The sequence below is a fragment of the Sulfurimonas sp. NWX79 genome (assembly GCF_039667035.1).
In the GTDB taxonomy this organism is placed as follows: domain Bacteria; phylum Campylobacterota; class Campylobacteria; order Campylobacterales; family Sulfurimonadaceae; genus Sulfurimonas; species Sulfurimonas indica.
The window spans coordinates 1-49,221 of record NZ_JALCZL010000014.1; the positions used below are offsets into that span (position 1 = coordinate 1).

The following is a 49,221-nucleotide window of genomic DNA, read 5'->3' on the forward strand; positions in this document are numbered from 1 at the left end:
GATGAGCTGAAAAAACTTCCTGAAACACAGCGTTTTATGAAAGGAATCTTCGCCTGGCTTGGTTTTAAAACAGCTGTTGTTGAGTACAAGCGAGAAGAGAGAGCTGCAGGTGATACAAGTTTCAATGGCTGGAAACTTTGGAACTTTGCACTTGACGGTATTACGAGTTTTTCAACAGCACCGCTTCGTATCTGGCTCTATGTTGGAATGGTATTGGCATTTATTGCTTTTTTATACGGTTCATGGATTATTCTTAAAACACTTATATTTGGGGCAGATACACCAGGGTATGCTTCCATGATAACAGTTGTTCTCTTTTTGGGAGGTATACAGCTGATGGGTATTGGAATTTTAGGTGAGTATATTGGACGGATATATTTAGAGTCAAAAAACAGACCGGTCTATATCATCGAAAATGAGTATTAAAGGTCATATTCTCCAGTTGGCTAAATATGGCTTTTTTGGAGTAGTCGCTACACTGGTACACCTTTTTGTTGCATGGACAGTTATCTATCTGTTCAACAGTAGCGTCTTTGTATCAAACCTATTTGCTTTTTTGACAGCTTTTGTCTTTTCTTATGTGTTTCAAACACTCTATGTCTTTCAAAGCAGTTTTCATTTTATAAAATTAGCAAAATTTTTTGCTGTACAGTTTGGGACTTTTCTTTTTTCCTACATTCTTTCAGATATTTTTCCAATACAAAACAGCTATTTACACACCCTTGTCATTGTTGCTATAATGCCATTAGTAACATTTATGATTCACAAATTTTGGACATTTAAAGAGATATGATGCATTTAGAGAAAAACTTTATAAAAATTCAGACACTTTTACTTTTGCTGGGGCTTGGACTCTCGCTCTTTTATGCTTCACACCAAATACTTACAGGGGATCAGACCCAGATGCTTTACAAAGGTTATATGGCAGCATATAAAGATGTTTGGATAAATTACGGTAATGCTGCAAGTGCGGTGGGAAATGTTCCAGGGAGTATGCTGACCTATGTTGTAGCACTGCCTGTAATGCTCTTTGACTCGCCCTGGTCACCGATGCTCTTTTTAATCTTTTTGCATTTAGCATCATACTTTTTACTTGACATTGTTATAAAAGATATTTTTAAAGCAGATATTCGTCTAGTATTTTTAATCATCTACTGGCTCAATCCTTGGTTTTTATTTGAAAATATACTCTATAACCCATCTTATCTCTTTTTCTTCTCAGCTCTGCATTTTTACTCAGCCTACAAGCAGCGGGAGAAGAGCTCTTTTTGGTACTCCTTTTTACATATGCTCTCAATTGGTCTCGCTATGCAGTTTCACTATTCATGGATTATTCTCTCTATCATCTCCCTCTATCTGGTTTATAGAAAAATAGTAAAAGTAAACTGGTTTGGAGTGGTTTTTGGTGTTATTGTTATTGGCATCTCTTTGATTCCATACCTACAGGCTGTAATGCAAAACAGCTCTATCACAAAACATGCTGATGATACTGGACGTTATATTGGCTGGGGTGGAGTACATGTATATCCGGTTTTAAAGTCTTTTATCTACTGGCTACGTTATGGTTCATTTTTCTTTCCAAACAAGCTTATTATGAGTGCACATTTTGATTGGATTAGTAGTGTGCATATGGTGCAGCTTATTTTGACGTATCTCTATAAAGCTCTTGTAATTGCTGTTGGTGTTGCAACACTTTACTTCTCTTATAAAGCAAACCGTCTTTTATATGATCGTCTTAAAGGGAGACTCTTTGTGCGTGAGGCAAGCAGTTCCAAAGGGGAGTGGCTTTTACTCTATGTTTTTGGAGCACTTTTAGGGGTTTTTATCAGCTCGATTCTCTCCCCGATAATCTTTAGTTACTGGCATCTTATAATTGTATTTCCGTTTGCAATAATGCCGTTTTTGATCTATTTTAAGCCTTATAGCAAGAACTATCTCAAAAAGTTTGTACTTTTTACTGTAAGCTATTTTTTACTTATAAATATTATGGGTGCAATTGACAGTAGAAAGTATGATATCAAAGTCAATTATGTAAATGATGTTAATGCCTACGTGGCTAAGAGTGTAACTGTTTCAAAGTAATGTTAGCTACCTCTTCACAAGAGAGTTTTTCTATATCTATGGTTTTGTTCTGTGCACCTAAGGCACCATAGACTGCAATATTTGTTTTGTTAAAGAGTGCCAATACCTTGGCACCCGAAGCTACAGCTAAATGCATAGGCCCTGTATCTGCACTGACATAAAGATCACAGGCTCTAAAAAATGCTCCCAGAACACGCAGGTTTTTGTTGGAATAAGATAAAACTTTATCATTAAGTTTTTCTGGAATATCAGGAGATAATATGTCAATAATGACAATATCTTTATCTTTTTGTAAGAGTAAATCCACCCACTCGCTCCACCATGCATCAGCTATTTTTTTATCAAAACGGGCATTTCGAAAGATAGTGATAACTTTTTTTTCTTTATCAATATCATTTTCTTCTAAAATTTTGTTCAGGTCAGTTTTTGCAGTGTTAATCTCTTCTTGTGTGAGCTTTATATCAAGCGAAGGTGCTTTTTGAGGTACTTTAATGTCAAAAAATCGTAGAAACTCTAGAACTTCAAGTCCCATATGAGGATGTGTCGGTCTACCTCGCTCTTGCACATGGGTAAAATCTGCCCAGAGTTTGTCACTGTAAAATGATGCTTTATACTTAGCTTTAACAAGGAGTGAAACTATTTGTGCACTTGTTGAGCCTCCCGAGATATTGAGGGCTACATCATATTTTTTTCTTCGAGTCTGCTTGATATACTCAAACATATCAAGCGGATGTAGCAGAAGTTTTCGTGGAATATCGATGACTCTTTCTACATTTGGCATTGGTTCTAAAATCTTTCCGGCAAGCTTCATTCCGACAATTATGTCAATTTTTGCATCGGGAAGATGCTTTTTGAGTTCATTGATAAGTGGTGTCAGAAAAATCAAGTTACCGATACGGTAGTTTGGACGGATAATAACAATATGTTTTATTTCATCTTTATGGATGGTTGTTTTATGGGCTTTTTTTAAAGAGAAGAATGATAACAAACCATTAAACAGGCTGGATACTTTTTTTCTAATAATTACGTGAAGAGGATATTTCATAAGACTCTTTATTTTTTATGTAATTATAGCAAATTAAGTACCTATCCAAAAGGAAGAGTTTTAGTTTTCCTTTTGGATAGGTACTTAACAATTAACCTCTAATTGGGTAAAATTGCACAGTTATTTACTGGAGAAACTTTGAAAGAGATTGTAAAAAGATTTTGGCCTTATATAAAAGAGTATAAACTTTACTATTTGTTAGTCATTTTTGGTGGCTTGTTGATTCTTATCTCAACAGTTGGAACTGCGCAGATTATGAAACCGATGATGGATGATATGTTCATCAAAAAAGATAAAACCATGCTTTATATCATTCCTTTTGGTCTGATTGCTATCTATGTTACAAAAGCAGTTGGGAAATACATCCAAACAGTATTTATGGAGTATATCGGGCAGAGTATTGTGACGCGTTTTCGTGAGATACTTTTAGATAAGATGATCCATCTTGATATGGGGTTTTTGTATCAAAACAGAAGTGGGGAGCTTATCTCACGTGTGACTAATGATATTGCCCGTATTCAGTTTTTTGTCTCAAATATGCTGCCGGATATGTTTCGGGATTTTTTAACTGTCATTGCACTTGTTGGCTATATTGTTTATTTAAATCCTTTGCTTTCATTCTATACACTTGTTGTTGTACCGCTTATTATTTACCCTTTAATGATGATTGCTAAAAAACTCAAAAAATACTCACACCGTTCGCAGTCAAAAAATGCTGATTTAGTCTCACGTTTGACAGAGGTTTTTAATAACTCTGAGATTATAAAAGCCAATGCAACTGAGAAGTTTGAGATGAAACGTTTTAGTATTGAGAACTGGAACTTTTTTAAGATAAATATGAAAGCAATCTATGTAGGGGCATTGGTTTCACCTATTATGGAGATTATTGCAGTATCAGGGCTTGCGATGGTTGTCTATGTCGGTGGTAAAGAGGTGTTTGATGGCAAGATGACAGTCGGTGAGTTTACGGCTTTCATTACGGCTGTTGGGCTTGTTTTTGAGCCAATTCGTAAACTTGGCGGAACATACTCTAAGATTCAAGATGCTCTTGCTGCAAGTGAGCGTGTCTTTGAGATTGTCGATAAAGAAAATGTAGTGCTTGATGGCAAAAAAGAGCTGCGTGAGGATATCAAAGAGGTAGAGTATAAAAATGTTGTACTTCGATATGAGAACTACAATATTTTAGATGGAGTGAGTCTGAGTATCAAACAGGGTGAACATATCGCACTTGTCGGTGACAGCGGTGGCGGAAAGTCGACATTTATGAATATGCTGCTTCGTTTTTATGACCCTGATGAGGGTGAGGTTTGTATCAACGGCACAAACATTAAAGAGTTTACGCAGAAGTCACTCAAGCATCACATCGCTCTTGTTACACAGCGTATCTATATTTTCCAAGATACTTTGGCAGCCAATGTTGCTTATGGGCAGGAGGAGATAGATGAAGAAAAAATCATAGAAGCCCTCAAACTTGCAGATGCGTATGACTTTGTTATGCAACTCGAAGATGGCATCTATACGATGATGCATGAGGCAGGTGCCAACCTCTCCGGTGGACAGCGTCAGAGAATTGCCATCGCGCGTGCTATCTATAAACATGCTTCGCTGCTGCTTTTTGATGAAGCAACATCAGCCCTTGATAATGAGAGTGAAAAACGTATTCAAGCTGCACTTGATGAATATACAAAAGATAAGATTACCATTACCATCGCGCACCGTCTTTCAACGATTGAAGATGCAGATAAGATTTTAGTATTGCAAAAAGGACGTATTGTTGCGAGTGGTACACACAAAGAGCTATTGAAAAGTTCAGGGGTCTATCAAAGGTTGGCTGGAGAGCTAAAAAAGTAGGAGTATCAGCTTATCCATTAAATGTCCTCCTAATTGGTTTTTGGAGGGCAAAAAAAAGGGTTGAGGCTCATGACTTCCCCAACCCAAATTGCCGCTCCATAAAACCAACTAAAGCGATACTCACAGCCAAAATTATAACATAAAACAAAAACTTTATCAAACTATAAACACTTTTTAGAGATAATCGCACATATACTATTTTAGGACATAAAGCAGATGGAATTAGATTTCGCAAAATTTACAAAATACTCAAAACCGGGACCTCGCTATACTTCATATCCGACGGCCTTGGAGTTTAGTGATGATTTTCAGTATGATGACTATATTAAAAAACTTGAAACACAGGACTCTTCGCGTCCTTTGAGTCTCTATTTTCATCTGCCGTTTTGTAAAAATGCCTGTTATTTTTGTGGCTGTAATGTCGTCTTTACTTCCAAAGAGGATAAGATGCTACGCTATATGGAGTATTTGAAGCGTGAGCTTAAAATACTTTCACAGCACCTTGATTGCTCACGAGAAGTGATTCAAATGCACTTTGGTGGGGGAACACCTACTTTTTTCTCGGCTGCACAGCTAGATGAGATTATTAAAGAGATTAAATCTTACTTTCCAAATTTTGTAGAGGGTGCGGAGATATCTTGTGAGATTGATCCACGTCATATCAATGAAGATCAGATGCGTGTTATGAGTGAGCATGGATTTAACCGCGTGAGCTTTGGTATTCAAGACTTTAATGAAAAAGTACAAGTCGCAGTCCACCGTGTACAACCATATAACATTACAAAAGATGCAATGGATCTGGCGCGCAAGTACAATATGCAATCAGTTAATGTGGATTTGATTTATGGTCTGCCATATCAGACTTTAGAGACTTTTAAAGAGACACTTTCTTTGGCACTTACACTTAATCCTGACAGATTTGCAGTCTTTAACTATGCGCATGTTCCTTGGCTGAAAAAGACGATGCGAAAAATAGATGAAACAACCTTGCCGCGTCCTGATGAAAAACTCCAAATTATGCAGTACACAATTGATTTCTTAACAGAAAATGGCTATAAAATGATTGGGATGGATCACTTCGCAAAACCTGAAGACGAACTTTTTCAGGCGATAGAAAAAGGTGAACTCCATAGAAATTTCCAAGGCTATACAACTAAAGGCGGAGCGGACTTAATCGGAGTGGGACTTACGTCCATCGGTGAAGGTGTGGACTATTATGCACAAAACTTTAAAGATATGCCGAGCTATGAAGCTGCCATTGATGCAGGAAAACTGCCGTTTGAACGTGGTGTAGTACTCAGTGAAGATGATATGATCCGTCAATATGTCATTATGGAGCTAATGAGTAACTTCAAACTTGATATCAAAAGATTTGAATCACTCTTTGATGTTGTTTTTGCTGAATATTTTGCAGATGCACTTCAGGCTTTGGAGCCTTTTGTAGAAGAAGAACTTCTTGTAGTGTGTGATGATAAACTTGAGTGCTCAGCGACGGGAACACTGCTTATCCGTAATATTGCCCAGCCTTTTGATGCATATATGAAAAAGTATGCACAAAGTGATAAAACATTTTCAAAAACGGTGTAGAGATGGATAAAAAACTGGAAGATATTTTTAGCTTCGATAAGATTGCTGATGATTGTGTTAAATGCGGGAAATGTATTCCTGTATGTACTATTCATAATGTCAATGCCGATGAGGTAACAAGCCCGCGCGGATTCATTGATCTTCTGGGTGCATACAAGCGTGGAAACCTAGAGCTAGACAAGACGGCTAAAGATATTTTTGAGAGCTGTTTTTTATGTACAAATTGTGTTGATGTCTGTCCTAAATCACTCCCGACTGATATGATAATAGAGCAGGCCCGTGCAGATATTGCTCAAAAGTTTGGTATTGCATGGTACAAAAAAGCTTTCTTTTTACTGCTGCGCCATAGATGGCTTAATGACTTGGCCTTTAAACTCGGTTGGGTATTTCAGACCTGTGGGTTTAAGATTAAAGCGGATATTGACTCTATGCATTCACGTTTTAATATTCCGATGCTAAAGGCAGACAGACTGCTGCCAAGTTTGAGAAAAACCTCTTTTTTAAATGCGCATCCCGAAAATATCAACAATGGCGGCAAGCGAAAAGTGGCGATTTTTATCGGTTGTCTGGGGAATTACAACTATAGAAATATCGGTGATTCTCTTTTGGAGATTTTAGAGCATCTAGAGATTGATGCCTTTTTGGCAAAAAGCCAGAAATGCTGTTCTGCACCTGCATACTTTACAGGTGATTTTGATACAGTTGATCATAATGCGAAATTTAACATTGAATACTTTGAGAAGTTCGCTGATGATGTTGAGGCTATTTTGGTTCCAGAAGCCACATGTAGCGCGATGCTTAAAATTGACTATGAGCATTACTTCCATGACCAACCGGAGTGGAAAGAGCGTGCAAGAGCTGTGATGAAAAAAGTTTTTATGGCAACAGAGTGGCTACAGCATCATACCGAGCTTGAGTCTATTCTTGCAAAGAAAAAACAAAACAGGAAGATTGTAACGTACCATGACCCGTGCCATGCAAAAAAGATGCAGGGTATTCATGAAGAGCCGCGAAGTCTTATTCGCCAAAACTACAAAATAGTAGAGATGAGCGACCCAAATCAGTGTTGTGGCTTTGGCGGGGTGACAATGCAGTCTGAGAAGTACCATTTTGCAAAAGCTGCCGGTGCTCCAAAAGCAGCAATGATTCAAGAGACAAAAGCTGAAATTGTCAGTGCGGAGTGCTCAGCTTGTCGTATGCAGATAAATGCTTCGATGAACTATGCGGGGGTTGAAACTGTCTTTAAAAACCCAATAGAGCTCATTGCTGATGTATTGCGAGCGTAGATGCACTATTTTGTATGGAATGCCAATCCGGTAGCGCTCTCTTTTGGCTCTGTTCATGTCTTTTGGTATGGAATTTTATTTGCTGCTGCGATTTTAAGCGGTTTGGAGTTTATGAAACGGGTATATCGCCTTGAGGGTAAAGATGAAAATACCATAGAGCCGCTTTTTGTCTATGCCATTATCGGAATCGTTGTCGGGGCGAGGCTTGGGCATTGCTTGTTTTATGACCCTGATTATTATCTTGCGCATCCGCTTAAGATTTTTGCTGTCTGGGAAGGCGGTTTGGCTTCTCACGGAGGAGGGGCGGGAGTGCTTTTGACCCTCTATCTTGGCGCTAAGAAGTATAAGATAGATTTTATGTGGCTGATTGACCGGCTTGTAATTCCAACAGCACTTTTTGGTTTTTTTGTTCGTATGGGTAATTTTATGAACTCTGAGATTTTGGGAAAACCGACAGATGTGCCGTGGGCCGTAATTTTTGAGCGCGTAGATATGTTGCCGCGCCATCCTGCACAGCTCTATGAGGCATTTTCCTATCTTGCAATCTTTTTTATTTTACTCTTTGTCTATAAAAAATCGTATAAAACTCTGCGTCCCGGCTTTATCTTTGGACTCTTTTTAGTGCTTATATTTACAGTACGCTTTCTTGTGGAGTTTGTCAAAGTAAGACAGGCTGATTATACGCTTGGGATTGATTTGACAACGGGGCAGCTGCTGAGTATTCCTTTTTTACTTGCAGGTGTTTTTCTTATCTTTTACTCTTTGAGAAAACGCATTTGATGCAGCGTGTTATTCTCTTTTACTTTCTTTTTATCAATCTGCTTACATTTTTGATCTATAGTTATGATAAATTTATCTCCCGTTATGGGAAAAAACGCAGAGTTTCTGAAAAAGAGTTACATACCTTTTCCATTATAGGCGGATTTTTGGGTGCATCACTTGCTATGGCACTCTTTCATCATAAAATTGCAAAAAGCAGTTTTCTTATTAAGCATATCGTGATTTTACTTTTATGGATAGTAGCTATTGCATACTACTTCACGCAGATAGATGTGATTAACTTTTTGCGTTAGTTATCTCTCTTTTCTATGACGTTTTCTATCTCGTTCAACAGATTTTTTCCATAAAAAATTAACAGCAAGGTATGCACTGATAGAACCAAATACAGAGTAGATGGCAGTTCCAAAATAAAGAGGAATAAAAATATCATCAAGATTGTCTTTAAACCACTTTAGTGTCATCTCGACTGGTTCTGGTTGTATGCCTAGGAAGAAAGACCCTGTAAGATATTCCATATAGTACATTGGTGGCATTGTGATGGGATTACTCAGCCAGCACATAGCAAGCCCTATGGGAACATTAAATTTTACAAACGGAACAAACAGTAGTACGGCAGCCATCTGCATCGGCATAGGGATAAAGGCTATAAAAAGACCGATAAGGACACCTCGAGTAATCATTTTTCTGTTTGTAGAGAGATATTCGGGTGGAATTTTGTATTTTTTGATAAAGTCTCTGAGTTTTTTATGTGAGGAAGTCTTTTTAAGTGTTTTTCGTATCATACCAAAGCTTGTTTTTCAAATTAATTTTCGAAAGTATATCGCTTTTATGGTAAATTTGGCTGAGGTTTGTCGAAAAAATAGCCTTGAGACTTATTAACACCAAGTTTGATGAGTTTATTGTGAATATCTTCATTTTCTACATACTCTGCAATAGTCTTTATCTGCATCTCTTTTGCAAAAGCAACAATAACAGAAGTAATAATTTCTGAGCGTTTGTTATGGACTATCTCTTTAATGATGCTGCCATCTATTTTGATAAAGTCAGCCTGAAGTTTCATAAGATGTTCAAAGTTGGAATATCCTGTACCAAAATCATCGATAGCGATTTTACAACCGTATGATTTGACCATATTGATAAAATCTTCTACCTTCTCAAAATTCTCAATACTCTCACTCTCTACGATCTCAAAGATAACTCTGTGTGAGATATTATAGTTTTGCAAAGTTCTCTCTATCATAGTTGTGATTTTCTTATCAAGAATGTCATCAATTGTAAGGTTGATTGAGAAGTCAAAGTCATTCTCTTTAAAGGCTTCAAAACTTTTTTGGATGACAATTCTTGTCAGTTGTTTATAGAGCTTTGATTTTTTGGCAATCTCCAAAAACTTATTTGGAGCAATGATGTTCCCCTCTTGGTCAATGAGCCGTATCAGCGTTTCATACTTACATATTTCATTACTCTCATTGTCCATAATCGGCTGATAAAACAGAACAATTCTATCTTCTTTGATCGCCTCTTTTATCTCTTTTATCCAGCGAATGTTGTTTTCGTACTCTTCATTTAAGGAGATCTCCTCTGTATAGAAGATAATACTTTTTTTAGAGCGTCTTGCAGCTTTGAGAGCCATATTCGCAGTAGGAAGCAGTTGTTCGGTACTTTCTGTAGAGATTCCGACTGTAATATGGAGTGCGATCTCTTGATCCTCAATCTCTAAAGGATTTTCATTGATATAATTGACAAGTTGAGCGATATTATTTGTCAATATCTTTGCATCTCTCTCTCCAGAGAGAATGACAAACTCATCACCGCTAAGGCGATATACCTCACAGTTTTTATATATTTTGAGATTGTTCTTGAGCAGTTGACTAAAAGCGATGAGTACTCTATTTCCAAATTTTTCCCCAAAAAGGTCATTGATTTGAGAAAATCTGTCTATATTGAGCAGGATAAGTACCATTGAGTCTCTTTTGTTCTTATCTTCTAAGAGTGCCGTTCTGTTTTTAAGTCCTGTCAGAGAGTCTATGTAGAGCATGGTTCGCAGCTCTTTTGTGTACTCTAGGAGTTGTTGGTTCTTTTCTTTGAGCTTTGTTGTGATATTTCTGTTCTTATTGTAAACAAAGAATTTGAGAAGATAGTAGATACCCGTCAGTGATGCAGAGATATTTAAAAAGAAAAAGATCTCTTTCGCACTCTTTGGCATAGTCTCTTTATGATGTGCGATAAGCCATGGATCGATTAAAACAGAAAAGCCCATCAAGGCTAAAAATGAAAAGAGCCAATACTTTGCTTCTCCTCGTTTTTCATGAATGATAGCGGCAATCGGAGCAAAAAATGCCCAGACCATGATATAGCTGCTATTTGCAAAACCGCCTAAAACCCACATCAATAAAAAAGGCAAGATAAGAACAAGAAGCATCTGTGTTTTTTGAATAGCGAGAAGATTATTGGTTTTTTTGTAGTGCCACAGATTAAATAGAGAGATAAAACTGTAAAACATAGGAATAGTTGCAGCAGTATACTGACCATAGATAAGATAAATAAGTGCCCATAAAAAACTGATAGGACCTATAAGTATCGGTACTATAATAACAGAGATCTCTTTAAGCTTATATGGGTTGAGATGAAGCTTATCTAGTTGTATAATGTCATTTAAATAATTTTTATATGTTGCCATCATTGTCTACGTGTCATTTTCTTATATTTTTGTGAGAATTATATCACAAAAGTATCACATCCTTATATTAAATTTTATTATCACATTTATAACTGTAATCTTTGAGTTAATATGCTAAAATACCGCTATATAAATATTTATAAGGGTAAAAATGTCATTTGAAAAACTAGGAGTCTTTAAACCTCTGCTTGATGCCATAGAAGATTTGGCTTACACAAGGCCGACAACGATTCAACAAAGAGCAATTCCTTTAGTTTTACAGAAAAAAGATATTTTTGCTACAGCACAAACTGGGACGGGAAAAACAGCTGCTTTTGCACTTCCTATTTTACAGCGTCTTCGTAAACATCAAGAGAGTAAAGGGATTCGTGCAATCATTCTTTCTCCGACACGCGAGCTTTCTATTCAGATATATGAAGATATCAATGCTTATGCAAAATATATGGATATAAAAACAGATATTTTGGTTGGTGGAAAAGATTTGGAAAAACAGCGTAAACGTCTCAAACATGGTACTGAAATAGTTATAGCAACGCCTGGACGACTGCTAGAACATATTGAGAATGGACTCAATTTAAGTGATGTAGAGATTTTTGTACTTGATGAAGCAGATAGAATGCTTGATATGGGTTTTACGAAAGATATTAGAAAGATTCATCCATTGTTACCAAAACGTCATCAGACACTCCTTTTTTCTGCAACATTTTCAGATAAGGTGAGAAAGCTTTCAAAACTTATATTGACAAAACCTGCATTTATTGAAACTGCAAAGAAAAATACGACGGTTGATACAATCAATCAGATAGCCTATCAGGTTGATACTGCAAGAAAAGCAGAACTTTTGGCATATCTTATAGGCTCACGCAACTTTCCTCAGGTCCTTGTCTTTACACGCACAAAGGCAAGTGCAGATGAGCTTGCAGAAGAACTCAAAAAAGATGGGCTTAAAGTCGGTGTGATTCATGGAGATAAGACAAAAGCAAAACGTTTAAAAACGCTTACACAGTTTAAAGAGGGTAAATTTCGAGTACTCGTTGCAACAGATATTGCCTCACGTGGACTTGATATTGAGGAGTTACCATATGTCATTAACTATGAACTTCCTTCCATTCCTGAAGATTATGTGCATCGTGTTGGGCGTACCGGGCGTGCAGGGCGTGAAGGTGAGGCTATTAGTTTGATTGATATCTATGAGAAGTATGATATCAAAGAGATTGAAAAGCTCATCGGTCAAAAGATTCCGAAAGATGTTGTAGAAGGTTTCGAGCCAGACCCGAATATTCGTCGTAAAGATGTTGATGAAGTCAAATTAAAAGCAGAGCATAAACGTGAGGCAAAGAAGTTTGTCAAACATAAAAAAGAGCCTAAACGTGTAACGGCGAAACTCTTAAAAAGTGCCAAGAAAAAGAGAAAAACAACCAAGAGAGATGGATAATCAACTCTCTGGTGGATAGATCTTCATAGGTTCTTTAGGTGAAGTGCTTACTGTTTTTTCTTCTTCTATAGTCTCTTCTTCTATATCATTGTTATCATACTCTATCTCTTCATCATCAAAAAGTCTATGGTAAAGAAGTCCGTAAGTGATATATGCCGTTGGAACACTCCATATCAGTCCGATACCCATAGGAATTGCACCAAGCAGTACGATGATAAATATGGCAATTCCAAGGCCAAAAAAGCGAAACCACTGTTTTGTAACAGTCTTACGTGAGAGCTCCATTGCATTCCAGACACTCATATTTTTATCTGCTATAAGGGGAAGTGTATAAGTATATGCTACTGCAAGGTAGATACCAGGTATGACAAGAGCGATAAATCCAAGAATTGTAAAAAGCGTTACTAAAATATAACCGAGCAAGAGATATGGATAGCGTCCAAAATAGTCAAATATCTGTTTAACAGCCAGCTCTTTTTGTCGTGCACGTGAGATACCAAGAATGATAATTCCAACAGCAATAGGCAGTGTAAGTACATTTAAAAGAAGGTCCAGATACTGTTCAACTTCAGGCATAATCAGCAGGAGTGTAAAAGCAATAGTCAACTGAATAAGTAAAAAAAGAAGCAGTGAAGCGATAAATGTCCATTTAACACCATCTGTTCGCCTAAAAGCCTCTTTAATGACACCAAATATAGAGAAAGTATAGTCTTGCATTAGCGTAACCTTGAATAATTTTGAGTTATTATACTTTTACTTATAAAAGATTGCAAGCCAAACTGTTTTTTTATTTTCTACAGTCCAGATTACCTTATGCTTTTCATGTGCTTTTATATTGATAAAATCGCCTTTTTTCAGGTTTACTTTTTTATCGATAAACTCTAAAGTAGCACTCCCCTCTAAAACGATGACCCATTCATTCTCTTCCTGGTCATACCATCCCTCTTTTGGTGATCTGTGACCATAGGAGATGATACGCTCTATACGGATATCATCTGCTTCAAGCAGTGTCTCAAAAACCTCTTGTGATAAATCTGATGGAATATTTGTAAAGACATTTGATGTTTGCATAGCAGTATTATATGATATTATTGCACTATGTTTGAAAATTATGAGTTAGAGATTCTTTATAAAGATGACTATTTGGTGGCTATCAATAAACCAAGTGGACTTTTGGTACACAAGTCTATGATAGATAGGCATGAGATCTATTATGCGATGAAGATGCTGCGTGATCAGATAGGTGCATGGGTATATCCTGTTCATAGATTAGACAAACCGACTTCAGGGGTTCTTCTTTTTGCACTGGATTCTCATACGTCAAAACTGCTCAATGAACAGTTTAAAGCGCATGCAACACGAAAAAAATACATTGCAGTCGTTCGAGGCTATACAGATGAGTCAGGTCTGATAGAGCATGCCCTTAAAGAGAAGCTTGATAAAATCAGCGATAAGGATGCACAAAAAGACAAAGGTGCCCAAGATGCTATAACAGAGTATAAGAGAGTGGAAACTGTCGAGATTGACAGACCGGTAGGACGTTATGAAAAAACACGTTATTCCTTAGTAGAACTTTTGCCACAGACGGGCAGAAAGCATCAGCTTCGCCGTCATATGAAACATATTTCGCATCATATTCTTGGTGATACAAAGTATGGAAGAGGGGAGCATAATAAATTTATACGTGCAGAATATGGAGTACATAGACTTTTGCTTCACTGCGTGAGTCTTGAATTGCAACATCCCTATAGTGGTGCAAATCTGATATTTAAAGCAAAATTAGATGCAACGTTTCAAAAACTCTTTAATGAGTTTGGATGGCAAGATAAGATAGAATTTTATAATTAAAAATAAAAAGAGAATAGAGATGAGTGAACAACCAAAAGCGATATATCTAAAAGATTACAAAAAACCCTCTTTTGCCATTAAAAGTGTCAATCTAACATTTGAGCTTTATGAAGAAGAGACCATTGTTACCAATGTTATGGAGTTTTTAAAACTTGAAAATGTGACTGACTTACGACTTCACACTGAAGAGTTGGAACTTTTGGAGATTGAACTCGATGGTATGGTACTCTCAGGTGAGCATTATAACATTGATGCAGAATCATTAACGATTAGTAATGTACCAGAAGCTTTTAAACTCAAAATCATCAATAAAATCTATCCGCATAAAAATACCGAGCTTGAAGGTCTATACAGATCAGGAGATATCTTTTGTACTCAGTGTGAACCAGAAGGTTTTCGAAGAATCACGCCTTATCTTGACCGTCCTGATGTTATGAGTCTCTTTACTACAACGGTTATAGCTGACAAAGAGAAGTATCCAGTACTACTGAGTAATGGAAACAGATTGCAGTGCCATGACAGCTTTGACAGTCGTCATGGAGTGACCTGGCATGATCCACATCCAAAGCCTTCCTATCTTTTTGCTTTGGTTGCCGGAGATTTGGGGGAGGTAAGTGACAGTTTTATAACAATGAGCGGCAAAGAAGTTGCTCTTAACATTTATGTAGACAGAGGAAATGAGTCCAAATGCTCTCACGCAATGAGCTCACTCAAAGAAGCTATGCTCTGGGATGAAGAACAGTATGGAAGAGAGTATGATCTTGATATCTATAATATAGTAGCAGTTGACAGTTTTAATATGGGGGCCATGGAGAACAAAGGGCTCAATATCTTTAACTCTGCCTATGTTCTAGCAGACAGCGATACGGCAACAGATGCAAATTTTATGGGTATTGAATCTGTTATTGCCCATGAGTATTTTCATAACTGGACAGGAAATCGTATAACCTGTCGTGACTGGTTTCAGCTCACCCTTAAAGAGGGGTTGACCGTCTTTCGTGACCAGTGCTTCTCAGCAGATATGAACTCAAGTGAGGTACAACGCATAGAAGATGTAAAAGGATTGCGTGAGCGTCAGTTTGTTGAAGATGCATCGCCTACACGTCATCCTATCCAGCCAAAATCATACATCTCAATGAATAACTTCTATACTTCGACCGTCTATGAAAAAGGTGCTGAGGTCATTCGTATGATGTATACACTGCTAGGAGAAGAGAAGTACCGCGGGGCTATGGATCTGTACTTTAAAAGTTTTGAAGGTGAAGCAGTAACGACAGGTGACTTTGTCTGGGCAATGAGCAAAGCAGGTGAGATTGATTTAGAGCAGTTTAAACTCTGGTATCACCAAAGTGGTACACCTCGTCTTGTCGTTCAAGAGCATTTTGAAAATGGTAGATATACTTTAAAGCTCACGCAGAAGATTCCTGATGACGTTGATGGCTCAAAGCAGGAACCGATGTACTATCCTTTAAAGATGGCATTGATTCATCAAGATGGCGCAGAGGCATTTGAGGAGATGCTTATCATCTCAAAAGAGCAAGAGACATTTACCTTTGAAGGTTTTGATGCAAAACCGGTACTCTCCATTAATAGAGATTTTTCTGCACCTATTATAGTAGAACAGGAACAGATAGATTATGCTTTTTTAATGAAGTATGATACCAACAGTTTTACGCAGTATGAAGCAGCACAAAACTTTGCTGTTGCAACATTGGAAGCAATGATGGAAGGTCATGATATCAATAAGGCTTACATCGAAGCTTTTGGGTATCTGCTTGATCTGGATATCGATCTTTCATATAAGGCACTTCTTTTAGAACTGCCATCAGTCTCTACATTAATGCAGCGACAGGAGATTGTTGATTGTCAAAAAATTTATGCTGCACAAGAGGACCTATTAAAAGAACTTGCATTTACTTTTAAAGAGAAGCTTTTAGAACTCTACCGCGAAAATCACTCTACAAGTGCTTCTTTGGACGCAAAAAGTATTTCTAAGCGTGCTATCAAAAACAGAGTCTTAAAACTGCTTTCTGCTTTAGAGAGTAAAGAGATAGCACTCATTGCAAAAGCCCAGTATGATAAATCTCTTACGATGACAGACAGAGTGGTGGCCCTTGATGTGTTAGAGCATACTGACGAACCGTTAGCTGAAGAATCTTTTAAAGATTTTTACAATAAGTATAAAGAGAACACACTTGTGATGAACAAATACTTTGCTCTGCTTTCATCTTCATTGCGTGATGATATTTTGCATCGTGTAAAAGCACTGCAGAATGATGAGGTATATGATGATAAAGTGCCAAACCTTGTACGTTCTTTAGTAGGAACCTTTGCTCGAAATCATAAACATTTTCATGCAAAAGATGGAGAGGGATATAAATTTGTTGCAGATAAGATCATTGAGATCGATAAAATCAACCCACAAATGGCCTCTGGGCTCTGCTCAACATTTAAAATATATGATAAAATGAACAAAGAAAACCAAAAATTAATGAAGCGAGAATTGATGCGTGTAGTTTCTACACAGTCACTTTCAAAAAATTCTTTTGAGATTATAGAGAAAATTTTAAAATCAAATTAGTTTTTTTGTTTAATGAACTTTTTATCTCTCCTAAAATAGGGCAAAAATAGCATGTATTTCTTAAATTTATCAAAATTATAAGTAATTGTAATTACTTTTTGTGATACAAATGTGATTATTTTTTGATAAGATTTTCTAGAACTTGAAAATAGGATGAATATATGGCAAGATTAGTAGTATTAGGTGGTGGTGTTGCTGGACATACAACAGCAACATTCGCTGCAAAATGGTTAGGATCTGGGCACGAAGTAGTAGTTGTCACTCCAAATGCAAAATGGAACTGGATTCCATCAAACATCTGGGTTGGCGTTGGACAAATGACAAAAGAGGATGTTACTTTTGATTTGGCCCCTGTATATGCAAAAGCTGGAATTACATATCATCAGGCTAAAGCAGTATCAATCAATCCAGAAGGTAATGAGTCAAGCGATAAGCCTTTTGTAACTATTGAATATACAAGTGCAGATAAAGCAGGTCAAAGTGAAACTATTGAATATGATTATTTAGTAAATGCAACTGGTCCAAAACTTAATTTCGGTGCAACACCAGGTTTAGGTGAAGGAAGTCAATTAGGTGAGCATACGGTTTCAGTATGTACTGCAGACCACGCTGTTCACGCTTCTGAAAAATTAGCTGAAGCTATTGAAAAGATGAAAGCTGGAACACGTCAAAAATTCCTTATTGGTACAGGTCACGGTATGTGTACATGTCAAGGTGCTGCATTTGAGTATATCTTCAATATCGAACATGAGTTAAGAAAAGCCGGTGTACGTGATATGGCAGATATGAAATGGATCTCAAATGAGTCATTCCTTGGTGACTTTGGTATGGGTGGACTTCATATGAAAGTTGGTGGATATGTTGTATCTTCTAAGCTTTTTGCTGAATCACTTTTTGCTGAGCGTGATGTTGAATGGATTATAGGTGCGCATGTTTCGAAAGTTGAAGAAGGGAAAGTTCATTATGAGCTTCTTGATGGTTCAACGGGTGAAGAGGAGTTCGATTTCTCAATGCTTATTCCACCATTTGCAGGTGTAGGTCTTAAAGCTTACAACAAAGCAGGTGAAGATATCACTGATACTGTGTTTGCTCCAAACGGATTTATGAAAGTTGATGCAAACTATAATGCTGGTGCTTATGAGAACTGGAAAGCATCTGACTGGCCAAGAACATACCAAAACCCTACATATAAAAATATGTTTGCTGCTGGTATCGCTTTCGCACCACCACATATCATCTCTAAACCTATGAGTTCTCCAAATGGAACTCCGATTAACCCAACACCACCAAGAACTGGTATGCCTTCTGGTATTATCGGTAAAGCTGTTGCACACTCTGTTTGTGACTTAATGACAAAAGGTGAAAATGCTCATTTACATGAAGCTTCTATGGCTGAAATGGGTGCTGCTTGTGTTGCTTCTGCAGGTAAAGGTATATTTGACGGAACTGCGGCTGCGATGACAGTTTACCCTGTTGTTCCTGACTTTGAAAAATATCCTGGAACAGGTCGTGATACAGACTATACATTTGGTGAAATCGGTCTTGCTGGACACTGGATTAAACATATTTTACATCACCTGTTTATCTATAAAGCAAAACTAAATCCAGGCTGGACTTTAATTCCAGAATAAAATATAAGGAGACAACATGAGCGAGAAAAAACTAGTAGAAGAAGAAGTAAACTTTCAAAAAAGTGATGCATTTAATCTTACAATGATTCCAGGTGCATTCGCTAGAAAAATGAGAACATGTCTTATCTGGCAATTTATCAGATTTGTAGTGATCAATATTAAAATGATTATCGTGGTAGGAAAAAGCCACTAATTTTATAACTTTGGGATTTATCCCAAAGTGATTCCCCTTTAAATATTTCCCAAAAACGATATAAAAGGCGCTTTTATGGTTAAAGAGATTATCACATACCCAACTCCACTTAGTGTCGAATATGCAACTGATGTAAGAGTTTTTAATGACGAGTTATTTGCCTTGATAGAAGATCTCAAAGATACTATCAATGAAAATAATTTGGATGGTCTTGCCGCTTTTCAGATTGGGAGCTATTATAATGTGATTGTTGTGAAAAATGAGGATGGTGAACTTATAGAGATGATCAACCCTCGTCTTATCGCACACAGCGGCCGAGTCACTACCGAAGAATCAACTGCATACTATCCAAACCAAACAGCAGAGATAACACGTTATGAAAATATCAGTGTGGTTTATCAAGACCGAGATGCAAAAGATTGTTCTCTCAAAGCAAGTGGGTCTATGGCTATTGTAATCCAGAGAAAAATTGATTATACCTTTGGTGCGACATTCATTCATAAGATGTCCAAAGAGGCAAAAGAGGCTTTTGAAAACAGACTTGAGTATGGTGGTGAAGTAGGAAGTGCAGACTACTGTCAAACAAGTTTTAAAAGAGATAAAATTGTACTGATAATGAATGTGATTATGGTATTTATGGCACTTGGTTTTGTTGCATCTCTTTTTATTGAGGATAGCTTACTGCTGCAAAATATTTGGAAGTATCTTCTGTATGGTTCTATCGGGGTTGTTCTTCTTGATGTAGTCTATTTCTTTTATGCACAGTATGAGGGAAAACAACAAAGTGGATGTAGCAGTTGTCAGATAGGGAACATTATTGGAACGGCACTGATAGTACTTTTTAAATTGAGTATTATTATGCTGCTTTCTTATTTCTTTGTATATCAATAGAAGTAGATAGTATGTTAGAAAATATCCCGACACTCATTAAACATCAGGCACTTTTTGTAGAATCAAAAGATATTATCTTAAGACAGTGGGTCTCTTATGACTCACCAAAAGAGATTTTAGCGCTTCATGACATTGATGAAAACTACTTTATAGAGAAGTATGCAAGTGGTGTGTTTGATTACTTTATGGGTGTTATCGCCGGAGAGGTGGAGATAGGAAACTGTCCTGTTATGCAGGAACTCTTGGCATATTTGAAGTTTCGTGAAATTGGTGCAGATGAGCTTTTTGAGATATGCAGTCATTTTCGCCGCTCTATGGTTGATGTTTCTTATGATGCAGGGATGAACTCAAAAGAGCTCTTTGATGAGATATCATATATATTTGACAAAAATTTCCGCGGAATATTGAAATTTTACACAGATACCATCTTTCAAAAACTTGTTGATGCAAGACAGGAAGCGATTCGTGCAGGACAGGCAAAAGAGTACTTTCTCTCAAATATGAGCCATGAAATCCGTACACCGCTCAATGCTATTTTAGGTTTTGTAAATCTTTTAATTGATGAGAATCTACCGAAAAAGCATCGTAATTATCTTGAGATTATTTTAAACAGCGGAGAGAATCTGCTGAGTATCATTAATGATATTTTAGATTTTTCAAAACTCAGAAGTGGTGAGTTTACAATCGAGCCAAAGGTCTTTTCTCTACATGATGAACTCAGTCATACGATGGAGCTTTTTGTTGCAAGTGCCAATGCTAAAGATATCACAATGACCTCTTTTATCAATCCAAAGATCCCACGTGAGCTCTATGGAGATGCCCTGCGTATCAAGCAGATAATATCAAACTTTATCAGTAACGCTATTAAGTTTACACCTGAAGGTGGTGTGATTGAGATAGAGGGAAGTTATGAAAATGGCATACTCAAGATATCTGTCAGTGACAATGGTATCGGTATTGATGTGGCTGACTTGAAAAAAGTTTTTACGGCATTCGCTCAGGCACAGTACAGTGACAACAAAAACATAGAAGGTACAGGTCTTGGACTCTCAATATCGTATCAACTTGCGGAGTTGATGCATGGTAAAGTAGAAGTAGCTTCAGTCCTTGGAAAAGGAAGTACTTTTTGGATGGAAATTCCCATAGAAGTAGCTACAAAAGAGTGCAAAATCATTGATAACATTCAAGATTTTCAAAAGCTTAGAATGGTTTTATATGCGAATAATAAGCAACTTGACTTTAAACATAAGTCATTTTTAAAGTATGCAAAAATATTTGATATGAACATCACTGTTGTTGAGAAGCTTCCAGATGATTTTGATGTATGTATATTTGTTCATGAAGATGTTGATCTGGAGTTTAAACGTGAGGTCCTGACATCAGAGAAAAAATTTATTGCTCTGATGAGCCGTGAATATGACAATTATGATAAATATAGACATATCAATGCAATGTGTTTTCCACTTTATTGTTCGAAAATTCATATGTCGTTCAATGAGCTGATGAACCCTGAAGAGTTTGCAGAGTATGACAAACAGATTTCACAAAAATTTAAAGGGCATATTTTAATAGCGGAGGATAATGAAGCAAATCAGGAACTCATTAAGATCATTTTGAGTAAATATGGTTTGACCTTTGATTTGGCAAGGAATGGCCTTGAAGCCTATGAACTCTATAAAAAGAACTCTTATGATCTGATCTTAATGGATGAACAGATGCCTGTGATGGATGGCATTGAGTCTGTGAAAAAAATCATAGAGTATGAGGAGAGTCAGGGGTTACGTCATACACCTATCTCAGCACTTACCGCAAATGTTATCAAAGGAGCAAAAGAGCGAGGACTGCTTATCGGTTTTGATGCATTTTTAGGAAAACCGGTAGTTTTAAAAGAGTTAGAACGTATTTTTCTCTCTTACTTGCAAGTAGATACCTTTGTTAAAATAGAAGAGAAGAAAATAAAAAATGATGTGGGTAAAGAAGTGATTGAGGGACTTGACGCAGATAAACTCTCAAAAGAGTTAATGCTCACGCAGGATGAACTGGTTTTACTTTTACGGCTTTTTATCAAAAAAATGCATACGACACTGCCAGAGTTGCAGGAAGCTATTGATAAAAGAGACCATAAACAGATAGCTCTAAAAGCACACAGTATCAAAGGCTCAAGTGGAAACTTCCGTATAGAGGAGTTGCTCAAGGACTCTACAGAGATGGAGCAGATGGCAAAACATGAGATGCATGAGTATGACTACGAGGAGGCATATCAAAGGATAAAAAAGAAGATAGAGTCGATAAAGATTAGCTGAGTATCTTACTCTTCGATATAGTAACCAATACCAGAAGCATTTTTAATGATATCAGTCTCAAGTTTGTTTCTCAGTCTCCAAACAAGTGTTCTTACACTATTTTCTGTTGCTCCGTGTTCATCCCAAACATAGTTCATAGCCTGTTCAAAACTTACAACAATACCCAGTTGTGCCACTAAAAGACGTAAAAAAGCATTCTCTTTTTTTGTCAGTTTTATCTTTTTACCTTTGTAAAAAGTTTCACAGATACTGATATCTAGATGGTAATCTTTTCCAAATGGAACAATCGGCTTGTCTGAGACTCTTTTAGAGTAAAGCAGTTTTTCAAGGTTAAGCTTATCAACTTTTAAAGAGTTGATATCCTCTTTTCTTTCATTTTCCATCTGGTACTTAAAAAGTGCCATCTGAATGGTTGCATGCAGTGAACCCGGATCAAAGGGTTTTACTATGTATCCATATGGTTCTGTCAGTTTTGCCTGAGAGATGATGTCATCATCACTGTAGGATGTCAGGTAGATAAAAGGTATATCATATTTTTGTTTGATGGTTTTTGCAAGTTCAATACCGTCACTGCTCTCTTGCAGAGAGATATCAATAATGATAACATCAGGCTTGTGTGTGGCAATTTTACTTTTGGCTTGCATAGCATTGTCACACATTGCAACAACACTGTATCCGTGTTTTTGTAAGGACATATTTAAATTGAGTGAGGTTATTTCATCATCTTCTACTATTATTACTTTATGTTTTTCCATAGTTATGTCCTGTATCAAAAAAATATGACTATTTTGTGATAAATATGTTTATGATTATAATATAACTTTATATTATTTACAATAGTTGGAGAGAAGATATAAAAACATTGTTACAAAATGATACGAATGTGACGAAAAAAATTAAAATTTTAGTGTAAAATTAGAAAGATACTAAGGGAGTGATATGGACTATTTTGTTTATATATTATCGTGTAGTGACAGTAGTCTCTATACAGGAATCACAACAGATTTAACAAGGCGTATAGATGAGCATAACAGTTCAGATAAAGGAGCAAAATATACAAAAGCAAGACGTCCTGTAGAGCTTCTCTATTTTGAAAAATATGAAGATAGAAGCAGTGCGACAAAACGAGAGTATGTAATTAAAAAACTCTCACGAAAAGAGAAGCTAAAATTATTGCACAAAGAGTGCACATAGACGAGATATAATTGAATGAAAATAAAAAAAGAGAGAAGAATTATGAAAAAGAGCATATTAATATTGTTGTTATTTGTTATTTCTTTACTACATGCAGATGGAAATAAGTTACAACAACTCAAACTTAACAAGCTTACAGAAGAAGAGCAGCAGGTTATTCTTTTTAAAGCAACAGAGAGACCCTTTAGCGGAAAATATTATAAATTTAATGAAGAAGGAGTATATCTTTGTAAGCAGTGCAATGCACCACTCTATAAATCAAGTGATAAGTTTGATGCACATTGTGGATGGCCGAGCTTTGATGATGCCATACCGGGAGCCGTTAAACGAGTCAGAGATGCTGACGGATATCGTACAGAAATCCTTTGTGCACAATGTGGAGCACATTTAGGGCATGTTTTTTTAGGTGAAGGATTTACACAAAAAGATACTAGATACTGTGTCAATTCACTCTCTTTGAATTTTCAAAAAGCAGATGCAAAAGAGAGACTTAAACAAGCATACTTTGCAGGAGGATGCTTTTGGGGTGTTGAGTATTATCTAGAAAAACAAAAAGGTGTGAAAAACGTAGTCTCTGGGTATATGGGTGGTAAGATGAAAAATCCGACATACAGAGATGTCTCACGTGGGAACAGTGGTTATTTGGAAGTTGTAGAGGTGACCTATGATCCACAACAAGTAAGCTATGAGTCTTTGGTAAAACTCTTCTTTGAGATTCATGATCCAACACAAAAAGAGGGACAAGGTCCTGATATTGGTTCACAATACAAGTCTGCCATTTTTGTATCAAATGAGAAAGAGAGAAAAACAGTTCAAAAACTCATAAGGCTTTTGGAATCGAAATCTTATGATATTGCTACAGAAGTCAAAGAGAAAAAAGTTTTTTATAAAGCAGAAGCGTATCATCAAAACTATTATGAAAGAAAAAGGAAAAAACCATATTGTCATGCTTATGTTAAACGGTTTTAAGCTGAGATACTAGACTAGATTGATTGAAAGCTACTTGCATAATCTAAATTATAACACTCTTTGGGTATGATTACAATATGATAAAATATAAACTAGAAGATGAATATATAGAACTCTATAAACTTTTAAAGGTTTTAGATTTGGTTGACAGCGGCGGACAGGCAAAAATGATCGTTGCAGAGGGGTATGTTTTGCGTAATGGTGAAACAGAGACACGAAAACGTGCCAAAATAATAAAAGGCGATGTTTTAGTCGTCGGTGATGACGTAACTATCGAAGTGGAGTAAGACTTTAGAGGACAAAAGAGCTTAAAAGTCCTATAAGTCCACCAAAAACACCACCCCATACTACAAGCCAGTCTAGATGCTCTTTGATGAGTTTTTCTACAATCTCTTTGACCATTTGCGGTGTTAATTCATTGAGTCTTGCTTCAATTACTTTCTCGATTGATTCAAGTAGGTCATCGCTTAAGGATGAGTTGTGCAGATGCTGTTGCAGTGTTGCATCAAAAGCTTTTGAATTTACTATTTTTATGACAGCTGACTTCATTTTCTTCGAGAAAGGCTCACGCAGACCCTCTAACGCTGCTTCTCCACCAAACATCCCAAGCATACCGCCAAAAGAGGACTCCATAACTGTTTTGGAAAGAGCATCAAATGCAGGTGAGAAGTCAGTCTCTTCTATGATGGGAGTAAGGTTGAGTTTTTTCTCCTCTTTGGCAAAAAAGTTTTCCAGCTGTTCATGAGTAAAGAACTGCTCCATCATGAGATCTTTAATGGCTTTTTTAAAGGCTTCAAATCTCTGAGGTATAACGCCTGAACCATAGAGAAAGGGTACCTTTTCAAAGAGCATATGGATAGCTAACTGATTTGTGAGAGCTCCGGAGAGAGCAAAAAGTCCTGTATATAAAAGTGCATCTTTGTAAGCTGAAAATATAAAAGAGAGCCCGACAAGAAGTAGAGCAATAAGGTTAGTTATAAAGCTTTTATTTAGTTTCAAAATATATCTCCTTTTTAAAAATGAAATTATATACTATGAATCTGGAAAATTATACAAATATATGGGAAATTATAATGAAACAAGAGAGTTATGAGCTATTTGAAAATGCAGATGGTGAGACAATTGTAAATGTCATAGATAAAGAGTTACAAACAAGAAATGAGTCTCCTTTTTGGTCTGATAAGGTTGTTCCTTTTTCTCGTGCTATTCTTTCGGTGCTTGTGCCACTGCGTGAGATGGACCTGCTTTTTACCCCGGAAGGGAAGCATGTTGCAAAATTGACACCAGAACTTTTTTTGGATTGGAGTGATTTTTTAAGTCTCAAGACTTTAGCATTTACTTTGGCAAAATCAAATGACACAGGAGAACTTCTACGTACCTCAGTCGATAGAGAAGCATGTAAACGATATAAGCCGATTGATCTGAAACTCTTAGGGGAGTATCTTTCACGCTATACAGTAAATCTTGAACGTGAAGAGTTGGACTTTCCAATAGCGAACTATAATCTGCATCAAGGTGTAACGAACGTTATAAAATCACTGCTTTAATAAAAGATAGAGTAAAGCATCCACCAGAGTAAAAAGATGAAAAATCCCAGCACTGCAAAAGTTATAGCGATTCGCAGTGTAAGAAAAAAGAGAAATCGTAACCAGTGAGGCATTATTTGTTATATGGTACTGGTCTGATTCCAAGAGCCTGCGTGGCATACATCATGCCACCTTTGAGGTTTGTTACATTGTAACCTAACTCTTTTGCAAGCCATGGTCCAACCATCGAAGTTCTGCTTCCTGTTCGGCAAATTATGGCAAAAGGTTTTTTCGTATCGACTTTTGCATTAAGCTCACGCAGGAATGCATTGACATTGTAATTACCTCTCTCATCAAAAAACATGATAGGAATGGCCCCTCTTAGTATTCCTGTTTCACGCCACTCTCCAGGTGTCCTGATATCTACAATAGGAATACCGGACTTTAAAATATTCTGCGTGAGGTATTGGCTTTTATACTCTGCAAAAAGTGAAACGGTTAAAATCAGTAAAGTTAAAAATATTTTTTTCAAAATTATCTCCGTGAATTAAGTGTATAATTATAACAACAGATAAATAATAGGTAGAAAATGGCAGCATCAAAAAAAGCTATAGAAAATTCAAATAGACTTCGCTATGTGCGTGCACTAGAGCGCTTTCACAAAAGTATAACTTCTTATCTCAGTAACACTCCTGAACTGACGAAAGAACGTTACAATAAAAAGATTGATAATGCTCTTAAGGTATATAATCGTGTTGACGAAATTGCTCTTTATAAAGGAGAACTACAAGATTTACAAAAACTTGTAAAAAAGATGATTGCCTATAAAGAGAGTGACGAGACAATAGAAAATATTAAAGAAGATTTACTCTATAGTTCAAATCAGTTAGATAAAAGTAAAAATGCCAGAAGGTATAAAAAAGATAAACACTCTAAAGCGAAGTACGAAGAGTGGGAGTAAAAAAGTCAAGAAGCAAAATTTTATGCTTCTTTATTGTTTGAGTTATCAAGCTCCACTTCACGCAGCATTTGATCAAGAAGTCTAAAGAGCTCTTCTGATGCAGCTTCCATTTTATCAAAACTTTCAATGATATCATCAGCATGTGTGATAACTTCGGCTTCAGGGTCTTTTGCATCAATATATGTAAGGTTTTTGTTTGCATTAGTATGGACAATATTATGTGGGAGAGCCATCTGTGGATAAGCAGTAGTAGATGCAAATCTCTCTTTCCCTTCTCCATCATACCATTTTCCAAGATTACAAGAGTGAGAATCAACAGCTTTAAGAATTTTGTTAAGTGATACGAGCGAGTTATAGGCTCGAGATTTGTAAAGAATATGGTCTATTTTTGCAAGAACAACGAAGATTGAATTTTCCATAAAGTAGGATTGATCAACAATTCTATTTGAACCGTTGCTAAGCTCAATAAGTGTATCTTCGAATTTTTCTATCTTTTGCGTTGAAGTATCTACAGTGACTTTCATATTTTCTGAGCTCTCTTGAATCTCACTCATACCCTGCTGTAATGACTTGATTGATATTGCGATCTCACTTGTCGCTTTATGTGTACGCTCTGCAAGTTTTCTTACTTCATCTGCAACAACGGCAAACCCACGACCATGCTCACCCGCACGTGCAGCTTCGATTGCGGCATTAAGTGCGAGTAGATTTGTCTGGTCTGCAATGTCCGTGATAAGTTCAATGACAGAAGTAATATTGTTGGTTTGTGATGCTAACTCTTCAATGTTAGTATTGTTCATACTTGCTTGTTCGTTGAGGTTGTGAAGTTCATTGACAACATTGTTGATGTTCTCTCTTGATTCATTTGCAAGATTGGATGCAAAACGTGTTGCTTCTGTAATCTCTTTAATTGCAGAGATATTCGTTTTTAGATCTTTTTGAATGACTGTAAGCGATTCAGAAACATTCACACTTTTTACACTTAGTTTTGAGTTAAATGAATCACGAAGAGATTTTTTATGCTGTTGTTGCATAAAGTCAATACTTTTTGCAACATTGTTAATTGCAATGACAAATTCACCTTCCATACCTTCAGCAGAGATCTTTTTCGAGAAGTCACCTTTTGATGCATTTGTAATGGTTGTGTTGATTTCATTGATTAAAGATTGGACATGACCAAGAAGATCTGCCAGATGTTTCCCCATTATACCCAGTTCTGTCTCTTCGCTGTTTTTAGTACATTTTTTAGAGAAATCACCTTTTGCAGAGTATGTTATAAGCTCTGTAAACTTCTCAATGCCAGAAGTGATAGATTTTCTAATAATTATTGCCAAGATAAAGACAACAGTTGCAACAAAAAGACCGGCAATCAGTACTAAATATTTGTAAAATGATATTTTTGTTTGTAAAAACTTTGAGTTCTCAGCTAGTTCTTTTTGTTTTAGTACTACAAGTTTTTTGAAGTATTTTCTTGACTCTTCTGCCAAGGGTGTCAGAGTTTTACGATATTTTTGAAATGTCGCTTCGTGATTGCGAATATCTTCTGATGTCAGAGACTCCATCATGGAAAAAGCTTTGTTTAAAAAGCGCATAGTGGAGCTTTTTGCTTTTGTAACTAACTCCTGTGTTTCTGTACTGTTTTTGAGATTTTCTAATATTTCAAAGTTTTGTTCAATAGTAGCAATATCACTTTTTATCTGCTGCAGGTCTTTTTCTTTCGGACCTCCAAGCATGATATCTCTGTCGTTTCTGCTTACATGGTTCATATGCTTTTCAATGACAAGTGTGCTCAGGCCTGCTTTCATAGAGTTTTCATAAAGATTGTCATAATCATTTTCCAGGTCACTCATGGCGCCAAAAACAAATATTGCAGCAAAGAGAATGGAGATCGTAGCTATGGCTACAAGGTAGTTCATCTTCTTTTTAATACTTAAACTTTGAAACATTGGTGAAACCTTTTTTGATTAAATTGTGATATTCTAGCATAAGATAGGGAGCATAAATATAAAAAAAATGAATATTCTTTGGATAAAGTAAAAAAATGTAACTTTTTTGCAATGTAGTTGTTTTCGTATAGTTGTGGTACAATTTTAAAAAATGATAATTAACATAGATAGAGGTCATATATGACGATAGCGGAAAAAGAGATAAAAAAATTTGAAAATACTAACTGTGCTGAAAACGCAGTTTTTTATCAGGCAATGGAAGAAGTTATCTACTCTATCGCACCACTTCTTGAATCAGATGACAGATACAGTAAATATGCAATATTGGAGCGGCTGGTGGTTCCTGACAGAACCCTGAAGTTCAAAGTAACGTGGCTTGATGATAATAATAATATTCAGGTAAATACAGGGTATCGTGTACAGTTTAACAATGCTCTGGGACCCTATAAAGGTGGACTTCGTTTTCATCCGACAGTAAATGAAGGCGTTTTGAAGTTTTTGGGTTTTGAACAGATTCTGAAGAACTCACTGACGGGTCTACCTATTGGCGGAGCAAAAGGTGGAAGTGACTTTGATCCAAAAGGTAAAAGTGATTTTGAAGTGATGAAGTTTTGTAATGCTTTTATGACAGAACTGCATAAATATATAGGTCCTCGTATGGATGTTCCAGCAGGTGATATCGGTGTCGGATCTCGTGAGATAGCCTATCTCTTTGGAACATATAAAAAAGTAACATCAAAGTATGAAGGTGTGCTTACCGGAAAACCGTTTTTCTTCGGTGGTTCACTTATGCGTCCTGAGGCGACAGGCTACGGGGCTGTCTACTTTACTCAAAGTATGTTGGAGATCGAAAATAAAGAGCCATTGATGGGTAAAGTGTGCGTTGTCAGTGGTGCAGGGAATGTCGCAGTGCATGCCATAGAAAAATTGACACAAGTTGGAGCCATTGTAGTAACATGCTCGGACTCAAGAGGGACCATCTATGACTCTCGAGGCATTGATGTGGAACTTTTAAAAGATATCAAGTTAAATAAACGCCAATCATTGGAAAAATATGCAGAGGTCCATCCCGAATCGAAATATATTCCAGTTTCGGATTACCCAGAAGGTGGACATGCTGTATGGGAGATTCCATGTTATGCGGCTTTTCCATGTGCAACACAAAACGAATTGACAGAACTTGATGCGCAGAACCTTATAGAGAATGGTTGTGTAAGTGTCACAGAGGGTGCAAATATGCCATCAACTCCGCAGGCTATTACTCTCTTACAGTCTCATAAGATCTGTTTTGCACCGGCAAAGGCAGCAAATGCCGGTGGTGTTGTTGTAAGTGAATTTGAAATGAGTCAGAATGCTTCTATGAGTAGATGGAGCTATGAAAAAGTAGATGAAAAGCTTAAAGATACGATGCAGAAAATCTGTAAAAGGGTAGCGCTTACTGCAAAAGACTATGGGGTTGAGGGCAACTATGTTGATGGTGCAAATATTGCCAGCTTTAAGAAAGTTGCAGATGCAATGATAGCGGAAGGTATTTAAAGTATGAAAAAGATATTTTTTCTCTTTCTTGTTGTTCTCACGCTAACAGCTCATGCGGGTGTGAAATATTCGGAGTTTATTGACAGCCAGATCCAACTGGTCTATAAGATGAATGATGCCAATATTTCACAAGAAGAGGCTTCAAAACTTGTCAAAGAACAAGAAGATATGTATGAGGATGCATTTTATAAACTTATGGCAGATAAATCATACTATGTTAATAATCTGAAAGATTTCAGTTCTAAGGTTTTTTCGCTCAAAAAGATTATATCTATTAATAAAAGAGCAGGAAACTCATATGCTGTCATTCGTGATGAAGCACAGATAAAGTCCTATCTGATCGTGCGTAATATTAATAATATGATTAAAAATGTTTTAATTGCGCTTGACAGTAATGATATAGAGACTTTTGAGAGTAAGCTCAACCAGTTGACAGCACAAAATCAAAAACAGCTCAGTGTAATAGTGAAAAACAGTAGTAAATATGCAAATATTTTGGCATTGCAAGGGAGTTCAAAAGTATTACGAGCAGCGCAAAACAACATCAAAGAGTTTTATGCACTGCAAGATATCAACAATGATATGATTGCATACCTTTATAAGTTTGAGAACAAGATGTACAGACTCAATATGTTTTCAAAATATCATCTCATCAAACCTGCCGTCTACATCAATTCACTCGATATTGTACAGGTATTTGACAGAGTGTTGGATTCCTTTGGTCTTAGTGTTATCAAACTGATAATTATCTTTACGCTTATCTTTCTTATCTATCTCTTTAGAAAGCTCTTTTACATAGTACTTGAAAAATACCTTCTCAAAAGTGATTTTTTAAATGAGTATGCAGAAGACATACTACTGAGAACTCGTAAAAGCATAGAGTTTTTAATTATTGTCATCAATATCAATATGGTGGCATATGTCTATAATGACTTTAGCACTGTAGAATTTATATCGAGATTTTTTAATATTATCTATACGATGATTGTGACCTATATTGTCTACATCGTTATCAACACCGTTGCAGCACTCAATCTTAAAAAGTTTGAAAAAGACAAGACAACTGTCAAAGGTGAGCTTATCAATGTTGGTATTAAAATTATCAACTTTTTCATCTTTATGATAGGTTTTTTATTTATTCTCTACTTTGCAGGAGTTAATCTTACAGCAGTTCTTTCTGGTCTTGGAATCGGGGGATTTGCTGTTGCATTTGCTGCAAAAGATACAATATCTAATTTCTTTGGAACACTCTCTATTCTCTTCTCTGATGTCTTTTCTCAAGGGGATTGGATTGAGATAGACGGGCGTGAGGGAACGGTTGTAGAGATTGGTCTGCGTGTGACCACGATTCGAACATTTGATAATGCACTCATTGCCATTCCAAATGGTACTTTTGCTTCTAAAGATATCAAAAACTGGAACAAGCGTAAACTTGGTCGTCGTATCAAGATGAAACTCGGTGTGAAGTATGATTCTAAGCGAGAAGATATTAAAAAGGCCATAGAAGAGATAAGAGAGATGCTGAAAAATCACCCTGATATCGCAACCAAAGAGACAAAGTATGAACATGTTGCTGGGAGGCGTGGGCATGTCGCAAAGCTGGTCTCAAAAGATGATCTTGAAGGTATTAAGCGCATCCTTTTGGTTTATTTGGACGAATTTTCAGATTCAAGTATCAATATCCTAGTGTACTGTTTTTCCAAATCTGTAATGTGGGAAGATTGGCTTAGAACGAAACAGGATGTTATGGATAAAATCATGGAGATTTTTGAGCAAAACAACTTAGAATTTGCATTTCCTTCACTCTCTATTTATGATGAGACCAAAAGAGCTGAAAATAGCTAAATCTATTTTCAGTCTTTTGTGATAAAATCATCAAAAATTTTTAGATATAGAAAGATAGATAATGATAAAACTAAATGCAGGACTGTGTGTTCGATCACTAAGTGTGGAGAGTCAATGTAATAAGTGTGAAGTGGTCTGCCCAACAAATGCTATCTCATTTATAGATGCAAATCCTCTGCCCGCTATTAACTTTCATGAATGTGTGACATGTGGTGCCTGTGCGGGAGTTTGTCCAAGTGAAGCATTAGAGCTTGAAGAGTTCTCAGCAACAAACTTCTTTTTTGACTTTATAGAAGATGAGGATAATCTTCTTTCCTGTCGAAAAAATGTTCCATGTATTGCCGCATTGAGTGTTGAACATATTATATCGATGGCAGTGCTTAAAGGTGAACTTGTTTTTGATATGGGTTACTGTAACAGCTGTGAAATAGCTGCAACCTGTAAACTACAGATAGAAGCAAACTATGAAGAGGCAACCTATCTGCTTGAAGCGATGGAAAATGATGCTCTCATAAAACTTGAAGATGTAAAATATGAAAATGACTCTGAAAAACCAAGTGACAGACGTGATTTTTTAAGTGCATTGAACCTTAAAACCGTTGCAAAGGTCAAAAAGAGTTTTGAAGATGAGGTACAAAAAGCAAGTGATGAATTGGTAGAACATACGCTGCAAAAGAGAGATATTGCGCTACTAAAGAAAAAGAGCATACCAAACAAGCGCAAGATATTCTTTACAGCTATTAAGCGTGTAGAGAAGCCTTCTGTATTTCATACAGTTGATGCTGATGAAGTGAGCTTTACTTCGCAGAAGATGATGGATGAAGAGGCTTGTACGGCATGTCAGATGTGTTACAGAGTCTGTCCAACCGGAGCACTCACAAGTGATTTAAAAAACTCAAAGATCGATTTTGATCCGTTTTTGTGTATCAAATGCCATATCTGTCATGATGTATGTGAACCAGATGCCATTACACTTTCCAATGCGTACAATATTAAAGAGTTCTTTGAACCAGAAGTAGTAAATCTGGTAGCTTTTAGTGTAAAACGCTGCGATGAGTGTAATATGGTCTTTAGTTCAAACAATCCAGACGATACCTTGTGCAGACGTTGTCAAATAGAAGAAGATGAAGCAAGAGCTTTATGGGGGATAAGTCCTTAATTAAGAGGAATCCCCATCTTCAGAACTTCAAAAAGAGGGCTAATTCAAGGTGAAGATATGAAGGAGCTACTAGTAGCTTCAAATGTTTTCAACGAAGAAGTAGCCCTCTTTTTGAAATTCCCTTTGGGCGACAAATAAAGAGTCCTAATTCGTCGTTAAATTTTCTTGAATTAGTTAAAACTAGTCCTGCGAAAATTTGCCTAGAACTAGAACTCTTTATTTGTCGCTGAAGTTGGGGATTCCTCTTAATTAAGGACTTTATTATGATGAACAATGAGAATAAGATTTCCAAAGAGACACGTCTTTTTGGTTATATTGGTGAGCATGCAGGAGCGAGCAGTTTTTCTGCAAAACTCAACAAACTTTTTAAACAAAACGGTGATGATGTGATGATAATCCCGATGAACATTCGCGAAGATGATCTCTATTTTACCGTGACAAATATGAAGAAGTCTCATGTAAACGGTGCAGTGATTTCAAGTGAATATGTAGCACAGATGCCTGATATGATGGATGAGATGAGTTCTATTGCTGCTCGAAGCGGAATGTGTGATATTGTCTATAAAGAAAATGAAAGCCTGCGTGGTGATATTTTTACTGTTCGGGTGTTAACAGAGTATCTCAAGGACCTGTATGCATCTAAAATCGCCATTATTGGAATAAACCCTTATGCAAAAGCCTTTTCATTTTTAGCATGTGGTTTTGAAGTGAGCTATTTTCATGACAATCTTGAAGCGTTAATGGCATTTACTCAAGAAGTAGAGATATCTCACGCAGATATAAATAGAATAGCAGTTGATATGCCAGTTGACTTATCAGGTTTTGATGCTGTTCTTGATTTTTCAGATTTTGAGACGCTCTCTATGATAGAAAAACTGCCGAAAAACTCTTTTGATATGAAAAACACAAAACAGTTCTCAGCACTCAGACAGCGTGCAAGCGAACTGGAGTCTGCTTACACATCATATGATGATATGCTAGATAAACTCACGCAGAAGGCTTACGAAGAGATAAAGCGTTCTAAATAAGATCTTTTAGATAGAGCCATCCTTGCCAAAGTGCAGCCGAAGAGATTCCTGCTGCAAATCCGGCGATAATATCATCACCCATAACACCAACACCGCCTTTTGCTTCACTGTCGATTCTTCCTATGATAGACGGCTTTGTAATATCATACACTCGAAAGAGAACAAAAGAGAGCAGTGACTGAATCAAAAATCCGTTTTGCAGATCAAGAACCTGATGCATAGCAATAGTTGTTGCCGGCGCAACTGAGAGTGCAAACCACATTCCTGCCAGTTCATCAATAACGATTTTTTGATTGTCATGTGTGCCTGATTCTTCTTCATACTGATTAATGATCTTGATAGCAAGAATAGAGACGAGTGAAGCCGCCAAGAAAAGTGTTGTCGCATCAAAATAGATAAGTATCGCCATACCAAGTGGTAGAGAAACAAGTGTCCCCATAGTCCCGGGTGCTTTTGGTGAGAGGCCGCTGTAGCCTACAGTAAGAAAAAACCAGTTCATGTATACCCTTATGTAAGTGAAGTTGTTTGGTAGAGCTTCATCAGCTCAAGGTAGAAATCTTTTTCCGTATGTTCTTCTAAAAGACCTTTGACAGGGAAAGTGTCATAGTATAGTTTTTCCAGATTTTTAAATCTGTTTGGAAAGAGTTTTGAGAGTAAAAAGGAGCTTATCTCTTTACGAATAAGTACAGCTGGTGGTAAAAGGCCGGCTTCAAGCAACTCGAGTATTGAGTCTGCATGGTAAGAGATTTGATGATGTTGCCCGTGAGGACAGGTATTTTTACTTACCAGTGTTTTACACTCATCACAATAAACATACTCACTTGCCACTGTTATCTCAATATCGATACCGGTTACTTTGTCAATAATAGACTTGTTTGAGTTACAATCGTAAAACATACCAAGACCTGCATGGTTTCGTCCGATTGTGAGTCTGTCACAACCATAGTTCTTTGCAACAATAGCATCAATGATGATCTCATTATAGCCTGCAAAGATGTAACTGTTCTCAAGTGGTACGATAACCACACGGTTTTTAGGTAAAAAGTTATTTATAAAATATGATAAAGCCTCATATCTCACATCAAAAGCAATATTTGCACTGTCATAAGGCTTTAAGAGAAAAATGATGAGCAGGTCTGTAGTCTCTAAAGTTTGACGGATAAGACGCTCATGTGCACGATGCAGAGGATTAACACCCATCACAAGAGAACTTGTATGGTTGGCACCTATGAGCTCTTTTGCTTTGGCAATATTTTTCTTGTTGATATTCTCTTTTTTGTTCAGTATAGTATAGTTACCACTTACTGCCCATCTACCGATACGCTTGATGGTTGCCATAACACCAGGGTGAGAGAGGTCATCTGTGCCATAAATGTGTTTTACACGCTCATTTGGGTCTATTCTAAAAATCTCTTCAACAATAAGTGTTGCGAACTCCTCTTTATCACAGATGATTGTGATCTCTTCACCTACTTCAAGGGAAGAGATTATTTCTTCATTTTTCTTTCCAGAGGGTGCTAGTATAAAAGGGAAAGGAAAAGATTTTCCATCGATGAGTCCAGTTTTTAAAACTTCTGCAGACTCTGCTTCATTCATTAGTTTTGTTACCGGATGCAGTAATCCGTCATCTACAAGTTCTAATGCTGAAGCTGCCTCTTTATCGATATAGAGCGTTTTATTTTTTCTTGACGATGTCATATTTCTTTCTTTTTTCCCAAAGGCTTTTACGGCTGATACCTAGTTTTTTGGAGAGTTCTGTATCTGGATATTTGTCTTGGTAATTGAGTACAATAAATTTTACATAATCTTCAATTGGAAGGATTTCCCCTTTGTCAAAGACATTGCTCTCACTTTTAATCTCAATAACAGGATGCTCTACATCTTCAATCTTATCACTGCTGACAATGATAGCCTTTTTATCTGTTATTAGCTCACAAAAGATTTTTTTGTCTGATTTTTTGAGTGTTTGATAGTCGATAATGTAAATTATGGAATTTTGCGGCAGTGATTCTATTTCACTGAGTGCTTTTGTATCACTGAGTGAGATAAAATGAAGTGGAAGATTCTTTTTTTGTGCATATTCAAAGGCAAAAGCATCCGCATATTTTTGAAAGTTTGATGAGACAAAGAGAGGCAGTTCGATATTTTCTAAATCCTGACCATGTTTTGCATTTGCAAATGTGTGTGCAAGATATTTCTCATACGCCTCATTTCTTTTTTTGAGCTTTTCATAATCTTGATAGTGGTCAATCTTACGGACAAGCTCTTCTATCATAAATGGTTTTAAAATGTAGTCTTTTGCCCCTGCTGATAGTGGTTTTGATACTGTGTCATTTGAAATGTATGAGACCATCAAAATAACGATGGAGTTTTTAAATGTTTCTATAACCGGATTAAAATCTTGCCCATTTATATTTGTAGAGAGGAGTACCACATCATAACTAACGCCACGAATGGCATCTTTTGTTGAGGTACACATTTCACATATATGCCCTAATTCACCTAATTTTGTTGCAATACTCTGTGCCAAATATACTTCATTTTCTATAATTAATATCTTCATACTATCCTATCATCTTCCAATCTAAATATTTTAAGTTTGCATTGGCAATGACGCCAACACCTTCGCTTCTTCCAATGAAGCCTAGTTTTTCTGTTGTAGTTGCTTTGATATTCATACGCGATGCATCAATACCTAAGATTTCAGCTAAAACTCTACGCATTTGCAGTTTATACTTTCCTATACGAGGCGTTTGTGCTGCTATGGTTATGTCTGCATTGATGATGACAAAACCAAAGCTATAAATTTTTGCTACAACATTTTTGAGTAACTCTTTTGAATCGATCCCTTTATACGCATCATCACTATCAGGAAAAAGCATTCCTATATCACCCATTCCTGCAGCTCCCAAGAGGGCATCTATGAGCGCATGAATGGCTACATCACCATCACTGTGCGCTTTAAATCCAAAGTCAGATTCTATTTTTACACCACCTAGCCACATTGTACCTTTGTCATCAAAGGCATGGACATCAAAACCGTTCCCACTGAGCATGTCACTGCTTGGTGCACTCAGACATGGGACTTTGTTTAAATCTTGTGGGTATGTAATCTTGTGGGCTTCATCTTCACCTGTAACAAACTCACGTGAGCCCCCATTTGCAACTATAGCACTACTCTCATCTGTAAATGTTTGATTTGTATCAAGTGCAGCTTTGAGTGCTTTTGTTGTGGAGAGTTGTGGGGTTTGGATTCTTTTTACTTTATCTCTGTCAATGGTTTCGTTCTCATATACAATAGTATCGGTTACATTTAAAAAGGGTACGATAACATCAGCCGAACCCTTGCGTGAGATAATGCGTTCTAGTAAATTTGTCGAGATACAGGCACGTGCTATGTCATTTACAAGAACATATTCATTTGTAACAATTTCAAGTGCATTTTTAAGAGACTCTTGTCTTGTCGCTCCACCTGCTACAAACTGGTATGAGGAGTATAGTTTCATAAACTCTATTTCATCAGCAGAACCTACGATAATAATTTGAGAAAAAAACTCACTTTTTTTCAAATTATCTGCTACAAATTGCCACAAAGGCTTATGCTCGATGCGAAGCCACTGTTTTTTGACATCTTGGGCAAAGCGTCTAGAAGTTCCAGCTGCAAGTAAAATAAGTGTCAAGTTGGACAAAAAGTCTCCTCGTGATTAAAAGTGTTACGAAATTATACACATCAAAAGCTTTTTAAATCTTAAAAGAGCAGCTTTCCTACTGAGAGTTCCTTTAGCTCACCAATAAATCTATCCACTTTATATTAGATTAACTTTATTTGATTATATTTCCATCATATATATAAAGACAAAGATAATTTTGAGGAGAGACTTATGAGATCTTCATGGGTAAAAAAGCGTGAGAATGATCCTGTTAGAACACAGATGTATTACGCAAAGCAAGGCATCATCACAGAAGAGATGGAGTATGTCGCAAAAATAGAAGATTTGTCTCCTGAGCTCGTTCGTAGTGAAATAGCAAGAGGAAGATTAATTATACCTGCAAATGTAAATCATACATCATTAGAGCCGATGGCAATCGGAATCGCTAGTAAATGTAAGATTAATGCAAATATAGGTTCATCGGCAATCGCTTCTGATGTACAAGGTGAGATAGAGAAAGTTCAAGTGTCACAACACTATAAAGCAGATACAGCGATGGATTTAAGTACAGGTGGAGATCTTGATGAGATCAGAAAAGCTGTTATCGCAAACTCTAAGATCCCAATCGGTACAGTGCCAATCTATCAGATCTTACATGATGTTGGTAATAAGATTGAGGATTTAACTATTGATGTAATGCTTGAAGTTCTAGAACGTCAAGCAAAGCAGGGTGTTTCATACTTTACAATTCATGCAGGCTTCCTGTTAGAGACTATGCCAAAAGTTGCAAAACGTAAAATGGGAATCGTATCTCGTGGTGGGTCATTAATGGCTGCGTGGATGATGCACTATCATAGAGAAAATCCTTTCTATACAGCATTTGATGATATCTTGGATATCTGTGCAAAGTATGATGTAAGTCTCTCTTTAGGTGATTCACTGCGCCCTGGTTGTTTGGCAGATGCATCTGATGATGCACAGCTTGGTGAGTTGAAAGTTCTTGGAGAGCTAACACTTCGCGCATGGGAGAAAAATGTTCAGGTTATGATTGAGGGTCCGGGACATGTACCTCTTAATCAAATCGAGCGTAATATGAAGATTCAGCGTGAGCTTTGTCATGAAGCACCTTTTTATATCTTAGGACCTTTAGTAACTGACATCGCAGCTGGATATGACCATATCTCATCTGCAATCGGTGCTGCTGTTGGTGGATGGCATGGGGCTAGTATGCTTTGTTATGTAACACCAAAAGAGCACTTGGGACTGCCTAATGCAGATGATGTACGTGAGGGAATCATCGCGTATAAAATTGCAGCTCACGCAGCTGACATCGCTCGTGGTCGCAAAGGTGCACGTGATGTTGATGATGCTATGAGTGATGCTCGTTATACATTTGACTGGGAGAAACAGTTTGAGTTGGCACTTGATAGTGAACGTGCACGTGAGTATCATGATGAGACACTGCCTCAAGATGTATTTAAAGAAGCAGAGTTCTGTTCTATGTGTGGACCGAAATTCTGTTCATACAAAATTACACAGGATATTATGGATAATCCAGAAGGAATCCAGAAAATCATCGATGAGTCAAAAGCAAAAGAAGAGGCTGAAGCCTTAGCTTAAACGTTTTTTTGAAAAAATTGATCTTAAATAAGACAATATTTGTCTTATTTAGATATGATAAGCTTCGAAAATAACATTTATAAAATAAATTAAAGGAAAATACAAATGACTGAAGAAATAGTAAAATCAGCATTGTCAAAAGTTATGTACCCTGGTTTTACCAAGGACATCGTAACATTTGGTTTTGTAAAAGATATTGCAATCAATGGTAATGATGTGAGTCTGACAGTAGATATCACTTCATCAGCACCAGAAGTTGCACAGCAGATTAAAGATGAAGCAACACAGGAGCTAAAGCGTGCAGGTGCAATAAATGTAACTCTAAATATTAAAGCACCAGTAATGCCAAGAGAGAGCTCTTCAAGAGGTAAAAATATCGCACCGCAAATTAAAAACTTCTTGATGGTAAGTTCTGGAAAAGGTGGCGTTGGTAAATCTACAACATCTGTAAACATTGCTATCGCTCTTGCACAGCAAGGGAAAAAAGTAGGTCTTTTAGATGCAGATATCTATGGTCCAAATGTTCCTCGTATGCTTGGTGTTGCTGATGTAAAACCAGAAGTAAACGGAAACAAAGTGCTTCCTATCAAGGCTTATGGCATTGAAGTAATGTCTATGGGTTCACTCATGGAAGAGGGACAATCTTTAATTTGGCGTGGTGCTATGATCATGAAGGCAATCGAGCAGTTCTTACGTGATATCTTATGGTCAGAGCTAGATGTACTTGTAATTGATATGCCACCGGGAACTGGTGATGCACAGCTTACACTTGCACAATCTGTTCCAGTAACAGCTGGTCTTACAGTTACAACGCCACAAGGGGTATCTCTCGATGACTCACGTCGTTCACTTGATATGTTCAAAAAACTGAACATCCCAATCGCTGGAATCGTTGAGAATATGAGTGGATTCATTGCACCGGATACCGGTGTAGAGTATGATATCTTTGGTAAAGGAACTTCTGAGCCTATGGCAAAAGAGTTCGATACAAAAGTTATCGCTGAGATTCCAATCGAGCCGGCAATCAGAACGGGTGGTGATGAAGGAAAACCTATCACTTTCGTAGCTCCAGATTCTGAGTCTGCAAAACGCTATATGAAAGCAGCAGAGTCTATTTGGGCAACTATCGAAGAAATCAATGCTAATGGTGGAGTGGACAATGAAGCTGTTCAGCCTACAACACCTCCAGGTGTATCGGCTTGTTCTACTGGTGGGGCGTCTTCAGCACCACAGAGTAGCGGCGGCGGATGCGGCTGTAGCTAAAAAAGTATAATAGCAACGCTTCTTTTGCGTTGCTTTGCTCGTCACATACTATTAAGTATGTTTCCTCTAACGTAAATCTTTATTTTCACTCATCTCTTTTGTATATTCTACGATTTTATTTCTACCTGTTGTTTTTGCAACATATAGAGCTGTATCTGCGAGCTTTATACATTTCCAGATAGTATCACCATTATAAGGGAATTTTGCTATGCCGATGCTCATTGTTTTTTGTATAGTTTCGCTATGACCGACATCAAAAATAAGTGCGGCAAATGCTTCATGAATCTTTTTGGCAACCATGAGTGCTCCTTCATCACTGGCATTATGAAGCAGTACTAAAAACTCTTCACCACCATATCGGACAGCTAAGTCTGATTCACGGATATTTTCCTTTAACACTTCACCAATAGCGACAATAACTTTGTCACCTACATCATGGCCATAAGTATCATTAACCTGTTTAAAGAAATCAACATCGAGCATTAAAAGACTATAGCTCTCTTTACTTCTTTGTGCCTGTTTCATGAAAGTGTCGATAAACTCTTCTAAAAATCTTCTGTTATAAAGTCCAGTCATACCATCTTTTAAAGAGCTTTCTCGTAACTTATCTGTGAGAATTCTACTCTCAATTACCGGTTTTGCAGCTTCCAGATAGTTTTTTATACTTGGAATGTAAGAATTTATTTTACTGATTTCTGAACTCTCTTTTGTTGTGATTGAAATGACGAGTGAATATTCATCATTGATATCAAACGGAATACAAATATAATCAAGATCATCAGAGGAACATGATTGACATAAATTGACAAACTCTGTAGATATGACATCCGATTTTGTTCGATATGCACGACAGAGAATAGCATCTTCTTCTACTTCCAAATCACAAATGCTTTCACCCGTGGATATATAGATGAGCTTTCGAGAGTTATTATTGGTATTTATTTCATAAAAAGCAAAATGAGTAAAATTATATTTAGTTCTTAATACATCAATAATTCTGTCATATACTGCATTTTTTGAAAGGTCGAGTTCTATCGTCTTTTTAAATTTATAGATATCTGAGAGCTCTTTTATGATCATCTTTGCTTCATAGAGTGGATCAGTGGAAGATACAGAACCTTGGGGAATAAAGGTTGCAAGATTATATTTGATATCGCCAAAGGTATCTTGCATTTTTCGAAAAAGAGTGTTGAGTTGTTCTACGATTTTTTTAGCATCACCCTGAACGGTTGTTGTGAACTTATGCGTAAAATCACCACTATAGGCTTTTTGTATGCCTTCTTGCATGTTGGAGAATAGGTGCATATAGGGTGTAATATAATGATTTATAAGCAATAATACTACGATTATAAATACGAGGTTCATACCAAGAATCTTTAAAATAGTAATCAGTCCTGCATTTCGCATATTTGTAATATCAAACTCCATACTGATAACACCAAGCGTATCACCTCGTTGGACATCATGACAGTTTAAACAGTTTGGACGACCTATTGCTGTTGCCTTATATGGAATGGAAACTCTTAGGGTAATAGCATCTGTAGTCTCATGTATCTGTTTCGTAGTTTTTCCTGTTTTTAAAACCTCTTTATCCAGAGAGTCTCTGATGGTTTCACTGTTAAAACCAGGTCCGAACTGTTTGATAACATTAGGTGAACGTACCAACCAAAGAGATTTGATGTCAGTATTATTGGAAGATATCTGTTCTAAAAAGTATTGTCTTTTATCCATAATGCCGTTTACCATATGGGCAGTAAGACCATCTTTTACAATTGCTGCTGTAGTAGTTGCTTTCTCTGTGGCACTTTTTAGGCTGTATTCTCTAAAATTCAAAGAGATATTAACAATGGTCGCAACTCCTAAACCAAGAAGCATTAAGGTGACAATAATTAATAGTTTTAATTTACTTTTCATCTTATTACTCCACCGTTACACTTTTTGCCAAATTTCTTGGCATATCTACATCGTTACCAAGACGTACAGAAATTTCAAGTGATAATAGTTGAACAACAACCATCATCTCAAAAAATTCCAACATATAATCTTTTTGTTTTTTTGTTTGGATAAAGTCATCTGCTTTCTCAAATGCTATCGGACTAATGGCACAAATTGTTGAGTCTCTTGCACTAAGCTCTTCTACATTTGATTTGGACTTTTCATATAAAAGGTGTTCCGGAAGCAGGGCAATAGTAAAAAGCTCAGGATCTGCCAAAGCGATAGGTCCGTGTTTCATCTCACCACTTGGATAACCCTCTGCGTGAAGATAGCTTATCTCTTTGAGTTTAAGTGCACCCTCTAATGCAAGTGGGAAAAATATATCACGTCCGATAAAGAAGAATCCATGTCCGTGAAGATAGCGTTTTGAGAGTCGTTTGATGCGTTCATGCATGCTGTCCTCAACTTTTACAGATGTTGGAATGGTGCGCAAAAGCTCAAGTTGATGCATAATTTCTTCTTGCGTGAGAGAGCTTTTTATTTTTGCCAGATAGAGAGAGAGCATCCAAAACAGAGTGACCTGTGTTGCAAATGCTTTTGTTGATGCGACACCTTTTTCTACTCCTGCTCGCGTGAGGATTGTTGCATCTGCAAGACGCACCATAGAAGAGTTGTCAACATTACATATAACAAGTGTCTTAAGAGCTGCTTCTTTCGCCATTTTTAATGTTTCAAGTGTATCTGCTGTTTCACCACTCTGGCTGATAACGACGAAAAGAGTATCTTTGGTCATAATCGGCTCACGATAGCGGAATTCTGATGCTATTTCTACCGATGTTTTTATTTTTGAGTAGCGCTCAAACATATAAGAAGCTGTAAGTGCTGCATGGTAGGATGTCCCACATGCACAGAGTTTTATCTCATTGATGCCTTCAAACAGCTTAGAATCGAGCTCTTCAAAGATGACCTCTTTTTCCGTAACACGTCCAAGCAGTGTATCGGCTATGACATCGCTTTGCTCATAAATCTCTTTTTCCATAAAGAAGCGGTAGCCATCCTTTTGAGCAGAGAGTTTGTTTGTAGAGAGTTTTACAAAATGAGGTTGTTTTTGCTGGTTGTCTTTGTCAAATATAAGAATATCCTCACGTGAGACATACCCATAATCTCCATCTTCAAAATAATTTACATCTGTGCAGTGACCGATAAGCGGTGTATCTGAAGAGGCAAAATATTTCTCATCTTCAGCATTGATACCGACAAGCATAGGTGAACCGTGTTTTGCAAAGAAGATTTTGTCATTTTCTGCTTTTGTCACAAGTAAGATGGCATAAGCACCTTCAAGTTCTGCTATTGTCTTCTTAAAGGCATCAAATGCATCATCACTGCCTTTAAGATTTTTCTCAAACTGATGGACAATGACTTCGGTATCGGTCTGTGAAAGAAAAGTTACACCATCATCAATGAGTGCTTTTTTTAATTCTGCATAATTCTCTATGATACCGTTATGAACAACATAAGAGTTTTCTCCTACGTGAGGGTGTGCATTGAGTTCTGTTGGTTTTCCATGTGTCGCCCAGCGTGTATGGCCGATACCTACAGCAAATTTGTCTGTAGTGAAATCTTTTGTCTTTTCCTCAAGATTGACAAGTTTTCCTGTTGCTTTAAAACTTGAAAATACCCCATCACTCAGTACTGCAATACCTGCTGAGTCATACCCACGGTACTCTAACTCTTTAAGCCCTTCGAGTAAAATCTCTTTTGTATTCTTTTGACCGATATAACCAACTATTCCGCACATAAAAAAAGTCCTCTACTGTTCATTTGATAGCATTTCATAAATTTTATCGACATTATCGCATATGTCATGTTGTTTTTCCATTAAGAAGCTGTCTCGCACTTTATATTTGCTTGAATGGATTTTTGCTGTAATGATATTGATATGCATCTCTTCAAATCTATGCATGACATAAGCCAGCAGTCCCATCTGATTTTGCGTATGAATGCTCAGTTCGGCATGTGTTTTTGAATGCTCACAGTCGATTTTTATCTCATCACGTTTGATATTGACCTTTTTCAGTGGGACTTCTCTGCTCATATCAAAGGCATTATCAATGATATCTTGCACTTCGATGAGCTCATTGCCTTGTACATTTTTAATAAACTCGATTTTAAAGTATTTGATATCGTCAAAGAGTGTAAAAATCTCCATAGAGGCAACATCTAAATGAGAGAGTGTTGCAAGCAGGTAGCCGACATTGAGTGGAATACGTCTGTAGATTTCAATCGTAAGGGACTCTTTGTTTTTTGTCGTAAAACTGTACTCTTTAGTAGCATTTGCTTTTTTTGCAATCTCAATGATATCTTGCGGCATGTGTTTAAAAAAGAAAAGATTGGACTCGACAGCGAGGATCTTTTTCTGTAGAAGACGTGGCAGCGCTTTAAAGGCTTCAAGGTTTTTGACACGTCTTTCTATGATAAGGCGTTTTTTCGCATCGGTGATTCTCTCACTGTTTTCTGCGATTTCAAGGGCACTGTTATAAAGATCATAAAGCAGTTTTGCATTAAAGGAGTTGTATGTATCGCCACCGACACCGTTAATGTCTGCATAGGTCAAGATATAAAGGAGCTTGAGGTTTTTCGTATCACCGACACTTGACATAAACTTATAGAGAGTTTTTTCATTATGAATGTTCTCTTTAAAGGCAACATTGCTCATTAATATATGGTGTTTGACCAGTGTTACTGCACGTGAGCTCAGCTCTTCGCCAAGCCCTATGTGCTTTGCAAATTGCAGCATGAGTTTTGCACCCACTTCACTGTGGTCTTGTTTTCTGCCTTTTCCGCTGTCATGAAAAAAGACAACGGTTTTTAGAAGCAGTTTCTCTTCTTCACTCAGTTTATCAAAGAGTTCTTGTATGAAGTCTTCTTTGATGTTTTCCAAAGCCTGAACACACTTAATGGAGTGGATATCGACAGGGTAGTGATGATAGCCGTCAAATTGTGGCAGGTGCATCACTTTTTTGAAGTTAGCAAAGAGCTCAGCCAAAATACCTGCATCATAGAAAAGTTTTAAAAATGATGCTATATGTTTTTTGTAAAAGAGCTTTTTAATAAGCGTGTATGTTTTTTTACTCAAAGGGTGTGAGATTTTTGTATAGGTAAACTGGTTTAAAAAACCTGCATCAAAACGGTAATCATTATCTTCAAGAGAGATGAGTAATTCTAAAAGTGTATTGATCGGCAGAGGTTTGAGATTGTAAGATGCAAAGAGCCTGTCATTTAAGAGATAGATACCTTTACGAAGTCTTGCATGACGGAACTTTGTTATATATGCTGGATCGACAATGAAAGGACGTACCATTTTTTTGATAAATATCTGTGTGAAGTTATTGATTCTCCATCCGGCTTGGAGAACTTTTGACGCAAACTTCTCCTGCTTTTTAAAACCAAGCATAGAGCTGACTTGCGGGATGTGTTCTAAAAGAAGTTTGTCTTCTTGTTTCCCTGTGATGAGATGCAGAGCAGAACGGACACGATAAAGAAGCTCTAATGCGATGCGAAACTCTTTATACTCTTCGTCTGAAAATATTTTGCCACTGAGTTCTTTAATGTTGTTGACATTGTAGATGGTACGAGCCACCCAGAAGATAAGTTGCGAGTCACGCAGTCCGCCAACTCCCTCTTTGATGTTAGGCTGCATTGAGATAGGGTACTTTTTCCGTCTTTTTTGCGCCTCTTCAATTTTTGCCAAGATAAACTCTTTTGGCTGATATGATCTGATTTTACCCAGTTCTCTCTCTGTTGCATGCCAGGTAAAAGGAGAACCGGTAATAAAACGGGATTCCATTAGTGATGTACGAATGGTGATCTCCTCATTCGCGGCTTTAAAGAGATCTTTTGTCTCATGGACACGATGCCCGAGTTTCATTCCTGCATCAAGGGCAAGATAGAAAAGTTTTTCTATGATGAGTTCAGTCTGATACCCTTCAACTCTTTCATAAACGATAAGCAGGTCAATGTCACTGTGGACACAGAGCTGTTCACGTCCGTAACTGCCGAGTGCTACGATTGCTATCGGAATTTGACTTCGCATAGGCAGATAGTTTCCAAAAAGACGGCGCAGTACAGTTTTGTACATCAGTGTAATAATAGAGTCGAGTTTCTTCGTATGTTTAACAAGAAAGTCTTTTCCCTGATTCTCTTTAAAAAGTTCTGGAAGTGACTCTTTGTACTCTTTGATATATTGCTTAAAAAGTTTTGAGAGTTCAAAGTCTGAGCCGTTATTTTCTATGATATCTTCAATATGTAATAATAAGTCCATATATGATTATATTGAATTTTTGCTATAATCTCTCTTTAAAACTAAAAAAAAGAAGAAGAGAGAAATAAAATGACAATTACAAAAAGGGTGACATTCATCGCGAAAGAGGGTTGCGAAGATAAGATGAAAGAGTTGCTTGGGGCAATGGTCAAGCCAAGCAAAGCTGAAAAAGGGTGTATCTTTTATGAGATATTTCAGTATGAGAACAATCGCCGTAAATTTATGGCAGTAGAGACTTGGGAAGATGAAGCCGCACTTGATGGACATAAAGCTTCTGCTCACTATGCAGTCTATAAATCAAGTTATGAGCCATACTGTGAAAAGAAATACACAGATGAGCTGGAAGTATTAGGCTAGTGTTATGGATAATTTATGGATAGATAAACAGGCTCAGGCTTGTAAAAATGACTTGGAATTGCGGGTATATACATCAAATTTACTTGGTGAAAATGATGAACTGGTTCTACATGGCGGTGGTAATACTTCCGTTAAGAGCAAAGTAAACGGTGAAGATGTTCTTTATGTAAAAGGGAGTGGTTGGGACCTGGCAACGATTAAACCGGAAGGTTTTTCTGGGGTCTATCTTGACACGCTGCTTGATATGGCAAAGAGAGAGCATTTGAGTGATTCGGAAATGGTAGCACTGCAGCGTGAGGCGATGCTTGATGAAAATGCTCCAAACCCTTCGGTTGAAGCTATACTGCACGCACTCATACCCTACAAATTTGTGGACCATACCCATGCAGATGCAATCGTGACTATCTCAAATTCAGTCAATGGAGATGAGCACATTGTCAAGCTTTTTGGGAACTTTTTGATAGTTGATTATGTGATGCCGGGCTTTGAGTTGGCGCATAAGATTTATGAATTGACAAAAAATATGAACTGGGATGAGATAGAGGGTATCATTTTACATAATCATGGAATTTTTACCTTTGATGATGATGCAAAAGCTTCGTACTCTAAAATGATAGATGCCGTGAGCCGTGCAGAGGAGTTTTTGGATGAAAATGCCATTGTTCATATAGAACATAATTATGTACACAGTGATTGTGATATTGCACGGGTTATAAAAACGATGAGTGAGTATAAAGGGCATGAAGTTCACATTGCTATCAACCAAACACCACTTGCCGCTTTTTATGCATCACAACCAAATCTGCGTGAGTTCGCTTCACGTGGGGTTTTAACACCAGAGCATATTATTAGAACAAAACGTGTACCGCTTATTATGGAAGATACGGACCTTATTGGTGGGATAGAACAATATATTGCAGCTTATAAAGAGTACTTTAACAAGTATGCTACGGATGAGGTAATGCTCAATCCTGCACCAAATTATATGATTATCAAAAATTTGGCGGTTGTCTGTTTTGGTAAAAGTCGTGAAGAGGCAAAGATAATTTATGACATTGTAGAACATACGATGTTGGCAGTACTTCGCGCCGATAAACTTGGTGGGTATCAAAGCATTAGTGAGAAAGATAGCTTTGCGATGGAGTACTGGGAATTAGAACAGGCAAAACTTAAAAAATGAAATACCTACTAGCCATAGATGCAGGAACAGGAAGCATCCGTGCGGTGCTTTTTGATACCAAAGGAAATCAACTTGCAATGAGTCAAAGAGAGTGGACACACTTAGAAGAGGATGGTATTCCAAACTCTATGAGCTTTGATTTTGAGCAGAACTGGTCTCTGGTTTGTAGCTGTATTCAAGAGGCTATTCAAGATGTCAATGCTGATGATATTTTGGCACTCTCGGCTACAAGTATGCGTGAGGGGATAGTACTTTATGATGCAGATGGGAATGAGCTTTGGGGTGTGGCAAATGTCGATGCACGAGCAGCTGATGAGGTGAAGTATTTAAAAGAGAACTATCCCGGCATCGAAGAAGAGTTTTACAAAAAGAGTGGACAGACTTTTGCTCTTGGAGCCTTGCCTCGTCTTTTATGGCTGAAAAATAATCGCCCTGACATCTATAAAAAAGTAGCTTCTATCTCGATGATAGGGGACTGGATATTAGCAAAACTCAGTGGAAAAATAGCAGTGGATCCAAGTAATGCAGGAACAACAGGCAT

General features: G+C 37.1%; 44 protein-coding genes and 1 pseudogene. 29 read left to right on the plus strand and 16 right to left on the minus strand.

Annotated elements, in window-relative coordinates; translation table 11 throughout:
* From MNY27_RS07120 to MNY27_RS07130, 3 genes and pseudogenes are all read left to right on the plus strand, one after another.
* Positions 1 to 426, plus strand: a pseudogene (locus tag MNY27_RS07120) (glycosyltransferase); the annotation flags it as partial.
* Between the two features lie 16 nt (positions 427 to 442).
* The gene (locus tag MNY27_RS07125) at positions 443 to 793 is read left to right on the plus strand and encodes a GtrA family protein (protein WP_346392040.1); all 351 of its coding nucleotides are present in this window, start codon (positions 443 to 445) and stop codon (positions 791 to 793) included.
* Positions 790 to 2,082, plus strand: coding sequence for a 3-deoxy-D-manno-octulosonic acid transferase (locus MNY27_RS07130; protein WP_346392041.1), 1,293 nt, complete (start codon positions 790 to 792; stop codon positions 2,080 to 2,082). The genes MNY27_RS07125 and MNY27_RS07130 overlap by 4 nt, the downstream gene beginning before the upstream one ends.
* On the opposite strand, the gene MNY27_RS07135 is transcribed toward MNY27_RS07130, so the two are convergent.
* A complete protein-coding gene (locus MNY27_RS07135; RefSeq protein ID WP_152184309.1) occupies positions 2,057 to 3,127 on the minus strand; it encodes a glycosyltransferase family 9 protein in 1,071 nt (356 codons plus the stop codon). The two genes, MNY27_RS07130 and MNY27_RS07135, sit on opposite strands and share 26 nt — an antisense overlap.
* 138 nt (positions 3,128 to 3,265) lie before the next feature.
* Between MNY27_RS07135 and MNY27_RS07140 the strand changes: the two genes are divergently transcribed.
* The 5 genes from MNY27_RS07140 (at position 3,266) to MNY27_RS07160 (ending at position 8,924) form a co-directional block, all read left to right on the plus strand.
* Positions 3,266 to 4,978 carry an ABC transporter ATP-binding protein gene (locus MNY27_RS07140; protein ID WP_152184308.1) on the plus strand — a complete coding sequence of 571 codons (1,713 nt, stop codon included), beginning with the start codon at positions 3,266 to 3,268 and terminating at the stop codon, positions 4,976 to 4,978.
* 216 nt (positions 4,979 to 5,194) lie between these two features.
* Positions 5,195 to 6,565, plus strand: a complete 1,371-nt coding sequence (hemN, locus tag MNY27_RS07145; protein WP_152184307.1) for an oxygen-independent coproporphyrinogen III oxidase — start codon at positions 5,195 to 5,197, stop codon at positions 6,563 to 6,565.
* Positions 6,566 to 6,567: 2 nt separating this feature from the next.
* The gene (locus tag MNY27_RS07150; RefSeq protein WP_346392042.1) at positions 6,568 to 7,851 is read left to right on the plus strand and encodes a (Fe-S)-binding protein; all 1,284 of its coding nucleotides are present in this window, start codon (positions 6,568 to 6,570) and stop codon (positions 7,849 to 7,851) included.
* Positions 7,852 to 8,631, plus strand: coding sequence for a prolipoprotein diacylglyceryl transferase (gene lgt / locus MNY27_RS07155; protein ID WP_152184305.1), 780 nt, complete (start codon positions 7,852 to 7,854; stop codon positions 8,629 to 8,631). It abuts the gene before it with no gap.
* Positions 8,631 to 8,924 (plus strand): DUF1294 domain-containing protein, encoded by a 294-nt coding sequence (locus MNY27_RS07160; RefSeq protein WP_152184304.1) that lies wholly within the window; start codon positions 8,631 to 8,633, stop codon positions 8,922 to 8,924. Before lgt ends, MNY27_RS07160 begins: the two co-directional genes overlap by 1 nt.
* Here the strand turns inward: MNY27_RS07160 and MNY27_RS07165 are convergent, their stop codons facing one another.
* Both MNY27_RS07165 and MNY27_RS07170 read right to left on the minus strand, forming a co-directional pair.
* Complete coding sequence (locus MNY27_RS07165; protein WP_152184303.1) at positions 8,925 to 9,413, minus strand: DUF2062 domain-containing protein; 489 nt, start codon at positions 9,411 to 9,413, stop codon at positions 8,925 to 8,927.
* A gap of 44 nt (positions 9,414 to 9,457) precedes the next feature.
* The gene (locus MNY27_RS07170) at positions 9,458 to 11,308 is read right to left on the minus strand and encodes a bifunctional diguanylate cyclase/phosphodiesterase (protein ID WP_346392043.1); all 1,851 of its coding nucleotides are present in this window, start codon (positions 11,306 to 11,308) and stop codon (positions 9,458 to 9,460) included.
* Positions 11,309 to 11,459: 151 nt separating this feature from the next.
* Here MNY27_RS07170 and MNY27_RS07175 point away from each other — a divergent pair, with 151 nt between their 5' ends.
* Positions 11,460 to 12,743 (plus strand): DEAD/DEAH box helicase, encoded by a 1,284-nt coding sequence (locus tag MNY27_RS07175; protein WP_346392044.1) that lies wholly within the window; start codon positions 11,460 to 11,462, stop codon positions 12,741 to 12,743.
* On the opposite strand, the gene MNY27_RS07180 is transcribed toward MNY27_RS07175, so the two are convergent.
* Both MNY27_RS07180 and MNY27_RS07185 read right to left on the minus strand, forming a co-directional pair.
* Positions 12,744 to 13,460, minus strand: coding sequence for a hypothetical protein (locus MNY27_RS07180; RefSeq protein WP_188109478.1), 717 nt, complete (start codon positions 13,458 to 13,460; stop codon positions 12,744 to 12,746). It abuts the gene before it with no gap.
* A 36-nt stretch (positions 13,461 to 13,496) separates the two neighbouring features.
* Positions 13,497 to 13,814, minus strand: coding sequence for a cupin domain-containing protein (locus MNY27_RS07185; RefSeq protein ID WP_346392045.1), 318 nt, complete (start codon positions 13,812 to 13,814; stop codon positions 13,497 to 13,499).
* A gap of 27 nt (positions 13,815 to 13,841) precedes the next feature.
* Here MNY27_RS07185 and truC point away from each other — a divergent pair, with 27 nt between their 5' ends.
* The 6 genes from truC (at position 13,842) to MNY27_RS07215 (ending at position 22,190) form a co-directional block, all read left to right on the plus strand.
* On the plus strand, positions 13,842 to 14,591 hold the full coding sequence (truC, locus tag MNY27_RS07190; protein WP_152184299.1) for a tRNA pseudouridine(65) synthase TruC: 750 nt from the start codon (positions 13,842 to 13,844) through the stop codon (positions 14,589 to 14,591).
* Positions 14,592 to 14,610: 19 nt separating this feature from the next.
* A complete protein-coding gene (gene pepN / locus MNY27_RS07195; RefSeq protein ID WP_346392046.1) occupies positions 14,611 to 17,172 on the plus strand; it encodes an aminopeptidase N in 2,562 nt (853 codons plus the stop codon).
* A 161-nt stretch (positions 17,173 to 17,333) separates the two neighbouring features.
* A complete protein-coding gene (locus MNY27_RS07200) occupies positions 17,334 to 18,803 on the plus strand; it encodes an FAD-dependent oxidoreductase (protein ID WP_152184297.1) in 1,470 nt (489 codons plus the stop codon).
* A gap of 16 nt (positions 18,804 to 18,819) precedes the next feature.
* Positions 18,820 to 18,996, plus strand: coding sequence for a hypothetical protein (locus MNY27_RS07205; protein ID WP_188109477.1), 177 nt, complete (start codon positions 18,820 to 18,822; stop codon positions 18,994 to 18,996).
* Positions 18,997 to 19,071: 75 nt separating this feature from the next.
* Positions 19,072 to 19,887, plus strand: coding sequence for a peptide deformylase (locus tag MNY27_RS07210; protein WP_346392047.1), 816 nt, complete (start codon positions 19,072 to 19,074; stop codon positions 19,885 to 19,887).
* An 11-nt stretch (positions 19,888 to 19,898) separates the two neighbouring features.
* Complete coding sequence (locus MNY27_RS07215) at positions 19,899 to 22,190, plus strand: ATP-binding protein (RefSeq protein WP_152184295.1); 2,292 nt, start codon at positions 19,899 to 19,901, stop codon at positions 22,188 to 22,190.
* A 5-nt stretch (positions 22,191 to 22,195) separates the two neighbouring features.
* On the opposite strand, the gene MNY27_RS07220 is transcribed toward MNY27_RS07215, so the two are convergent.
* On the minus strand, positions 22,196 to 22,945 hold the full coding sequence (locus tag MNY27_RS07220; RefSeq protein ID WP_346392048.1) for a response regulator: 750 nt from the start codon (positions 22,943 to 22,945) through the stop codon (positions 22,196 to 22,198).
* A 184-nt stretch (positions 22,946 to 23,129) separates the two neighbouring features.
* Here MNY27_RS07220 and MNY27_RS07225 point away from each other — a divergent pair, with 184 nt between their 5' ends.
* From MNY27_RS07225 to MNY27_RS07235, 3 genes are all read left to right on the plus strand, one after another.
* Positions 23,130 to 23,384, plus strand: coding sequence for a GIY-YIG nuclease family protein (locus MNY27_RS07225; RefSeq protein ID WP_152184293.1), 255 nt, complete (start codon positions 23,130 to 23,132; stop codon positions 23,382 to 23,384).
* A gap of 66 nt (positions 23,385 to 23,450) precedes the next feature.
* Entirely contained in the window at positions 23,451 to 24,353 is a 903-nt protein-coding gene (locus MNY27_RS07230; RefSeq protein WP_346392049.1) for a bifunctional methionine sulfoxide reductase B/A protein, read from the plus strand.
* Between the two features lie 77 nt (positions 24,354 to 24,430).
* A complete protein-coding gene (locus MNY27_RS07235) occupies positions 24,431 to 24,640 on the plus strand; it encodes an RNA-binding S4 domain-containing protein (protein ID WP_246153843.1) in 210 nt (69 codons plus the stop codon).
* A gap of 4 nt (positions 24,641 to 24,644) precedes the next feature.
* On the opposite strand, the gene MNY27_RS07240 is transcribed toward MNY27_RS07235, so the two are convergent.
* Complete coding sequence (locus MNY27_RS07240; protein WP_152184292.1) at positions 24,645 to 25,352, minus strand: DUF445 family protein; 708 nt, start codon at positions 25,350 to 25,352, stop codon at positions 24,645 to 24,647.
* 74 nt (positions 25,353 to 25,426) lie between these two features.
* Here MNY27_RS07240 and MNY27_RS07245 point away from each other — a divergent pair, with 74 nt between their 5' ends.
* Complete coding sequence (locus MNY27_RS07245; RefSeq protein WP_152184291.1) at positions 25,427 to 25,900, plus strand: hypothetical protein; 474 nt, start codon at positions 25,427 to 25,429, stop codon at positions 25,898 to 25,900.
* Between the two features lie 112 nt (positions 25,901 to 26,012).
* Here MNY27_RS07245 and MNY27_RS07250 read toward each other — a convergent pair whose 3' ends face one another.
* Entirely contained in the window at positions 26,013 to 26,411 is a 399-nt protein-coding gene (locus tag MNY27_RS07250; RefSeq protein WP_152184290.1) for a rhodanese-like domain-containing protein, read from the minus strand.
* Positions 26,412 to 26,468: 57 nt separating this feature from the next.
* On the opposite strand from MNY27_RS07250, the gene MNY27_RS07255 reads away from it, so the two are divergent.
* On the plus strand, positions 26,469 to 26,840 hold the full coding sequence (locus MNY27_RS07255) for a hypothetical protein (RefSeq protein WP_152184289.1): 372 nt from the start codon (positions 26,469 to 26,471) through the stop codon (positions 26,838 to 26,840).
* Positions 26,841 to 26,860: 20 nt separating this feature from the next.
* Here the strand turns inward: MNY27_RS07255 and MNY27_RS07260 are convergent, their stop codons facing one another.
* The gene (locus MNY27_RS07260) at positions 26,861 to 28,786 is read right to left on the minus strand and encodes a methyl-accepting chemotaxis protein (protein ID WP_152184288.1); all 1,926 of its coding nucleotides are present in this window, start codon (positions 28,784 to 28,786) and stop codon (positions 26,861 to 26,863) included.
* A 180-nt stretch (positions 28,787 to 28,966) separates the two neighbouring features.
* On the opposite strand from MNY27_RS07260, the gene gdhA reads away from it, so the two are divergent.
* From gdhA to MNY27_RS07280, 4 genes are all read left to right on the plus strand, one after another.
* Positions 28,967 to 30,322 carry an NADP-specific glutamate dehydrogenase gene (gene gdhA / locus MNY27_RS07265; RefSeq protein ID WP_152184287.1) on the plus strand — a complete coding sequence of 452 codons (1,356 nt, stop codon included), beginning with the start codon at positions 28,967 to 28,969 and terminating at the stop codon, positions 30,320 to 30,322.
* 3 nt (positions 30,323 to 30,325) lie between these two features.
* Positions 30,326 to 32,167, plus strand: coding sequence for a mechanosensitive ion channel family protein (locus MNY27_RS07270; RefSeq protein ID WP_188109476.1), 1,842 nt, complete (start codon positions 30,326 to 30,328; stop codon positions 32,165 to 32,167).
* Positions 32,168 to 32,228: 61 nt separating this feature from the next.
* Positions 32,229 to 33,326 carry a 4Fe-4S binding protein gene (locus MNY27_RS07275; protein ID WP_152184286.1) on the plus strand — a complete coding sequence of 366 codons (1,098 nt, stop codon included), beginning with the start codon at positions 32,229 to 32,231 and terminating at the stop codon, positions 33,324 to 33,326.
* A 263-nt stretch (positions 33,327 to 33,589) separates the two neighbouring features.
* Entirely contained in the window at positions 33,590 to 34,354 is a 765-nt protein-coding gene (locus tag MNY27_RS07280; protein ID WP_152184285.1) for a hypothetical protein, read from the plus strand.
* Here MNY27_RS07280 and MNY27_RS07285 read toward each other — a convergent pair.
* Genes MNY27_RS07285 through MNY27_RS07300 form a run of 4 tightly spaced genes read right to left on the minus strand, consistent with a single transcriptional unit; the run spans position 34,347 to position 38,043 of the window.
* Positions 34,347 to 34,853, minus strand: a complete 507-nt coding sequence (locus MNY27_RS07285) for a phosphatidylglycerophosphatase A (RefSeq protein WP_152184284.1) — start codon at positions 34,851 to 34,853, stop codon at positions 34,347 to 34,349. The two genes, MNY27_RS07280 and MNY27_RS07285, sit on opposite strands and share 8 nt — an antisense overlap.
* Before the next feature lie 8 nt (positions 34,854 to 34,861).
* Positions 34,862 to 36,052 carry a sulfate adenylyltransferase gene (locus tag MNY27_RS07290; RefSeq protein WP_152184283.1) on the minus strand — a complete coding sequence of 397 codons (1,191 nt, stop codon included), beginning with the start codon at positions 36,050 to 36,052 and terminating at the stop codon, positions 34,862 to 34,864.
* A complete protein-coding gene (locus MNY27_RS07295; RefSeq protein WP_152184282.1) occupies positions 36,030 to 36,917 on the minus strand; it encodes a response regulator in 888 nt (295 codons plus the stop codon). The genes MNY27_RS07290 and MNY27_RS07295 overlap by 23 nt, the downstream gene beginning before the upstream one ends.
* Position 36,918: 1 nt before the next feature.
* Positions 36,919 to 38,043 (minus strand): bifunctional 2-C-methyl-D-erythritol 4-phosphate cytidylyltransferase/2-C-methyl-D-erythritol 2,4-cyclodiphosphate synthase, encoded by a 1,125-nt coding sequence (locus MNY27_RS07300; RefSeq protein WP_152184281.1) that lies wholly within the window; start codon positions 38,041 to 38,043, stop codon positions 36,919 to 36,921.
* Positions 38,044 to 38,235: 192 nt separating this feature from the next.
* On the opposite strand from MNY27_RS07300, the gene thiC reads away from it, so the two are divergent.
* Together thiC and MNY27_RS07310 are read left to right on the plus strand one after the other, a co-directional pair.
* A complete protein-coding gene (gene thiC, locus MNY27_RS07305) occupies positions 38,236 to 39,624 on the plus strand; it encodes a phosphomethylpyrimidine synthase ThiC (protein ID WP_152184280.1) in 1,389 nt (462 codons plus the stop codon).
* A gap of 105 nt (positions 39,625 to 39,729) precedes the next feature.
* Positions 39,730 to 40,887 carry an Mrp/NBP35 family ATP-binding protein gene (locus MNY27_RS07310; protein ID WP_152184279.1) on the plus strand — a complete coding sequence of 386 codons (1,158 nt, stop codon included), beginning with the start codon at positions 39,730 to 39,732 and terminating at the stop codon, positions 40,885 to 40,887.
* Positions 40,888 to 40,953: 66 nt separating this feature from the next.
* Here the strand turns inward: MNY27_RS07310 and MNY27_RS07315 are convergent, their stop codons facing one another.
* From MNY27_RS07315 to MNY27_RS07325, 3 genes are read right to left on the minus strand one after another with little or no spacing between them, the layout of a single operon-like run.
* Positions 40,954 to 42,801, minus strand: coding sequence for a GGDEF domain-containing protein (locus tag MNY27_RS07315; protein ID WP_152184278.1), 1,848 nt, complete (start codon positions 42,799 to 42,801; stop codon positions 40,954 to 40,956).
* Between the two features lie 4 nt (positions 42,802 to 42,805).
* Positions 42,806 to 44,620 (minus strand): glutamine--fructose-6-phosphate transaminase (isomerizing), encoded by a 1,815-nt coding sequence (gene glmS, locus MNY27_RS07320; RefSeq protein ID WP_152184277.1) that lies wholly within the window; start codon positions 44,618 to 44,620, stop codon positions 42,806 to 42,808.
* A 12-nt stretch (positions 44,621 to 44,632) separates the two neighbouring features.
* Positions 44,633 to 47,143, minus strand: coding sequence for an HD domain-containing protein (locus MNY27_RS07325; RefSeq protein WP_346392050.1), 2,511 nt, complete (start codon positions 47,141 to 47,143; stop codon positions 44,633 to 44,635).
* Between the two features lie 69 nt (positions 47,144 to 47,212).
* Here MNY27_RS07325 and MNY27_RS07330 point away from each other — a divergent pair, with 69 nt between their 5' ends.
* The 3 genes from MNY27_RS07330 to MNY27_RS07340 all read left to right on the plus strand — a co-directional run.
* Entirely contained in the window at positions 47,213 to 47,500 is a 288-nt protein-coding gene (locus MNY27_RS07330; RefSeq protein WP_346392051.1) for a putative quinol monooxygenase, read from the plus strand.
* 4 nt (positions 47,501 to 47,504) lie between these two features.
* Complete coding sequence (locus MNY27_RS07335) at positions 47,505 to 48,680, plus strand: class II aldolase/adducin family protein (RefSeq protein WP_346392052.1); 1,176 nt, start codon at positions 47,505 to 47,507, stop codon at positions 48,678 to 48,680.
* Positions 48,677 to 49,221 (plus strand): FGGY family carbohydrate kinase (locus MNY27_RS07340; protein WP_346392053.1); only part of this gene is annotated, 545 nt, incomplete at its 3' end. The genes MNY27_RS07335 and MNY27_RS07340, both read left to right, overlap by 4 nt.

Excerpts from the sequence above, each read along its gene's own strand:
- MNY27_RS07270 (WP_188109476.1), top strand. The coding sequence starts at position 30,326 with ATGAAAAAGATATTTTTTCTCTTTCTTGTTGTTCTCACGCTAACAGCT.
- MNY27_RS07330 (WP_346392051.1), top strand. The coding sequence starts at position 47,213 with ATGACAATTACAAAAAGGGTGACATTCATCGCGAAAGAGGGTTGCGAA.
- MNY27_RS07170 (WP_346392043.1), bottom strand. The coding sequence starts at position 11,308 with ATGGCAACATATAAAAATTATTTAAATGACATTATACAACTAGATAAG.
- MNY27_RS07315 (WP_152184278.1), bottom strand. The coding sequence starts at position 42,801 with ATGAAAAGTAAATTAAAACTATTAATTATTGTCACCTTAATGCTTCTT.
- MNY27_RS07245 (WP_152184291.1), top strand. The coding sequence starts at position 25,427 with ATGAAACAAGAGAGTTATGAGCTATTTGAAAATGCAGATGGTGAGACA.
- MNY27_RS07255 (WP_152184289.1), top strand. The coding sequence starts at position 26,469 with ATGGCAGCATCAAAAAAAGCTATAGAAAATTCAAATAGACTTCGCTAT.
- MNY27_RS07310 (WP_152184279.1), top strand. The coding sequence starts at position 39,730 with ATGACTGAAGAAATAGTAAAATCAGCATTGTCAAAAGTTATGTACCCT.
- MNY27_RS07165 (WP_152184303.1), bottom strand. The coding sequence starts at position 9,413 with ATGATACGAAAAACACTTAAAAAGACTTCCTCACATAAAAAACTCAGA.
- MNY27_RS07325 (WP_346392050.1), bottom strand. The coding sequence starts at position 47,143 with ATGGACTTATTATTACATATTGAAGATATCATAGAAAATAACGGCTCA.
- MNY27_RS07290 (WP_152184283.1), bottom strand. The coding sequence starts at position 36,052 with ATGACATCGTCAAGAAAAAATAAAACGCTCTATATCGATAAAGAGGCA.
- MNY27_RS07235 (WP_246153843.1), top strand. The coding sequence starts at position 24,431 with ATGATAAAATATAAACTAGAAGATGAATATATAGAACTCTATAAACTT.
- MNY27_RS07200 (WP_152184297.1), top strand. The coding sequence starts at position 17,334 with ATGGCAAGATTAGTAGTATTAGGTGGTGGTGTTGCTGGACATACAACA.
- MNY27_RS07175 (WP_346392044.1), top strand. The coding sequence starts at position 11,460 with ATGTCATTTGAAAAACTAGGAGTCTTTAAACCTCTGCTTGATGCCATA.
- hemN (WP_152184307.1), top strand. The coding sequence starts at position 5,195 with ATGGAATTAGATTTCGCAAAATTTACAAAATACTCAAAACCGGGACCT.
- MNY27_RS07205 (WP_188109477.1), top strand. The coding sequence starts at position 18,820 with ATGAGCGAGAAAAAACTAGTAGAAGAAGAAGTAAACTTTCAAAAAAGT.
- MNY27_RS07295 (WP_152184282.1), bottom strand. The coding sequence starts at position 36,917 with ATGAAGATATTAATTATAGAAAATGAAGTATATTTGGCACAGAGTATT.
- MNY27_RS07135 (WP_152184309.1), bottom strand. The coding sequence starts at position 3,127 with ATGAAATATCCTCTTCACGTAATTATTAGAAAAAAAGTATCCAGCCTG.
- MNY27_RS07160 (WP_152184304.1), top strand. The coding sequence starts at position 8,631 with ATGCAGCGTGTTATTCTCTTTTACTTTCTTTTTATCAATCTGCTTACA.
- MNY27_RS07260 (WP_152184288.1), bottom strand. The coding sequence starts at position 28,786 with ATGTTTCAAAGTTTAAGTATTAAAAAGAAGATGAACTACCTTGTAGCC.
- MNY27_RS07335 (WP_346392052.1), top strand. The coding sequence starts at position 47,505 with ATGGATAATTTATGGATAGATAAACAGGCTCAGGCTTGTAAAAATGAC.
- MNY27_RS07275 (WP_152184286.1), top strand. The coding sequence starts at position 32,229 with ATGATAAAACTAAATGCAGGACTGTGTGTTCGATCACTAAGTGTGGAG.
- MNY27_RS07285 (WP_152184284.1), bottom strand. The coding sequence starts at position 34,853 with ATGAACTGGTTTTTTCTTACTGTAGGCTACAGCGGCCTCTCACCAAAA.
- pepN (WP_346392046.1), top strand. The coding sequence starts at position 14,611 with ATGAGTGAACAACCAAAAGCGATATATCTAAAAGATTACAAAAAACCC.
- thiC (WP_152184280.1), top strand. The coding sequence starts at position 38,236 with ATGAGATCTTCATGGGTAAAAAAGCGTGAGAATGATCCTGTTAGAACA.
- MNY27_RS07180 (WP_188109478.1), bottom strand. The coding sequence starts at position 13,460 with ATGCAAGACTATACTTTCTCTATATTTGGTGTCATTAAAGAGGCTTTT.
- MNY27_RS07215 (WP_152184295.1), top strand. The coding sequence starts at position 19,899 with ATGTTAGAAAATATCCCGACACTCATTAAACATCAGGCACTTTTTGTA.
- lgt (WP_152184305.1), top strand. The coding sequence starts at position 7,852 with ATGCACTATTTTGTATGGAATGCCAATCCGGTAGCGCTCTCTTTTGGC.
- MNY27_RS07280 (WP_152184285.1), top strand. The coding sequence starts at position 33,590 with ATGATGAACAATGAGAATAAGATTTCCAAAGAGACACGTCTTTTTGGT.
- MNY27_RS07130 (WP_346392041.1), top strand. The coding sequence starts at position 790 with ATGATGCATTTAGAGAAAAACTTTATAAAAATTCAGACACTTTTACTT.
- MNY27_RS07210 (WP_346392047.1), top strand. The coding sequence starts at position 19,072 with ATGGTTAAAGAGATTATCACATACCCAACTCCACTTAGTGTCGAATAT.
- MNY27_RS07185 (WP_346392045.1), bottom strand. The coding sequence starts at position 13,814 with ATGCAAACATCAAATGTCTTTACAAATATTCCATCAGATTTATCACAA.
- glmS (WP_152184277.1), bottom strand. The coding sequence starts at position 44,620 with ATGTGCGGAATAGTTGGTTATATCGGTCAAAAGAATACAAAAGAGATT.
- truC (WP_152184299.1), top strand. The coding sequence starts at position 13,842 with ATGTTTGAAAATTATGAGTTAGAGATTCTTTATAAAGATGACTATTTG.
- MNY27_RS07220 (WP_346392048.1), bottom strand. The coding sequence starts at position 22,945 with ATGGAAAAACATAAAGTAATAATAGTAGAAGATGATGAAATAACCTCA.
- MNY27_RS07150 (WP_346392042.1), top strand. The coding sequence starts at position 6,568 with ATGGATAAAAAACTGGAAGATATTTTTAGCTTCGATAAGATTGCTGAT.
- gdhA (WP_152184287.1), top strand. The coding sequence starts at position 28,967 with ATGACGATAGCGGAAAAAGAGATAAAAAAATTTGAAAATACTAACTGT.
- MNY27_RS07225 (WP_152184293.1), top strand. The coding sequence starts at position 23,130 with ATGGACTATTTTGTTTATATATTATCGTGTAGTGACAGTAGTCTCTAT.